The sequence below is a fragment of the Mameliella sp. AT18 genome, from assembly GCF_028807275.1.
GTDB lineage: Bacteria > Pseudomonadota > Alphaproteobacteria > Rhodobacterales > Rhodobacteraceae > Antarctobacter > Antarctobacter albus.
Genome location: NZ_JARAMO010000312.1, coordinates 1 through 43437 on the forward strand (window position 1 = coordinate 1; position 43437 = coordinate 43437).

The 43437-nt window shown below is 66.3% G+C and carries 48 protein-coding genes; 19 read left to right on the forward strand and 29 right to left on the reverse strand.

The window, feature by feature from the left end; genetic code table 11:
• Positions 1 to 11: 11 nt before the first annotated feature.
• The 3 genes from PVW46_RS26155 (at position 12) to PVW46_RS26165 (ending at position 3205) form a co-directional block, all read left to right on the forward strand.
• Positions 12 to 575, forward strand: a complete 564-nt coding sequence (locus PVW46_RS26155) for a holin family protein (RefSeq protein ID WP_274578244.1) — start codon at positions 12 to 14, stop codon at positions 573 to 575.
• Positions 576 to 743: 168 nt separating this feature from the next.
• Complete coding sequence (locus tag PVW46_RS26160; RefSeq protein WP_043139852.1) at positions 744 to 2711, forward strand: heme lyase CcmF/NrfE family subunit; 1968 nt, start codon at positions 744 to 746, stop codon at positions 2709 to 2711.
• Positions 2708 to 3205, forward strand: a complete 498-nt coding sequence (locus PVW46_RS26165; protein ID WP_443137066.1) for a cytochrome c-type biogenesis protein — start codon at positions 2708 to 2710, stop codon at positions 3203 to 3205. The genes PVW46_RS26160 and PVW46_RS26165 overlap by 4 nt, the downstream gene beginning before the upstream one ends.
• Before the next feature lie 15 nt (positions 3206 to 3220).
• Here PVW46_RS26165 and PVW46_RS26170 read toward each other — a convergent pair whose 3' ends face one another.
• Positions 3221 to 3598 carry a VOC family protein gene (locus PVW46_RS26170; RefSeq protein ID WP_043139849.1) on the reverse strand — a complete coding sequence of 126 codons (378 nt, stop codon included), beginning with the start codon at positions 3596 to 3598 and terminating at the stop codon, positions 3221 to 3223.
• Positions 3599 to 3818: 220 nt separating this feature from the next.
• Here PVW46_RS26170 and PVW46_RS26175 point away from each other — a divergent pair, with 220 nt between their 5' ends.
• Both PVW46_RS26175 and PVW46_RS26180 read left to right on the forward strand, forming a co-directional pair.
• On the forward strand, positions 3819 to 4322 hold the full coding sequence (locus PVW46_RS26175) for a DUF2087 domain-containing protein (RefSeq protein WP_069209861.1): 504 nt from the start codon (positions 3819 to 3821) through the stop codon (positions 4320 to 4322).
• A gap of 70 nt (positions 4323 to 4392) precedes the next feature.
• Positions 4393 to 5169 (forward strand): enoyl-CoA hydratase-related protein, encoded by a 777-nt coding sequence (locus PVW46_RS26180; protein WP_069209860.1) that lies wholly within the window; start codon positions 4393 to 4395, stop codon positions 5167 to 5169.
• Between the two features lie 131 nt (positions 5170 to 5300).
• Here PVW46_RS26180 and gltA read toward each other — a convergent pair whose 3' ends face one another.
• Both gltA and gltX read right to left on the reverse strand, forming a co-directional pair.
• Entirely contained in the window at positions 5301 to 6596 is a 1296-nt protein-coding gene (gltA, locus tag PVW46_RS26185; protein WP_043139843.1) for a citrate synthase, read from the reverse strand.
• A gap of 79 nt (positions 6597 to 6675) precedes the next feature.
• Positions 6676 to 8091, reverse strand: coding sequence for a glutamate--tRNA ligase (gltX, locus tag PVW46_RS26190; RefSeq protein WP_069209859.1), 1416 nt, complete (start codon positions 8089 to 8091; stop codon positions 6676 to 6678).
• A 76-nt stretch (positions 8092 to 8167) separates the two neighbouring features.
• Here gltX and PVW46_RS26195 point away from each other — a divergent pair, with 76 nt between their 5' ends.
• A complete protein-coding gene (locus PVW46_RS26195) occupies positions 8168 to 10243 on the forward strand; it encodes a ComEC/Rec2 family competence protein (protein WP_069209858.1) in 2076 nt (691 codons plus the stop codon).
• Here PVW46_RS26195 and lexA read toward each other — a convergent pair.
• From lexA to PVW46_RS26230, 7 genes are all read right to left on the reverse strand, one after another.
• The gene (gene lexA / locus PVW46_RS26200) at positions 10237 to 10932 is read right to left on the reverse strand and encodes a transcriptional repressor LexA (protein WP_043140079.1); all 696 of its coding nucleotides are present in this window, start codon (positions 10930 to 10932) and stop codon (positions 10237 to 10239) included. The two genes, PVW46_RS26195 and lexA, sit on opposite strands and share 7 nt — an antisense overlap.
• Before the next feature lie 156 nt (positions 10933 to 11088).
• On the reverse strand, positions 11089 to 12255 hold the full coding sequence (locus PVW46_RS26205; protein ID WP_069209857.1) for a molybdopterin molybdotransferase MoeA: 1167 nt from the start codon (positions 12253 to 12255) through the stop codon (positions 11089 to 11091).
• Positions 12252 to 12728, reverse strand: a complete 477-nt coding sequence (gene moaC, locus PVW46_RS26210) for a cyclic pyranopterin monophosphate synthase MoaC (protein WP_043139834.1) — start codon at positions 12726 to 12728, stop codon at positions 12252 to 12254. Before moaC ends, PVW46_RS26205 begins: the two co-directional genes overlap by 4 nt.
• On the reverse strand, positions 12725 to 13528 hold the full coding sequence (gene trpC, locus PVW46_RS26215; protein ID WP_069209856.1) for an indole-3-glycerol phosphate synthase TrpC: 804 nt from the start codon (positions 13526 to 13528) through the stop codon (positions 12725 to 12727). Before trpC ends, moaC begins: the two co-directional genes overlap by 4 nt.
• Complete coding sequence (locus tag PVW46_RS26220; protein WP_069209872.1) at positions 13528 to 14181, reverse strand: uracil-DNA glycosylase; 654 nt, start codon at positions 14179 to 14181, stop codon at positions 13528 to 13530. The genes trpC and PVW46_RS26220 overlap by 1 nt, the downstream gene beginning before the upstream one ends.
• Before the next feature lie 11 nt (positions 14182 to 14192).
• Positions 14193 to 15212 carry an anthranilate phosphoribosyltransferase gene (trpD, locus tag PVW46_RS26225; RefSeq protein ID WP_069209855.1) on the reverse strand — a complete coding sequence of 340 codons (1020 nt, stop codon included), beginning with the start codon at positions 15210 to 15212 and terminating at the stop codon, positions 14193 to 14195.
• Positions 15209 to 15790, reverse strand: a complete 582-nt coding sequence (locus tag PVW46_RS26230) for an anthranilate synthase component II (protein WP_043139825.1) — start codon at positions 15788 to 15790, stop codon at positions 15209 to 15211. Before PVW46_RS26230 ends, trpD begins: the two co-directional genes overlap by 4 nt.
• Before the next feature lie 187 nt (positions 15791 to 15977).
• Between PVW46_RS26230 and PVW46_RS26235 the strand changes: the two genes are divergently transcribed.
• Complete coding sequence (locus PVW46_RS26235; protein ID WP_069209854.1) at positions 15978 to 17645, forward strand: divergent polysaccharide deacetylase family protein; 1668 nt, start codon at positions 15978 to 15980, stop codon at positions 17643 to 17645.
• A gap of 3 nt (positions 17646 to 17648) precedes the next feature.
• Here the strand turns inward: PVW46_RS26235 and PVW46_RS26240 are convergent, their stop codons facing one another.
• The 5 genes from PVW46_RS26240 to PVW46_RS26260 form a co-directional block, all read right to left on the reverse strand.
• Positions 17649 to 18314: a DUF1638 domain-containing protein gene (locus PVW46_RS26240; RefSeq protein ID WP_043139822.1), complete on the reverse strand. Its 666-nt coding sequence runs from the start codon at positions 18312 to 18314 to the stop codon at positions 17649 to 17651.
• Positions 18295 to 18468 carry a hypothetical protein gene (locus PVW46_RS26245; protein ID WP_162846260.1) on the reverse strand — a complete coding sequence of 58 codons (174 nt, stop codon included), beginning with the start codon at positions 18466 to 18468 and terminating at the stop codon, positions 18295 to 18297. Before PVW46_RS26245 ends, PVW46_RS26240 begins: the two co-directional genes overlap by 20 nt.
• A 93-nt stretch (positions 18469 to 18561) precedes the next feature.
• On the reverse strand, positions 18562 to 18879 hold the full coding sequence (locus PVW46_RS26250; protein WP_043139820.1) for a YbjQ family protein: 318 nt from the start codon (positions 18877 to 18879) through the stop codon (positions 18562 to 18564).
• Positions 18879 to 19094, reverse strand: a complete 216-nt coding sequence (locus PVW46_RS26255) for a hypothetical protein (protein ID WP_069209853.1) — start codon at positions 19092 to 19094, stop codon at positions 18879 to 18881. The genes PVW46_RS26250 and PVW46_RS26255 overlap by 1 nt, the downstream gene beginning before the upstream one ends.
• A gap of 89 nt (positions 19095 to 19183) precedes the next feature.
• Positions 19184 to 19888 (reverse strand): corrinoid protein, encoded by a 705-nt coding sequence (locus tag PVW46_RS26260; protein WP_043139814.1) that lies wholly within the window; start codon positions 19886 to 19888, stop codon positions 19184 to 19186.
• 173 nt (positions 19889 to 20061) lie between these two features.
• Here PVW46_RS26260 and PVW46_RS26265 point away from each other — a divergent pair, with 173 nt between their 5' ends.
• Positions 20062 to 21147, forward strand: a complete 1086-nt coding sequence (locus PVW46_RS26265) for a PA0069 family radical SAM protein (protein ID WP_069209852.1) — start codon at positions 20062 to 20064, stop codon at positions 21145 to 21147.
• Here the strand turns inward: PVW46_RS26265 and PVW46_RS26270 are convergent.
• Positions 21144 to 21416, reverse strand: coding sequence for a DUF4242 domain-containing protein (locus PVW46_RS26270; RefSeq protein ID WP_043139809.1), 273 nt, complete (start codon positions 21414 to 21416; stop codon positions 21144 to 21146). The genes PVW46_RS26265 and PVW46_RS26270 overlap by 4 nt on opposite strands.
• Positions 21417 to 21531: 115 nt before the next feature.
• Between PVW46_RS26270 and PVW46_RS26275 the strand changes: the two genes are divergently transcribed.
• Entirely contained in the window at positions 21532 to 22467 is a 936-nt protein-coding gene (locus PVW46_RS26275) for a LysR substrate-binding domain-containing protein (protein ID WP_069209851.1), read from the forward strand.
• A gap of 7 nt (positions 22468 to 22474) precedes the next feature.
• Here the strand turns inward: PVW46_RS26275 and PVW46_RS26280 are convergent, their stop codons facing one another.
• The 5 genes from PVW46_RS26280 to PVW46_RS26300 all read right to left on the reverse strand — a co-directional run bounded on the left by PVW46_RS26280 (position 22475) and on the right by PVW46_RS26300 (position 27381).
• Positions 22475 to 22696 (reverse strand): hypothetical protein, encoded by a 222-nt coding sequence (locus PVW46_RS26280; protein WP_133065634.1) that lies wholly within the window; start codon positions 22694 to 22696, stop codon positions 22475 to 22477.
• Between the two features lie 121 nt (positions 22697 to 22817).
• Entirely contained in the window at positions 22818 to 23831 is a 1014-nt protein-coding gene (gene bmt / locus PVW46_RS26285) for a betaine--homocysteine S-methyltransferase (protein ID WP_069209850.1), read from the reverse strand.
• Between the two features lie 125 nt (positions 23832 to 23956).
• Positions 23957 to 24598 (reverse strand): YdcF family protein, encoded by a 642-nt coding sequence (locus PVW46_RS26290; RefSeq protein WP_069209849.1) that lies wholly within the window; start codon positions 24596 to 24598, stop codon positions 23957 to 23959.
• On the reverse strand, positions 24595 to 26163 hold the full coding sequence (gene guaA / locus PVW46_RS26295) for a glutamine-hydrolyzing GMP synthase (RefSeq protein WP_043140068.1): 1569 nt from the start codon (positions 26161 to 26163) through the stop codon (positions 24595 to 24597). The genes PVW46_RS26290 and guaA overlap by 4 nt, the downstream gene beginning before the upstream one ends.
• A 42-nt stretch (positions 26164 to 26205) precedes the next feature.
• Positions 26206 to 27381 (reverse strand): alpha/beta hydrolase, encoded by a 1176-nt coding sequence (locus PVW46_RS26300; protein WP_069209848.1) that lies wholly within the window; start codon positions 27379 to 27381, stop codon positions 26206 to 26208.
• Between the two features lie 160 nt (positions 27382 to 27541).
• On the opposite strand from PVW46_RS26300, the gene PVW46_RS26305 reads away from it, so the two are divergent.
• Complete coding sequence (locus PVW46_RS26305; RefSeq protein WP_069209847.1) at positions 27542 to 27721, forward strand: hypothetical protein; 180 nt, start codon at positions 27542 to 27544, stop codon at positions 27719 to 27721.
• 78 nt (positions 27722 to 27799) lie between these two features.
• Here PVW46_RS26305 and PVW46_RS26310 read toward each other — a convergent pair whose 3' ends face one another.
• Entirely contained in the window at positions 27800 to 28498 is a 699-nt protein-coding gene (locus PVW46_RS26310) for a DUF2270 domain-containing protein (protein ID WP_052244384.1), read from the reverse strand.
• A 135-nt stretch (positions 28499 to 28633) separates the two neighbouring features.
• Here PVW46_RS26310 and PVW46_RS26315 point away from each other — a divergent pair, with 135 nt between their 5' ends.
• Together PVW46_RS26315 and PVW46_RS26320 are read left to right on the forward strand one after the other, a co-directional pair.
• A complete protein-coding gene (locus PVW46_RS26315) occupies positions 28634 to 28975 on the forward strand; it encodes a Lin0512 family protein (protein WP_069209846.1) in 342 nt (113 codons plus the stop codon).
• Positions 28972 to 29283, forward strand: a complete 312-nt coding sequence (locus tag PVW46_RS26320; protein ID WP_083242334.1) for a Lin0512 family protein — start codon at positions 28972 to 28974, stop codon at positions 29281 to 29283. The genes PVW46_RS26315 and PVW46_RS26320 overlap by 4 nt, the downstream gene beginning before the upstream one ends.
• Before the next feature lie 16 nt (positions 29284 to 29299).
• Here the strand turns inward: PVW46_RS26320 and PVW46_RS26325 are convergent, their stop codons facing one another.
• Positions 29300 to 30550: an OmpP1/FadL family transporter gene (locus PVW46_RS26325; protein WP_069209871.1), complete on the reverse strand. Its 1251-nt coding sequence runs from the start codon at positions 30548 to 30550 to the stop codon at positions 29300 to 29302.
• Positions 30551 to 30917: 367 nt separating this feature from the next.
• On the opposite strand from PVW46_RS26325, the gene PVW46_RS26330 reads away from it, so the two are divergent.
• A complete protein-coding gene (locus PVW46_RS26330) occupies positions 30918 to 32462 on the forward strand; it encodes a trimethylamine methyltransferase family protein (protein WP_069209844.1) in 1545 nt (514 codons plus the stop codon).
• Between the two features lie 28 nt (positions 32463 to 32490).
• Here the strand turns inward: PVW46_RS26330 and PVW46_RS26335 are convergent, their stop codons facing one another.
• Positions 32491 to 32778 carry a DUF6477 family protein gene (locus tag PVW46_RS26335; RefSeq protein WP_043139790.1) on the reverse strand — a complete coding sequence of 96 codons (288 nt, stop codon included), beginning with the start codon at positions 32776 to 32778 and terminating at the stop codon, positions 32491 to 32493.
• 237 nt (positions 32779 to 33015) lie between these two features.
• Between PVW46_RS26335 and PVW46_RS26340 the strand changes: the two genes are divergently transcribed.
• Both PVW46_RS26340 and lipA read left to right on the forward strand, forming a co-directional pair.
• Complete coding sequence (locus tag PVW46_RS26340) at positions 33016 to 34131, forward strand: DUF6456 domain-containing protein (protein ID WP_052244382.1); 1116 nt, start codon at positions 33016 to 33018, stop codon at positions 34129 to 34131.
• Positions 34132 to 34355: 224 nt separating this feature from the next.
• Positions 34356 to 35303 (forward strand): lipoyl synthase, encoded by a 948-nt coding sequence (gene lipA, locus PVW46_RS26345; RefSeq protein ID WP_043139788.1) that lies wholly within the window; start codon positions 34356 to 34358, stop codon positions 35301 to 35303.
• Between the two features lie 309 nt (positions 35304 to 35612).
• On the opposite strand, the gene PVW46_RS26350 is transcribed toward lipA, so the two are convergent.
• On the reverse strand, positions 35613 to 36491 hold the full coding sequence (locus PVW46_RS26350) for a cytochrome c (protein WP_043139786.1): 879 nt from the start codon (positions 36489 to 36491) through the stop codon (positions 35613 to 35615).
• 6 nt (positions 36492 to 36497) lie between these two features.
• Complete coding sequence (locus PVW46_RS26355; protein ID WP_043139783.1) at positions 36498 to 36950, reverse strand: c-type cytochrome; 453 nt, start codon at positions 36948 to 36950, stop codon at positions 36498 to 36500.
• A gap of 198 nt (positions 36951 to 37148) precedes the next feature.
• On the opposite strand from PVW46_RS26355, the gene PVW46_RS26360 reads away from it, so the two are divergent.
• The gene (locus PVW46_RS26360) at positions 37149 to 38096 is read left to right on the forward strand and encodes a tetratricopeptide repeat protein (RefSeq protein ID WP_069209843.1); all 948 of its coding nucleotides are present in this window, start codon (positions 37149 to 37151) and stop codon (positions 38094 to 38096) included.
• Between the two features lie 3 nt (positions 38097 to 38099).
• On the opposite strand, the gene PVW46_RS26365 is transcribed toward PVW46_RS26360, so the two are convergent.
• Entirely contained in the window at positions 38100 to 39629 is a 1530-nt protein-coding gene (locus PVW46_RS26365; RefSeq protein ID WP_069209842.1) for a Hint domain-containing protein, read from the reverse strand.
• Positions 39630 to 39726: 97 nt separating this feature from the next.
• Entirely contained in the window at positions 39727 to 40266 is a 540-nt protein-coding gene (hpt, locus tag PVW46_RS26370; RefSeq protein ID WP_043139779.1) for a hypoxanthine phosphoribosyltransferase, read from the reverse strand.
• A 70-nt stretch (positions 40267 to 40336) separates the two neighbouring features.
• On the opposite strand from hpt, the gene PVW46_RS26375 reads away from it, so the two are divergent.
• The 3 genes from PVW46_RS26375 to PVW46_RS26385 all read left to right on the forward strand — a co-directional run bounded on the left by PVW46_RS26375 (position 40337) and on the right by PVW46_RS26385 (position 42801).
• The gene (locus PVW46_RS26375; RefSeq protein WP_069209841.1) at positions 40337 to 40780 is read left to right on the forward strand and encodes a type II toxin-antitoxin system RatA family toxin; all 444 of its coding nucleotides are present in this window, start codon (positions 40337 to 40339) and stop codon (positions 40778 to 40780) included.
• A 151-nt stretch (positions 40781 to 40931) separates the two neighbouring features.
• Entirely contained in the window at positions 40932 to 41468 is a 537-nt protein-coding gene (locus PVW46_RS26380; RefSeq protein ID WP_069209840.1) for a hypothetical protein, read from the forward strand.
• 58 nt (positions 41469 to 41526) lie between these two features.
• Positions 41527 to 42801, forward strand: coding sequence for an MmgE/PrpD family protein (locus tag PVW46_RS26385; protein ID WP_069209839.1), 1275 nt, complete (start codon positions 41527 to 41529; stop codon positions 42799 to 42801).
• Between the two features lie 84 nt (positions 42802 to 42885).
• Here PVW46_RS26385 and PVW46_RS26390 read toward each other — a convergent pair.
• The coding region (locus PVW46_RS26390; protein WP_443137067.1) for an ammonium transporter at positions 42886 to 43437 on the reverse strand (552 nt) is incomplete at its 5' end.

The following is a 43437-nucleotide window of genomic DNA, read 5'->3' on the forward strand; positions in this document are numbered from 1 at the left end:
CGGGTGGCGGCATGGGGCTGATCGGTCAGCTTCTTGGTGTGCTGTTCGGCTCTGGCCGCAACGTGGTGACGGAGACGGCGGAGGTGTTCCGCGTCAATGCCGAGGCCCAGGCGCAGCGCGGCGCCGAGGCACAGGCCGCGGCGCTGGCGCAGATGGCGGGCGAGTTCCGCATTCGCCGTCGCGGCTGGTTCGACAGGCTGATGGACGCACTGAACCGCGTTCCGCGTCCGGCGATGGCCCTGGGGACGCTGGGCATGTTCGTGGCGGCGATGGTCGATCCGGTCTGGTTCGCGGCGCGCATGGCGGGCATCGCGCTGGTGCCGGAGCCCCTGTGGTGGCTGCTGGCGGCCATCGTCAGTTTCTACTTCGGCGCGCGCCACCAAGCCAAGGGGCAGGATTTCCAGCGTGACCTGGCGGTGACGATGGCGGCGGTCCCGCAAGTGGTGCAGACGGTCAAGGATGTCGAGGCGCTGCGAAATGTGACTCCGGATGCCGATGCCCCGGTCGAAACCGCGACATTCGAGGCGCCATCGGACAACCCGGCGCTTGCCGACTGGAGGCGGACCGCCGGCTAGCCGATCTCCAAGTTTCATTTCGATGGCCGCTCGATGGCCGCGCTCCTGCACGGGGGCGCGGCTTTTTTTGATTGGGCAGGGCAGCACGCATATCATTGCGACAATGTGATCGGGGTATCCGGGCGAAAACGATTGGCCCGGAAGGGCGGCGCAACTATAACCCGAGACATGATTACAGAACTCGGACACTTCGCCCTGATCCTGGCCTTCCTGGTCTCGCTGGTTCAGATGGTCATGCCCCTGGTGGGCGCGCACAAGCGGTGGCCCGGGTGGATGGCCGTTGCAGAACCGGCGGCGACGCTGCAATTTCTGCTGGTCGCAAGCAGTTTCGCGGCGCTGACCTATGCCTTTGTCGTCTCCGACTTCTCGTTGAAGCTGGTCTATGAGAACAGCCACTCGGCCAAGCCGATGATCTACAAGATCTCGGGGGTCTGGGGGAACCACGAGGGGTCCATGTTGCTCTGGGTTCTGATCCTGGCGCTTTTCGGGGCCTGTGCGGCCTGGTTCGGCACCAATATCCCACCGACATTGCGCGCCCGCGTGCTGGCAGTGCAAAGCTCGGTCTCGGCGGCGTTCTATGCCTTCATCATCTTCACCTCGAACCCCTTCACGCGTCTCAGCATTCCGCCGATCGACGGCACGGACCTGAACCCTTTGCTGCAGGACCCGGGGCTGGCGTTTCACCCGCCGTTTCTCTACCTGGGGTACGTCGGGCTGAGCATCTGTTTCAGCTTTGCGGTCGCCGCCTTGATCGAGGGACGGGTGGACGCGGCCTGGGGACGCTGGGTGCGCCCCTGGACTCTGGCGGCCTGGATCTTCCTGACCATCGGCATCGCGCTGGGGTCATGGTGGGCCTACTACGAACTGGGCTGGGGTGGCTTCTGGTTCTGGGACCCGGTCGAGAATGCCAGCTTCATGCCCTGGCTCTTTGCCGCAGCGCTGCTGCATTCGGCCATCGTCGTGGAAAAGCGCGAGTCGCTGAAAAGCTGGACCATCCTGCTGGCAATCCTGGCTTTCGGTTTCTCGCTGATTGGCACCTTCATCGTGCGGTCCGGCCTGCTGACCTCGGTCCACGCCTTCGCCAATGACCCGGTGCGTGGCAAGTTTATCCTCTATATCCTGCTGTTCTTTACCGGCGGTGCGCTGACGTTGTTCGCGGCGCGGTCGAACGTGATGGAATCCAAGGGCGTCTTCGGCGTTGTCAGCCGTGAAAGCGCCCTGGTGGTGAACAACATTCTTTTGGCGGTTTCCAGCTTTGTCGTCTTCGTCGGCACCATGTGGCCCTTCGTGGCCGAAATGCTGTTCGACCGGAAGCTGTCGGTAGGTGCGCCCTTCTTCAACATGGCCTTCACACCCTTCATGGTGGTGCTTGGGCTGATCCTGCCAGTGGGCGCGATGATCAGCTGGAAACGGGGCAAGCTGGATCGCGTGCTGCGGTCTCTGACACCTGCCTTCGGTCTTGCCATCGCGTTGATGGGGCTGGTCTGGGCGATGCAGACCGGACGCAGCCTGATGGGACCGATTGGCGTTTTCCTGGGCACCTGGATCGTTGCCGGGGCCGTCACCGACCTGATCGGACGCACCGGCCAGTCGCGGGATTTCTCGCGCCTGCTGCGGTTGCCGCGCGCGGAATGGGGCAAGGCTGTCGCCCATGCGGGCCTCGGGATCACCATGTTGGGCATCGCCGGGCTTCTGGCCTGGCAAGAGGAAGACATCCGCGTCGCCCATATCGACGAACCCTGGACCGTTGGGGATTTTGAATTCACCCTGCTGAGCGTCAACAGGGTTCAGGGGCCGAACTACAACTCCACGATGGGGGAGGTCCGGGTGACGACCGATGGGCGTGAGATCGCCGTGCTGAACCCGGAGAAACGTGTTTATCCGGTGGCCCAGATGCCCACGACCGAGGCAGCCATCGACTACCGCGTGATGCGGGACGTCTACGTCGTGATCGGCGATCCGCAGGACAACGGCGGATGGGTCATGCGGATCTATATCAAGCCGCTGGCCAACTGGATCTGGGCCGGGGCGATCATCATGGCCTTGGGCGGCTGTCTCAGCCTGTCCGACCGACGTTACCGGATTGCCGCCGGGGCGCGGAAATCGGCACCGGCACAGGGGGTGCCCGCGGAATGATGGGGAACACCGGGCGGCGGGGACAATCCCCGTCCTACATGCTTGGCCTGTTGTTCGCCCTCGTGGCCAACGTGGCGCTGGCGGTTCAGCCGGACGAGATGCTGGACGATCCGGCGCTGGAGGCCCGGGCGCGGGATATTTCAGCCGGGCTACGCTGCCTCGTCTGCCAGAATGAAAGCATCGACGAAAGCAACGCCTCGCTGGCGCGTGACCTGCGCATCCTCGTGCGTGAGCGGATCATGGCGGGCGACTCCAACGAGGAAGTGGTGGCGTTCATCGTCGATCGCTACGGCGAGTTTGTCCTGCTGAAACCCACGACAGGCGGCTGGAACTGGCTGCTCTGGGCCTCGGGGCCGGGGCTGTTCCTGCTGGCGCTGGTCGTGGGTATGGCCTATGTGCGCCGCCGCTCTCTGGCGGCCGGGGCAGGGGATGAGGGGCTGTCTCCGGAAGAGCAGAAGCGCCTGGACGAATTGCTGAAGGGCGAGGAGGGCTGAGGCCCCCGGGCGTCGTCAGGCTGGCGCGCCCATCTGTTTTGCCACGAACCACTGTGTCCCACAGGGGGTGCGAAACCCGCCGCGACGGTCGCCGTCGCCTTTGTCCAGCATCGGTTGGATTTCTTCCGCCCCCAGTTCCAGCGCCTTTGCATGCGCCGCATCCGGATCGGGCAAATAGAGATGCACAACCGTTCCGGCGGCGCCTTCTGCCCCGCCCATCATCAGCACGGAATCCCCGATGCGGCACTCTGCGTGCAGGATCCTGTCACCATCGTGAAAGACCCGCAGCCGGGTGGCGCCAAAGACGGTCTCGCAGAACTGCAGGACCGCCTCGGGATCGGAAACGACGAGATAGGGCGAAAGATCTGTATAGCCGTCCGGTTTGTAGCTCATGGACGCAAGCATGACAGGCGGGGGGTGCCAGGGTCAACGGCGATGGACCGGGCCCCGGCTTTCTGCTAATCGGCTTTCACGGGTCCGCAGTTCACCCAGGCGCCGCCTTTCGCTAAACCTGCGACAGCATGATCCCGTGGATTGCCTTCGCGATACCCTTGGACAAGGGCGGCCCTCCTTTCCCCGATATGGGGACGCGGTATCGGTGACGGAGGACATCATGTCTCGTGATCCCATTGCCCTGACCATTCCCGACCTCTCGGTCTTTGCCAAGTCCCTGCGCGCAGGGTTGGACAACCCGCCCTCGCACCTCGAGATGCTGGGGCTGATTGCCCGCGCTGCGGGCTATCGCAACTACCAGCACATGCGCGCGCGGCTGGGCGACAGCCCGGCAGAGCCTCTGGACGACCGCGCGGTTGCCCGCGCCGCCCGGTTCTTTGACGATGCGGCCCGGTTCACGGACTGGCCGAGGCGCACATCCGTACAGGGCCTCTGCCTCTGGGTGGTCTGGGCGCAGCTGCCGCCGGAGACCAATTGGACGGAACGTGAGATCAGTGCCCGGATCGACGCGCTGTGCAGCTTTCGCGATGCGGCCCAGATTCGCCGGGCGATGATCGAACACGGGCTGTTGCGGCGCGATCGGGCGGGCTGCGCCTATGTCCGGCTGGAACGGCGTCCCAGCGCCGAGGCGCGTGCCCTGATCGCCCGCGTGTTGCGCCCGTGACGCGGCGTTTGGCTTTGCCATTCCCCCGGCTGCGATGTTTGATGCCGCCAAGGTTACAGGGAGCACACCCATGCAATATGACATGATCACCTACGCAGTGGCCGAGGACATCGCCACCGTGACGCTGAACCGGCCAGACGTGATGAACGCATTGAACACCCAGATGCGGGCCGAGATTACCGATGCGGTCGAGCGAGGCGGGCGCGAGGCGCGGGTTGTCGTGCTGACGGGCACCGGCCGGTCGTTCTGTTCGGGGCAGGACCTGGGCGATGGCGGCAATGCCGCCAACCTGGACCTGGAGCGGACCCTGCGTGACGAATACGTACCGATGCTGCGGGCGATCTATGACTGCCCGGTGCCGACCATCAGCGCGGTGAACGGCGCGGCCGCGGGGGCAGGCGCCAACCTTGCGCTCTCGGCCGACGTTGTGATCGCGGCGGAATCGGCGTTCTTCCTGCAGGCTTTCACCCGGATCGGGCTGATCCCGGATGCGGGGGGCACGTGGTTGCTGCCGCGGCAGATGGGGCTGGCCAAGGCAATGGGCGCGGCGCTGTTCGCCGAAAAGATCACGGCGGCGCAGGCGGATGCCTGGGGCATGATCTGGGAAGCAGTGGCCGACGACGTCTTTGGCGCCCATGTCGCGGCGCGCGCGCGGCACCTGGCGCAGGGGCCGACGGCGGCCTATGCGCGGGTGAAACAGGCCCTGCGCGCCTCGTACGACAACGATCTGGAGGCACAACTGGGGGTAGAGTCGAAATTGCAGGGGGAATGCGGCAAGACGAGGGACTTCAAGGAGGGGGTCGTGGCCTTTCACGAAAAGCGCCCGGCGGTTTACGAGGGGCGGTGAGGCCTGCAGGGGGCTCTGCCCCCGCCTTCGGCTCCCCCGGAGGTATTTTTCGGCCCAAAGAAACAGCGAGGGGCCAATGGAAAAGGCCCGGGCGGTGTGCCCGGGCCTTTTCATTTTGATCTGTCCCGCGTTCAGCGGTTTTCGATGTCGACGTAGTCGCGCATGGTCTCGCCTAGGTAGAGCTGGCGCGGGCGGCCGATCTTGTTCTGCGGATCGTTCAGCATTTCCTTCCACTGGCTGACCCAGCCGACGGTGCGCGACAGCGCAAAGATCGGCGTGAACATGGAGGTCGGGAAGCCCATCGCCTCGAGGATGATGCCCGAGTAGAAATCGACGTTCGGGAACAGTTTCTTCTCGGAGAAGTAGGGATCGGCGAGCGCCTGTTTCTCCAGTTCCTTGGCGGTGGCGAGGATCGGGTTGTTCTCGACGCCCAGCAGGTCCAGCACCTCGTCGGCGGACTGCTTCATGACCTTCGCGCGCGGGTCGAAGTTCTTGTAGACCCGGTGGCCAAAGCCCATCAGGCGGAAGCTGTCGTTCTTGTCCTTGGCGCGGGCGATGTACTCGGGGATGTTCTCGGGCGAGCCGATTTCCTTGAGCATTTCCAGGCAGGCCTGGTTGGCGCCACCGTGGGCCGGGCCCCAGAGGCAGGCGATGCCGGCGGCGATGCAGGCAAAGGGGTTGGCACCCGAGGACGAGGCCAGGCGTACGGTCGAGGTCGAGGCGTTCTGCTCGTGGTCGGCGTGCAGGGTAAAGATCCTGTCCATCGCGCGGCTCAGGATCGGGTCGACGACATATTCCTCGGCCGGGACCGAGAAGCACATGTGCAGGAAGTTCGCCGCGTAATCCAGGTCATTGCGCGGATAGACGAAGGGCTGGCCGACCGAATACTTGTAGGCCATCGCGGCGATCGTCGGCATCTTGGCGATCAGGCGGTGCGATGCGATCTCGCGCTGGCGCGGATCGTTGATGTCGGTCGAATCGTGGTAGAAGGCCGCCATCGCGCCGACCACGCCCACCATCACGGCCATCGGATGCGCGTCCCGCCGGAACCCCCGGAAGAAGTTGTACATCTGCTCGTGGATCATCGTGTGACGGGTGATCGTGTTCTCGAAGTTCTCGAGTTCATCGGCCTTGGGCAGGTAGCCGTAGAGCAGCAGGAAGCAGACTTCGAGGTAATGCGATTTCGAAGCCAGCTGGTCGATCGGGTAGCCGCGATGCAGCAATTCGCCCTTGTCGCCGTCGATGAAGGTGATGGTCGAATCGCAGGAGGCGGTCGAGGTGAAACCGGGGTCGTAGGTGAAGACACCGGCCTGGCCGTAGAGCTTGCGAATGTCGATCACGTCCGGACCGGCGGTCGGCGAATGCATCGGCAGTTCAAAATCCTTGCCGTCGATCGAAAGCGTCGCGGTCTTGCTGGTCTCAGCCATGCTTGTCATCCCTCTTATATCGTGAAGCGGGGCCGTGAGACGGCCCTGCCGGTTGAAGTCACATGGCCGGTCCGGGGCTTCAGCCCTCTTGTTCGGCCGCGGCCCGGGCCAGGCGCGAAAGGCTTTCGTCGCGGCCCAGGACGAGCATCATGTCGAAGACCGAAGGCGTCACGGCGCGTCCGGCAAGAGCGGCCCGCAGCGGGCCGGCCAGCTTGCCGAACTTGGTCCCCTGATCCTCGGCGAAACGGTTCAGAACCGCCTCCAGTTCGTCTCGGGACCAGCTAGCATCTTGCAGGTGCGGCGTCAACGAGGCCAGTATACCACGGGATACCGTGTCAAGGTTCTTCGATGCCTTCTCATCCGGCTGAATTGGCGTATCCGTCAAAACAAAATGCGCCTTTTCAAGTAGTTCCGGCAGTGTCTTGGCCCGGTCCTTGAGGCAATACATCGCACGAAGCAATCCGTCACGCTGCGTCGCGGTCAGGGCGGATTCGCCTATGGCTGCAAGAAACGCCTCGATTTCTTGCAGCAGTGCAGCATCGTCGCTGATCGCGATGTGCTGGCCGCAGAGGTTCTCCAGTTTCTTGAGATCGAACCGGGCCGGCGACTTGCCGATCCCGTCCAAGCCGAACCACTCCTGGGCCTGCGCATCGGTAAAGAATTCGTCGTCGCCGTGGCTCCATCCCAGCCGCGCCAGGTAGTTGCGCATGCCCGCCGCCGGGTAGCCCATCTTCTGGTATTCGTCGGCGCCAAGCGCGCCATGACGTTTCGACAGCTTCTTGCCGTCCGGCCCGTGGATCAGGGGGATATGCGCGTAGACCGGCAGCGGCCAGCCCATCGCGGCATAGATGCCCATCTGCCGCGCGGCGTTGTTGAGGTGGTCGTCGCCCCGGATCACATGGGTCACGCCCATGTCGAAATCGTCGACCACGACGGCCAGCATGTAGACCGGCGTCCCGTCCGAGCGCAGCAGCACCATATCATCCAGCTGGTCGTTGCGGATGGTGACGCGTCCCTGAACCTGGTCCTCGATAACCGTCTCGCCGTCCTGCGGTGTTTTCAGGCGGACAACATGGGGGGCGTCCGGATGCGTGGCGGGATCGGCATCGCGCCAGGGGCTCTGGAACAGGGTCGAGCGTCCCTCGGCCCGGGCCGCTTCGCGGAAGGCCTCGATTTCTTCCTGCGTAGAGAAACACTTGTAGGCCGCGCCCTTGGCGAGCAGCTGATGGGCAACCTCGGCATGGCGGGGGGCGCGTTCGAACTGGCTTACGACCTCGCCGTCATGGTCCAGTCCCAGCCAGTCCAGCCCGCGCAGGATTGCCTCTGTCGCTTCGGGGGTCAAGCGCGCGCGATCCGTGTCCTCGATCCGCAACAGGAACCTGCCGCCACGGCCCCGGGCATAGAGCCAGTTGAACAGCGCGGTGCGGGCGCCGCCGATGTGCAGGAAACCGGTGGGCGAGGGGGCAAAGCGGGTGACGACCTGGGCGTCGGACATCTTGGTTAACCTTTTCATAACGGCATCGGGGCTAGGCTTTGCCGTTCCTTAACGAGCCGCCCAACGGGGGGCAAGCATGGGTCAGGTCCTGACGTGGCTGGCCGCCCTCCTCCTGGGGCAACGCGGCCATCTCTTTCCCTGGGCGCCGGTCTGCCTGGCAACCGGCATCGGGATCTATTTCGCGCTCCGCGCCGAGCCTTCGGCGGCGGTGCTCTGGGCCTGTGGCGGGCTTGGCTGTCTTGCCTTGGTCCAGCATCGCGCCGGACCGCTTTGGGGGCCGCTCGTGGGCGCGGTTGCGCTGGCGGCAGCCGGGTTCGCTCTGGCGGGTGTCCGGGCGCAGCAGGTGGCCGGGCCGGTCCTGGATTTCCGGTACTACGGCGCGATCGAGGGACGCGTGATCCAGATCGACCGCTCTGCCTCGGACGCGCTGCGGCTGACGCTGGACCGGGTGGTGCTGGAACGCATGGACCCGGACGAGACCCCACACCGGGTGCGGGTCTCCCTGCACGGGACACAGGGCTATCTCGATCCGCGCCCGGGCCAGGTGGTGATCCTGACCGGGCACCTGTCGCCCCCCGGCGGCGCGGTCGAACCCGGCGGGTTCGATTTCCGCCGCCACGCCTGGTTCCTGCGGTTGGGGGCCGTGGGCTATACGCGCTCGCCGGTCTTGCTGCTGGAAGAGGCGGACGAGGGCCTGCCCGTGGCGCGGATGCGGCTGTGGTTGTCGGCGCGGGTCCAGGCGGCCCTGCCGGGTGAACGGGGCGCCTTTGCCGCCGCGATCATGACCGGGGACCGTTCCGGCATGGGGCAGGAGACGTTGCAGGCGCTGCGGGACAGCAACCTGGCGCATCTTCTGGCCATCTCGGGCCTGCACATGGGACTGTTGGCGGGCTTCGTGTTCGCCGCCCTGCGGCTGGCGCTGATTCTGCCGCGTCACGCGCGCCATCACTGGCCCGGCAAGAAGCTGGCGGCCCTTGGGGCGTTGCTGGCCGCCGCGGGTTACCTTGCGCTTTCCGGTGGTAACGTGGCGACGGAACGGGCCTTCATCATGGTGGCGGCGGCGCTCTTCGCACTGATGCTGGACCGCCGGGCATTGAGCTTGCGGAGCGTGGCCATTGCGGCGCTGGTGGTCCTTGTGATGCGGCCCGAGGCGCTGCTGGGGCCGGGGTTCCAGATGTCCTTTGCCGCCACCACCGCGCTGGTCGCGGTCTTTGAACAGTTCAGCCTGCTCCAGCGCGACCGCAATTGGCCACGCTGGATCGCGCCGATCCTGTCGGTCGTCGTGTCCTCGGCCGTGGCAGGGGCGGCAACGGCCCCGGTGGGCATGGCGCATTTCAACCAGGTGGCACATTACGGGCTGTTGGCGAACCTGGTGGCCGTGCCGGTTATGGGGATCTGGGTGGTTCCGCTGGCTGTGCTGGCGGCGCTGCTGATGCCCCTGGGGCTGGATTGGATCGCCTTGGAACTGATGGCGCTGGGACTGGGCTGGATCCTGGGCGTTGCGCATACGGTGGCGGGTTGGGAAGGCTCTGTCGGACATGTCGTGGCACCCGGTTCCTGGGTGCTGCCGCTGATCGCCCTTGGCGGGCTGCTCTTGTGTCTTTGGCGCGGCCGTGGGCGGCTGGCCGGGTTGGCGCCACTGGGCCTGGCGGTGGTGCTTTGGGTGGGAACCGACAGGCCCGGGGTGCTGATCTCGGACAGTGGCACGCTGGTGGGGATCATGCTGCCGGAGGGGCGGGCGCTGTCGCGCGAACGCGGTTCCGGATTCGTGGCGGGGGTCTGGCTTGAAAACGACGGGCTGGGTCATGTGCAGCCCGACGCGGCGGCGCTCTGGCCCGCGCCGGTCGAGGGTCGCGTGGCGCGGGCCACCATCGGGGATCTCGAGATCCTGCACCTGCAGGGCAAGCGCGCCGCGCGCAGCGTCACCAGCTGCCATTCGGGTCAGATCGTGGTGTCCAGCGTGGCGCTGAGCCTGCCGGGCGGCTGCGAGGTCTTCGACCCGCCGCGCCTCGAAGAGAGCGGATCCGTCGCGGTCTGGCTGAGGGGCGGTGTGCAGGTGGTGACGGACCGTGACCTTTCAGGCCACAGGCTCTGGCACGGTGGCGCGCCGGAACCGTTACGGCTGGCGCGCTCTGCGGTTGCGGATCAGTAGGTGCGGATCAGGCCGACAAGACGGCCCTGCACGGTGACAGCCCCCTGCGGCAGCACGCGCGGTTCGTAGATCGGGTTCGCGGCCTCGAGGACGATCATGTCGCCCTTGCGGCGGAACCGTTTCAGCGTAGCCTCGTAGCCTTCGATCTGGGCCACGACGATGTCGCCGTCCGAGGCATCCGAGGTCTCGCGGATCACCACCACGTCACCGTCGTTGATACCTGCTTCGATCATCGAGTCGCCCTTGACCTCAAGCGCGTAGTGGCGGCCCTGGCCGTGCAGCATCTGCCCGGGGACAGAGACCCCCGGCGCGGGATCGTTGATCGCCTCGATCGGGCGACCGGCGGCGATGCTGCCGACCAGCGGCAGCTCGGCCAGGGTCGCCGGTCCAAGGTCGAAGGCACCCGAGGGCCGGTTGTCGGGGCGGTCGCCCTCGATCACCTTGGGCGAGAACCCGGCAGGCTGGCCGCCCAGGCTTTCGGGCAGTTTGACGATCTCGATTGCGCGCGCCCTGTGGGCGAGGCGGCGGATGAATCCGCGCTCTTCCAGCGCGGTGATCAGGCGGTGAATGCCGGACTTCGATCGCAGGTTGAGCGCGTCTTTCATCTCGTCGAAACTGGGGGGGACACCATCACGTGTCATCCGCTTGTTGATGAAGTCGAGAAGGTCGAGTTGTTTCTTGGTCAGCATGCTCAGCCCCACAATTGTTAACTTTTGTTCTATGGCTGTTCATGTTTTGTGTCAACGATCATGTGGATAAGGCCTACGCCCTGTTGCGCATTGGCGTCAACTGGGTGCCGGGAGTAACCTGTCGTTGATGGTCTGTGAGGCGCCGCGCGGAGGGCGTTACAGGGGCAGGTAGTCCACCGTATCGCCGATCTGGTGTGCCGCATCGCCCACGGGACGCACCAGCAGCGCGTTTGCCTTGCCCAGGACGCTGAGCAGGCTGGAATCCTGACGGTCCAGGGCCCTGATCCCGTCGCCGTCGAGTTGCGCGCGCATGTAGTGTTCGCGCGGGCCATTCTGCGTGAGCGGGGCACTCAACCTGGCTTTTAGCCGGGGCGCGGGTGCGGTGCCCAGCCCCAGCATTGCCCGGATCACGGGGGCGAGGAAGACGTGACCGCAGACCATCGCAGACACCGGATTGCCCGGCAGGCCCACCATCATGGCACCCTGCAACCGACCCGACATCAACGGCTTGCCGGGGCGCATGGCGACCTTGTGAAAGGCCCGTTCCATCCCCAGTTCGCCGGCCACGCGCGCCACGAGGTCATGGTCTCCGACCGAGGCGCCGCCGATGGTGACAACCAGATCTGCGTCCCCGACCAGTGAAAATCCGTGGATCAGCGACTCGGACGTGTCGCGGGCGATGGGCAGGATGCGGGGTTCCGCGCCGAGGTCTCGCAAAAGCGCGTGCAGGCCAAACGTGTTCGAGGCGATGATCTGGTCCGGGCCGGGCGTGTCACCCGGCATCACCAGCTCATCCCCGGTCGAGATCAGTGCGACGCGCGGTTTTCGGGTGACGGGCACTTCGGCAATGTTCATCGCCGCCAGCAGGGCCACGTCCTGCGGTGTCAGGAGCCGGGGCGCCTCGACCGTCTGGCCGATGCGGAAATCGGTGCCAGCGGGCCGAATATAGGGATTTTCGTCCAGATCGTCATGGAGCGTGATGCTCTCGCCGTCGCGGGTCACGTCTTCCTGGATGACGATGCGCGTGGCGCCCTCGGGGACCGGGGCACCGGTAAAGATGCGCACGGCCTGACCGGGGCCGACTCTGCCTTCGAAACGGGTCCCGGCGGCACTTTCGCCGATCACGGTGAAACTCTGGCCCGGCGCGGCCCCGGGGACGGCATAGCCGTCCATCGCCGAGGCGGGAAAGGGCGGCTGATCGCGGCGCGCCGTGACGGGCCGGGCCAGCACACGGCCCGCGGCCTGGACCAGCGGGACGGTTTCCACCGGCAGGGGTGCGGCAAGGGCAAAAAGCTGATCGAGCGCCTCGGAAACGGAGATCATTTCGCCTCGTAACGCCCCGATTTGCCGCCATCTTTCAACAGAACGCGGATACCGCCGATCTGCATGTTCTTGTCCACTGCCTTGACCATGTCATAGACAGTCAGCGCGGCGGTCGATACAGCGGTCAACGCCTCCATCTCGACCCCGGTCTGGCCGGAGGTCTTGACCGTTGCGATGATGCGCAGGCCGGGCAGGTCCGGGTCCTGGGTCAGGTCGACTGTGACCTTGGTCACGGGCAACGGGTGGCAAAGCGGGATCAGTTCGGGCGTCTTCTTGGCGCCCATGATGCCCGCCAGCCGCGCCACGCCGATCACGTCGCCCTTTTTCGCGCGGCCCTCGGTGATCATGGCAAAGGTCTCGGGCGCCATTGTCACATGGCCCTCGGCGGTGGCGATACGGTCCGTCACCGGCTTGTCCGAGACATCGACCATATGGGCGTTGCCCTGGTCGTCGAAATGGCTCAGCCCGCTCATGCCGGCACCGGGTTCTTCAGCAGCGCCTGTGTGGCGGCAGCCACGTCCGCCTGCCGCATCAGGCTTTCGCCGATCAGGAAGGCGCGCGCGCCGTGCCCGGCCATGTCGGCGAGGTCAGCGGGGGTGTTCAGGCCGGATTCGGAAATCAGGAAACGGTCTTCCGGCAGGCGTTTCGACAGGGTCCGCGTGGTGTCCAGAGTGGTCTCGAAGGTCTTGAGATTGCGGTTGTTGACCCCGATCAGGGGTGAGTTCAGCGTCAGCGCCCGGTCGAGCTCTTCGCCGTCGTGTACCTCGATCAGGGCATCCATGCCCCAGCTCTGTGCGGCATCTTCCAGCTCGGCGGCCTGCGCGTCGCTGACGCTGGCCATGATGATCAGGATGCAATCGGCGCCAAGCGCGCGGGCCTCGGCCACCTGGTAGGTGTCGTACATGAAGTCCTTGCGCAGCGCGGGCAGCGAACAGGCCGCGCGGGCGGCGGTTAGAAAGGGCTTGGCGCCCTGGAAACTGGGCGTGTCGGTGAGCACCGATAGACAGGTGGCGCCCCCCGCCTCGTAGGCTTTCGCCAGTGCCTCGGGGTCGAAATCCTCGCGGATCAAGCCTTTGGAGGGAGAGGCTTTCTTGATCTCGGCGATCAGGCCGTAACCGCTCTCGGCGGCATCCATCAGGGCACCGGCAAACCGGCGCACCGGCGGCGCGGCGCGGGCCTCGTCCTCGACCGTGCCGAGCGGTTTGGCGGCCTTGTCGGCGGCGATCTCTTCCAGCTTGTAGGCCTTGATCTTGTCGAGAATGGTGGTGGTCATCACGGTCCCTTGGGCGTCGTCCAGTTGATCGGCGTCTGGCCCTTGTCCATAAGCCAGTCGTTGATGCGGGAAAAGGGGCGCGAGCCGAAAAAGCCCCGGCGCGCGGAGAGGGGCGAAGGATGGGCGCTGGTCAGGACAAGGTGGCCGTCGCCGGTGATGTGCCTTGCGAACCCTTGCGCGTGACCGCCCCAGAGGAGGAAGGCCCGGGGACGGTCCGACAACCCGGCCAGCACCTGTTCGGTCAGCCGCGCCCAGCCCAGTTTCGCATGGGCCCCGGCTTTGCCCGCCTCGACCGTCAGCGCCGTGTTGAGCAGGAGCACGCCCTGGTCGGCCCAGAAGTGCAGGTCGCCGGTATCGGGGCAGGCGCCGAGGTCATCCGTCATCTCCTTGAAGATATTGTTCAGCGACCGGGGCAGGGGGCGCACGTCGGGTTCGACGGAAAAGGCCAGACCATGAGCATGGCCCGGCGTCGGGTACGGATCCTGGCCCAGGATCACCACCCGGGTGCGGTCCGGTGGGCAGGCGTCCAAGGCGGCAAAGACTTGGTGGGCGGGCGGCAGCACCTGCGCGTCATTTCGTGCAAGCTGCCCCGTAATCCGGGGCAGATCCTGCACGAAAAAGGGCAGGTGGCGCCAGTTGTCGGGCGGCGTCAGGGCGGCGTGGGTCACGCGGCCTGCGTCGCCTTTGCCAGCGCCTGCACCTTGCCGAGCGCCGCACCGCTGTCGATGCTTTCCCGCGCCAGCGCCGCGCCCTCGCGCAGGTCGGCGGATTTGCCCGCGATGGTCAGCGCGGCGGCGGCGTTCAGCAGAACCGCGTCGCGATAGGCCGATTGCGCACCGTCCAGAAGGGCGCGGAAGGCGCGGCCATTCTCCTCGGGCGTGCCGCCGACGATCTCCTCGAAGGGGTGCACGGGCAGGCCTGCATCCTCGGGGTGCAGTTCGGCCTCTCGGATGCTGCCGTCCTCTTCCAGCGCGGCGATCCAGCTGACCCCGGTGATGGTCAGCTCATCCGTGCCGTCCGACCCATGCACCAGCCAGGCGCGCTCGCTGCCCAGTTGGCCCAGGGTTTCGGCCATCGGGCGGATCAGCTCGCGCGTGAAGGCGCCGGTCAGCTGGCGCTTGACGCCCGCCGGGTTGGTCAGTGGCCCTAGGATGTTGAAAATCGTGCGCGTGCCCAGCTCTGTCCGGACCGGGCCGACATGGGCCATCGCCGGGTGATGCATGGGCGCCATCATGAAACAGATCCCGACCTCGGCCAGCGCCTTTTCGACCTTGTCGGCGGGGATCATGACCTCGATCCCCATCTGCCCCAGCGCATCCGCCGCGCCGGACTTGGACGAGAGGTTGCGGTTGCCGTGTTTCGCGACCGGCACACCCGCACCGGCCACGACAAAGGCGGTCGCGGTCGAGATGTTCAGCGTGCCCTTGCCGTCACCGCCGGTGCCGACGATGTCCATCGCGCCCGTGGGCGCGGCAACCTTGTTGCACTTGGCGCGCATGACGGCGGCGGCGGCGGCGTATTCGTCCACCGTTTCGCCGCGCGTGCGCAGTGCCATCAGCAACCCGCCGATCTGGGCGGGGGTGGCTTGTCCGTCAAACAGGATCTGAAAGGCGGTCTCGGCCTCGGCGCGGGTCAGGGGGCGGTCGGCAGAGGTGCCGATGAGGGGGCGAAGATCGTCGCTCATGCCGGCACCTTCATCGCGTCGAGGAAGTTGCGGAGCATGGCATGGCCATGTTCCGAGGCGATGGATTCGGGGTGGAACTGCACGCCGTGAATGGGCAGCTCGCGGTGCATCAGGCCCATGATGGTGCCATCGGCCAGTTCCGCCGTCACCTTGAGGCTGTCGGGCAGGTCGGCTCGACGCACCACCAGGCTGTGATAACGGGTGGCTTTCAGCGGCGAGGGCAGGCCCGCAAACACGCTTTCGCCCTGGTGATGGATTTCGCCCATCTTGCCATGCACGATCTCGTCATGGCGTACGACCGTGCCGCCAAAGGCCTGACCGATGGTCTGATGCCCAAGGCAAACGCCCAGCAGAGGCATGCGAACCTCGGCAGCGGCCTCGGTCAGGGCAAGGCAGATGCCCGCCTGGTCGGGGTCGCAGGGGCCGGGGGACAGCACGATGCCCTCGGGTTTCAGCGCCATCGCCTCTTGCACGTTCAGGGCGTCGTTACGCCAGACCTGTACCTCTGCGCCCAGCTCGCCCAGGAAATGGACGAGGTTGTATGTGAAACTGTCGTAGTTATCGATCAGGAGCAGCATGGCGCGGGTCGCCTTTGGACTAACGTTTACAGGTCTATAGAGCGGGGACGTGATCGGGGGCTGGCGGCCCGGGGCCACGTCGCGGTATACATGCGCAGGCCCTCCCGGTGGCGTCAAGCCCGCCAGGGGGACCGGACTGCAGGACAAAGGCGCCGGGACAGGCGCGCAAGAGGTCGGAGAGAGCAGCATGGTACGGGGTTTTCTGTCTGGGGCGATCTGGGGCGTGGTCTTTTCCGGGGCCGGGCTGGCGGCGGTATCGCTGAACACGCCATTGCCCGAAGGCCCGGCCATCGTGCCGCCACCGGGCGGGGCGGTGGACAGCAGCCTGCTGGACAAGACACCCGATGCGGAACCGGATGCAGGACCCGACGGCAAGCCGGTGGCCCAGCCCGATCCGGACATTGAGACAGTGGATGACCCGGCCCCCGATGCCTCGGCGCCGCGCGTGGTCGAGACACCCGAGGCGGGCGATGTCGCCGACCCGAAACCGGACCTGTCAGAGCCGGGACGCCGCCCGGTGCCCGAAAGCGGCGTCGACCGGCCTGCCGCGCCGGCTGGGGCACCAGCCGCGCCCTCGGGGCCCGTGGCAGTAGGGGCGGATACCGCGCCACCCGCGGCCCCCCGGGTCGGCGGGGCGCCGGATGCACCAGAGGGCGCTGCCCCGGCTCCGGATGGAGCAGCGCCGGTTTCCATCGGGCGTGACGCGCCGGTCAAACCGGGGGCAAAGACCTCGGCCCCCGGCGCACCCCGTCCCGAAGCCCAACCGATCATCGTCACCGGCCCGGCCCAGCCGCCGGCCCCGGTCGTACCCGACGGCGACAGCGCACTGGTGACCGAACGGGTGGACGGGCCCGATGCGGCCGACGCCGCACCGGTGGACCCGGCGCCGGTCGATCCTGCACCCGAGGCGCCCGAACCCGCCGCTGCCCCCGATCCGGACGCGCCCGCGTCAGAACCCGATGGGCCGCGCGCGGCGACCCTTGCTCCGGATCCGGCGCTGGAACCCGTGCTGGAAACGACGGAACCCGCGCCAGAGCCCACGGGACCGGCCATCGGCAAACCCGCGCGCTCGCTTGTGGATCGCGCAGCGCCTGCCGCCCCTGATCCAACCCCCGAACCGGAAGACACCGAACCCGCCGCGCCGCCCTCTGCGCTGGCAGCCCTGCCTGCGGACAGCCCGCTGGTGCGGTTCGCCGCCCCGGTCGAGGTGGCCAGCGATGTGCCGCGCATGGCCATCGTGCTGATCGACTACGGCAGTGGCCCGCTTGGCCCCTCCGGGCTGGAGGCTTTTCCCTTTCCGGTGAGCTTTGCCATTTCTCCCAACCATCCGGACGCCGCCGCCGCGGCCCGGGGGTATCGGGACCTGGGATTCGAGGTGCTGGTGCTGGGGGACATGCCCGACGGTGCCCAGGCCGCCGATGTCGAGGTCGCGATGGAGGGGCTGATGCGGGCGGTGCCGGATGTCGTGGCCGTGCTTGAGGACCCGGATGGCGACCTGCAGGAGACCCGCGATGTGTCGAGTCAGGTTGCGACCTTTCTTGCGGATAGCGGGCATGGGTTGATCACCCAGCCCAAGGGGCTGAACACGGCGCAGAAACTGGCGCTGAAGGATGGTGTGCCCTCTGTCACGCTGTTCCGCGATTTCGACGGTGAGGGACAGGACGCGACGATGATCCGCCGCACCCTGGACCAGGCAGCCTTTCGCGCCCGGCAAGAAGGCGGCGTGGTCATGATGGGGCGGCTGCGCGCCGACACGATCTCTGCGCTGGTGCTCTGGGGGTTGCAGGATCGCAGCGGCACGATCGCGCTGGTTCCCACCTCACTCGTACTGGCCGAGTCGCTGGCGGCGGAGTAAGGGTCAGGCGGTGGCCGGTGCGTCGGCCCAGCCTTCCAGCACGCGCGCCAGGTCGCCGTAACCCGTATAGCGCCGCTCAAAGGCAAGGCCCATCCGTTCGGCGCAGGCTTCGGCCCGGGCGGTCAGCTCGGCATCCTCGGTTTGAGCGAGGTAGACCAGTTTCTCGTAGTTGCCGAAATACATCTCGCGCAACTGTGGATGGCGGTCCAGTCCCAGCGGTTTCCAGACGAAGGCATCGAACTGGCGGCAAAGGAAATCCGTGAGGTAGAAGGCGGTGACCTCGTCGCGGGCCTCGAAGGCCGCAAGCCCGTCGAAGAAGGCATAGCAGTGCGGGCCGGGGACCATCTCGATCCCCATCTTGTCGCAGGCGGCCTGCAACAGCCCGCCGGTGCCGCAATCGGCGTAAACAACACAGATACGCGCGTAATTGGGGCGGTGCTTGTCGACCGCAGCGCGCACGGCATCTGTGATCTTTTCCGGGTGGTTGTGCAAAATTGCGGGCAGGCAGGCGAGGTCGATATGCTCCCAGCCATTCAGCCGGATCAGTGCCAGGATCTCTCGGGCGAGCGCACCGCAGGCCAGCAGAAGGATGCGACCCTCGCCTTCGGGGCGCAACCCGTCCTCTGTCAGGGCACGGTCGGAAAGCGCGTCAGGTGCGGCTGTCGTCATAGGGGACATGGGCAAGCGCCCAGCGGGCCAGTAGTGCAAGCGCCAGCAGGACCGGCACCACCGTCAGAACCCCGAAAGAAGACACCGCCCAGACCGTCAGACCAGCCGCCACGATCACGGCGCATACAAGCAGGGCAAAGGATGTCACGGGCATTGGGCTCTCCTTCCTTACTGTTTAATATGGGCCAAAGGTTACGAAAGAAAAACCCCATTCGCGCTTTTGAGGCATCAATACGCGCGGTGGTGCTTACTGCGACAGCTTGACGGCCGTGCCATAAGCGACGATCTCGGAGGCGCCTTTCGCGATGGCAGAGGTCTGCATCCGCATGGATACGATCGCATCGGCGCCAAGCGCCTCGGCCTCGGCGGCCATGCGGTCCAGCGCCTGTTCCCGGGCGCCCGCCATCAGCGAGGAATAGCCCGTCAACTCTCCGCCGACGAGCATCTTGAGCGCGGCGACGATGTCCGTGCCCAGGTGTTTTGCCCGCACGGTGGCGCCGCGCACAAGACCAAGCGAGGCGGTGATTTCGCGCCCGGCGACCTGTTCGGTGGTGACGATCAGCATCAGTGTTTCATCCCGTCGTAATGGTCGTCTTCGGCATTGCCGACCCGTTCGGCGATGACCCGGTAGAGGATATAGCCCACCAGCGCCGCAGGCAGCAGCGCCAGCCATGCGAAGGGCACGCTGAACGAGGCCAGAAGCATCATCCCAAGCCAGAAGGTCACGGCGCTGCCGGCCAGGACGCAGACGATGATCAGTACGAGTCTGTCGAGTTTCATGGCACTCCCCTCTGCATCCATTCTGACCGCAGGGGGCGCAAAAGAAAAGAGGCGGGACCCGGGCCCCGCCTCATCGACCGGCAGCTATGTCAGCCGGCCGCCATCTGGTTGTGCTTGCGCGAGATGAATTCCTTGGCGGTTTCCACCGCCACGGCCGCGTCGCGGCAATAGGCGTCGGCGCCGATCGCCTTGCCGAATTCCTCGTTCAGCGGGGCGCCGCCGACCAGCACGACATAGTCGTCGCGGATGCCCTGTTCGACCATCGCGTCGATCACCACCTTCATGTAGGGCATGGTGGTGGTCAGCAGGGCGGACATGCCGAGGATGTCGGCCTCTTCCTTCTGGATCGCCTCGATATAGTTTTCGACCGGGTTGTTGATGCCCAGATCGACCACCTCGAAGCCGGCGCCTTCCATCATCATGGACACCAGGTTCTTGCCGATGTCGTGGATGTCGCCCTTGACGGTGCCGATAACCATCTTGCCCTGCTTGGGCGCGCCGGTTTCGGCCAGCAGCGGTTTCAGGATGGCCATGCCGCCCTTCATCGCGTTCGCGGCCAGCAGAACCTCGGGGACGAACAGGATGCCGTCGCGGAAGTCGTGGCCGACGATGGTCATGCCGCCCACCAGTGCCTTGGTCAGGATGTCGTAGGGGGCCCAGCCGCGCTCGAGCAGGATGTTCACGCCTTCTTCGATCTCTTCCTTGAGACCGTCGTAGAGGTCGTCGAACATCTGCTGGACGAGTTCCTCGTCATCGAGTTCGGAGAGGATGATGTCTTCTTCTTCATCGGACATGGCGCGGTTCCCTTGGCTTGGCATGGCATCGCATGCCGTCGTTTGAACGACTATTCGTCGTTTTCTGCAGATTTCAATTGGCGGATTGCGACATTGGGTAAAGCTGGACCGACCTGCGACACCCAAGTGCCGCGAATCTTGCCAGTGTTCCCGTTGTGTTCTAACTTGTCGGCATGAAACCCCCATCCCGCCCTGTCGATCCCGAACGCGCCCGCGGCCGCGCCGCGACGAGTCGCGACTGCGGCCGCTACGAACGGCTGCGACGAGAGGATGCGCATGATGGATGGGACCTGCCGGAAGAGGGCGGGGTGTTCCGGACCGAGGTCAGCGAGGAAGTGCCGCGCAAGGTGATCACCTACGTCCGTTCGCCGGACCTGCCCTTCGACAGGTCGCTGAACCCGTACCGAGGCTGCGAACACGGTTGCATCTACTGTTTCGCGCGGCCAACCCATGCCTGGCTGGGCCTGTCGCCCGGCCTGGATTTCGAGACACGGCTTGTGGCGCGGCCCGCCGCGCCCGAGGTGCTGGCCCGCGAACTGCGAAGCAGGCGCTACCAGGTTGCGCCGCTGGCCATCGGCACCAACACCGATCCCTACCAGCCGGTCGAGCGTGACCGGGGCATCATGCGTGCCTGCCTTGAGGTGCTGCGCGATTTCCGGCACCCGGTGGCCATCGTGACCAAGGGTGCGCTGATCGAACGCGACATCGACATCCTGTCGGAAATGTCGGCGCAGGGACTGGCGCGGGTGGGCATATCCGTGACCACGCTGGACCCGGTCCTGTCGCGCCGGATGGAACCGCGCGCGCCCGGGCCGCAGCGCCGCTTGCAGGTGATTCGACGGCTGACAGAGGCGGGTATCCCGGTGCGCATCATGGCCTCGCCCATGATCCCGGCCCTGACCGACCCGGAACTCGAGTCGATCCTCGAGGCCGGGGCAGAGGCGGGCGCGGATGCGGCCAGCTGGATCATGCTGCGTCTGCCGCTGGAGGTGGCCGACCTCTGGCAGGATTGGTTGCATCAACACTATCCCGACCGGGCCGGGCGCATCATGGGCCACCTGCGCGACATGCACGGCGGTGAGGTCTATTCCTCGAAATGGTTTTCCCGCATGCGCGGCGAGGGCCCCTATGCCGACCTGGTGGCCGCCCGTTTCCGGCGCGCCGCGCGGGCGCTGGGGCTGGACCGCGACCAGCCCGCGCTGCGCTGCGATCTCTTTGCCCCGCCTGCACGAATGGGCGACCAACTGAGCCTGTTTTAGCCGGCGGTTGTCGGGTCGATGCGGGTCTTGATCTCGGTAATCGTGTCGGCAGGAAAGCCGCTCAACTGTGCGTGTTCGCGGATCGCATCCTCGTCCTCTGCCAGGTAGACGCAGAAGGTCTTGTCGCCGGCGACATAGGAATGGTTCCACTGCACCCGAGGCGACAGTTTCGCCAGGGCGGCATTCGATGCGCTGGCCGCGCCGCACAGTTCGTCCTGCGTCATGGACCCGGCGCCGGGAATGTTGCGTTCGATCACATAGGTCTTCATCTGGGCCTCCCTGGTGGACAAGACTTTGTTGTCTCATCCCCAGTAGAGCGCAGTTCTGTCCTGCGATCATTTGAGTTATTCTATCCGACGGGTAACAGAATGTTGTCGAGGGAGCATGCCGCTTTCGCATCTCAATGCGTGGCGGGCGGTGGATGCCGTTCTGAGCGAAGGCTCGGTGGCGCGCGCAGCCGGAGAGCTGGGCGTGACGCAGGCCGCCGTCAGCGCGCAGATACGCCGGCTGGAAGAACGGCTGGGCCGGACGCTGTTCCGGCGCACCTCCGGAGGCTTGGAACCGGTCGAGGATCTGGCTGGCATGGCCCATGCGCTGCGCAGCGGGTTCGTGAGCATCGCCTCGGTCCAGGACGCGCTCTGTTCGGGGCAGGTCGAGCGGCGCGTGGCGCTGACCGTCACCCAGACCTTCGCGGAAAGCTGGCTGCCCCACCACCTGCCGGATCTTTTTGCCCAGGTCGGTGCCGTGGACCTGCGCATCGACACCAGCTGGGAGGTGGTGGACCTGGCCAGTTCCGATGTGCATTTTGCCATCCGCTTCATGGCGCCGCCCGGCCCCGGCTACGGTGCGGTCGACCTGTTGCCCAGTGGGGTGGTGCCGGTCTGCACGCCGGATTTCGCCCGCCGCTACGAACTGTCCCCCGGCCAGACGGATCTTGGCGCCGTGCCGATCGCCCATATCGACGTGCCCACCTCGGACGCGGCCTGGCTGGATTGGCAGGGCTGGAGCCGTGCCACTGGCATCGACATATCCAGCGCCAGCGGCGGGCCGCAGTTCGCGTTGCAGGGCAGCGGAGCAAGGATTGCCCGGGCCGGGATCGGCCTGGTGCTTGGCGGGTTGTCCGACGTCGTGCATTCCGTGGAAAGCGGCGCCCTGATCATGCCTTTCGGAGCGGAATCCGTTGTCCCGGCGCAGTACTGGCACCGGCTGTTGTGGTACGAAAAGCGCCCGCTGGGTCCGTTTCAGCGCAAGTTCCGGGACTGGATCAGCGCCCGTGCCGCCGATGACCGTGACAGGATGCGCGTGCTGTTCGGTGTCTGACCGGGTCCTAGCCGTTGTCGACGACCAGCCGGACCATGCCATAGCGGCCCAGGGTCTGGGCTGTGTCGCGTTCAGGTTCGGCGTCGAATGCTGCATCGTGCAGGCCCAGCTCATCCATCGCGACACGCCGTGCAACGCGCAGTGCTGCCCTTGTCGCTTGTCCGCCATTGACCTGTAGATACCTTTCAAGATCGCTCAGAACATCCGCGACCCATCTGTGATCCGCCATGATTTACCCCTTACCTGCCAACCGAATCCCATCCGGGTCGGCGGGACGAAGGTAGGGCATGGGAATTAACCAGACCTTGATCCGGATCGAAGTGGCGGACGCGAAATCCGCCACTGTCCGGTCAGCCGCGCCGACGCCGTCCCCGGCGCTCGCGGGTGGGGCCGTCGTCGCCCGTGCCGTCGCTGTCGGACGAGAACCCACCCAGCATGCCGGTGATCTGTTCCAGCGTCGGGCGCGGGCCCTTTTCGCGGGTTTCCAGGGCCGTGCGCATGGCCTTGAGGTGTTCGGGCATCGTGCCGCAGCAGCCGCCGATGATCCGGGCACCGGAATCGCGCGCCATGACCGCGTATTCGGCCATCAGCTCGGGCGTGCCGTCATAGTGGATATGACCGTCGACGTATTTCGGGATGCCGGCGTTGCCCTTGGCGATGATCGGACGTTCCGTGCCCTGTGCGGCGAAGCCCAGCACCGTGCGCAAGAGGTCAGACGCGCCGACGCCGCAGTTGGCCCCGAAGCCCAGCGGCGGGTTGGGCAGGCCCTCGACCATCTTGACCATGTCGGCCGAGGTCATGCCCATCATCGTGCGCCCCGCGGTGTCGAAACTCATGGTGCCACACCAGGGCATGCCCACGTTGGTAAAGGCCTCTGCGGCGGCCTTGTATTCCTCGGGGGCCGAGATCGTCTCGACCCAGAGTACATCCGCGCCGCCGTCCTTGAGGCCCGCGGCGGTTTCCTCGAACATCTCGACCGCGCGTTCGTGGGTCAGGTTTCCGGCCTCGCCCATGATCTCGCCCGTCGGACCGACAGAGCCCGCGACGATCACCTCGCGGCCCGAGGCATCGGCAATCTCGCGGCCCAGTTCGGCCGCAAGTTTCGACAGTTCATAGGCGCGATGCCCGGCCTCGTGCAGCTTCAGCCGCGAGGCATTGGCGCCGAAGCTGTTGGTCAGGAAAAGATCCGATCCCGCCTCGACCGCGCCGCGGTAAAGCGCGCGGATCTTGTCCGGTTCATCCTCGTTCCAGAATTCGGGGGCATCCCCGGACTGCAGACCCATGTTGAAGAGGTTGGTACCCGTCGCCCCGTCCGCCAGCAGCCAGTCGCGCTGTGCCAGGGCCCGGGAAAGTGCGTCGCTCATCGTTCTTGCCTTTTCCGGACGTCGTTGATTTGCGTGTTTCACATCTGCCCACTGGAGGCAAATTCATAATCATCATCATTGTCATGAGGGTTGTTTGCCACACCAAGGGGCAGATGTCGGCCCGATCAGATCAGCAGGACCTCGGGCAGTTGGTTTTCCAGACCCATCGCGCGGCCCAGCGACCACGCCCCGGCGCGCAGGATGTTGACGCCCCAGGCCGCGACCTCCCGCGCCAGAAAGAGGGCCCGGTGGGGCAGGCGCCGGCCGGGTTCTGGGCTGGCGCAAATCGCCGCGGGCCGCCCGGCCCAGAAGAAAGAAGCCTTGGCCCGCCAGGCGTGAAATGCCTCTGTCACCACGATCAGGTCGGCGTCGGGTGGTAGGGACGGGCGCGAGAACAGGGCATTCTGCAAGGTCGACAGCGAACGGGATTCCAGGCTGAGGGCCGTGTCCGGCAGGCCTTTTTCCCGGGCAAGGCGGGCCAGCAGGGTGGCATTGCTGCTGCGGCCATCGGGTCCGCCGCCGGTCAGGTGCAGGTGCTGAGCAAGCCCGCGCCGGTAGAGGCGCACCGCTGAATGGACGCGGCCTGTTTCCGCGTCCTGCACTGCCTTGCGCTGTTCGTCGCCGCCGCCGAGGACAACCGCGATGTCATACGAACGGTCGACGCTGCTGCAGGCCGGGGTCAGCAGCAGCGAGCCCAGTGTCAACGCCACGCAGGCAAGGGTATAGATGACCGCCGCGCGGACCAGCCAACGCAGCAGTCGTGTCATTCCCACTCGATCGTGCCCGGGGGTTTCGAGGTGATGTCATAGGTGCAGCGGTTGATGCCCTTGACCTCGTTGATGATCCGGGTGGCGGTTTCGCCCAGGAACTCATGGCTGAACGGGTAGTAATCCGCCGTCATCCCGTCGACCGATGTGACCGCGCGCAGGGCGCAGGCATAGTCATAGGTGCGCCCGTCGCCCATCACGCCCACGGTGCGGACCGGCAGGATCGCCACGAAGGCCTGCCAGATCTCGTCGTAAAGGCCGTGCTTGCGGATCTGGTCGATATAGATCGCATCCGCCTTGCGCAGGATCTCCAGCTTTTCGCGGGTGATCTCTCCGGGGCAGCGGATCGCCAGGCCGGGGCCGGGGAAGGGGTGGCGGCCGATGAAGGAGGCGGGCAGGCCCAGCTCATGCCCCAGCGCGCGCACCTCGTCCTTGAACAGTTCGCGCAGCGGTTCGACCAGTTTCAGCCCCATCTTTTCCGGCAGGCCACCGACGTTGTGGTGCGATTTGATCGTCACGGAGGGTCCGCCGCTGAACGACACGCTTTCGATCACGTCCGGATACAGCGTGCCCTGCGCCAGGTACTCGGCGCCGTCGATCTGGTCGGCGTATTTCTGGAACACGTCGATAAAGAGCTTGCCGATGGTCTTGCGCTTGACCTCGGGGTCGCTGACGCCCTCCAGCTCACCAAGGAACAGGTCCTGTTCCTGCGCGTGGATCACCTGCAGGTTCATGTGGTCGCGGAACATGCCCACGACTTCCTCTGCCTCGTGCAGGCGCAGCAACCCGTGGTCGACAAAAACGCAGGTCAGCTGCTCGCCAATCGCCTCGTGCAGCAGCGCCGCCGCGACCGAACTGTCGACACCGCCCGACAGCGCGCAGATCACCTTGGCGTCGCCCACCTGTTCGCGGATCTTGGCGATGGCCTCTTCGCGGTAGGCGCCCATCGTCCAGTCGCCCTTGAACCCGGCGGCGCGTACGAAATTCTCGTACAGGGTCTTGCCGTTGGGCGTGTGGTGCACCTCGGGGTGGAACTGCACCGCGTAGAAATTGCGCGCGACATCCGCCGTAATCGCAAAGGGCGCCCCCGGCGAGGTGCCGTAGACCGCGAAACCGGGCGCGATTTCCGAGACGTGGTCTCCGTGGCTCATCCAGACCTGCTCGCGGCCCGACCCATCCATGAACCAGCCGTTCAACATGTCGATCCGGGTTTCGCCGGGAACGACATAGGCGCGACCGAACTCGGCGGTGCCTTCGCCGGCCACGACCTTGCCGCCAAGGTCCTGCATCATGACCTGCTGGCCATAACAGATGCCCAGGATCGGCACGCCCAGGTCATAGACGCCTTTCGGCGGGCGCGGGCTGCCCTCTCGGGTCACCGAATCGGGCCCGCCCGAGAAAATCACCGCCTTTGGCGCGAAGTCGGCCAGGAAGGCCTCGGTGACGTTCTGGTAAGGGTGGATTTCGCAATAGACATTCAGCTCGCGCAGGCGGCGCGCAATCAGCTGCGTCACCTGGCTGCCAAAGTCGATGATGAGGAGGCGGTCGTGCTGGGTCTCGGTCATGCCTTCCATTAGGCAGGGCCGCGGAAAAGTGCAATCGCGCTGTCAGCCTTCGGCCAGAAAGGCCTCTGTCCGGGAAAGGACCTGTTCCCACGCCGGGTCTTGCGGCAAGAGCATGTGACTGCGGCTGTCCAGCCGGACGAATTGCGCCCCTTTCAGATGCGCGGCCAGTTTTAAGCCCTGGCTGAGCGGGTGGATGGCATCCTGTTCGGCATGAAAGATCAGCGCGGGGACGTCGACGCGGGACAGGTCCTCGGTCACGTCGAAACGGTCGATGACCTGGCGCAGGGTGACGGCGGTCTCGGGGCTGGCGCTGGACAGTTGCATCCGCACCAGTTCGTCACGCTGTTCACGCGTGGCGTCCGGTGCGAAGAGCGTGGAAAAGGCCTGCATGAAAGGGCTGTCGGCCTTGCCCCAGCCTGCCCGGATCATGGCGAGGATGGTCTCTTCGTCCACGTCTTCGGTCCCGGTGGCGCGGTGCACGCGGCCTTGAACGTAGCCGCCGACGATCACCATGCGCCGCACCCTGTCGGGCCAGCGCGCGGTGAAGCGGATGGCAACCGGCGCGGCCTGCGAGGCGGCGAAGAGGTCGAAATGGTCGAACCCGGCGGCATCGGCCACCGCCGCCATGTCCTCGGCAAAGACGTCGATGCCGGTCAGCGGCGCATCCCGCGCCGACAGTCCGGTGCCGCGCAGGTCATACCGCAAAAGCTGGTGACGCTGTGACAGACGTTCGATCAGCGGTCCCCAGACGGTGCCGCCCCGGTCCAGTTCGAGGTGCGACAGCCAATGCCCGATTCGCATCAGGGGCGGGCCGTCGCCGGTCAGGCTCCAGGCGATGGCGCTGCCGTCCTGCGACAGGGTATAGGCGACCTCGGTCGGGGTGGTCGTGGGGGGATGCGCGGCCAAGGGGGCGTCCCGCAATTCGGCCACAAAGGACAAGCCGCGCCGTGGGATCGTGCGCAGAACGCCCTGTTCCTTGCCGGAATCGCCCACGGCTGCCCGCGCTGCGCTGATCCGTGCCGCGATGGTCGCATCCGAGACGGCAAGGCCTTTCCAGACCACTTCGACCAGCTCGTCCTTGGGCACCACTCTTCCGCCGGACTGTGCCATATGCGCCAGCAGGTCAAAGACCTGCGGCTCCAGGTGCACTTCCTGCGTGCCCCGGACCAATGTCCGCCGGTCAAGGTCGAGCGCGCAGTTGTTGAATCTCAGGATCATGCGACCAGTTTCCGGCAATCCCGGCGCCATTGGCAAAGGTTTTCGCAAGGGCAGGGGGAAAGACAAGGATTTCACAAGACAAGGACAAGACCTTCTTCAAGCGCGGCAGGCCGTTTTCCGGTCAGATGAGGTCATGCCATCCCAGACCCGGAGACAGACCATGACCCAGCAGGACACCAGGATCCGCACCCGCCCCGACGGTTCCATCGACACGGCCTATTACATGGCGCGCGGTCGCCACATGCGCTCGCAGGCGGCCCATGCCATGTTTTCGCCTGAACCCGCCAAACCCCACCGTCGCCGTGGCTTTGCCCGGTTGTTTGGTGGTGTCCCGGCCTGACGCGCCCGGCCAGCCGTCAGGCCCGGCCCCGCGTGCCGAAAAGGGGATGTCCCTTCTCCGGTGCGTGGGGCACCTTGTTCAGCCCATCGAATGAGATTTGACGCGCCCGCGCTGCCGGCCCCGCTTCACGTCCGACTGCCACGACCAGAGCGCCATGCCCGCCGCTGCGGCGACATAAAGGACGCCGGCCACGATCAGGACCTCACCCGCCACTGGCCCGACATCGGCGCGAGACACCGCCTCGTCCCAGGTTTTCACCGGGGTCGGATGCACCGCCAGTTTCCCGGCAAAGGCCAGCGACTGGATCAGCAGAATCCACAGGTAGTTCGAGCGGATTCGGCGCCCCACGGCGGTCATCAACGTGACGTGATAGGTGGGCCGCAGGTAGTCGGCGGCCAGCGTCTTCTGCCAGTTTTCTTCCAGGTGCAGGTCGCCATCGTCCAGCATGGGGGCGTAGAAATGCTGTTCCATCCAGCGGCAGCGCGCGCGCCAGACGTTGAAGTAGCGGTAGCGCCGCGCCTCCAGCATCAGGAACAGCAGGATCAGGACACCCACCAGCACCAGCGGCAGGGGTGAGGCCCCCGGTGCCGAGAAAGAGATCGACAGCGCGACGCCCAGCGTTACCACCGCCCAGTTGGTTGTCGTGTCCAGCCGGGTGCGCCAGATCGTGCTGCGATAGACCTCGCCCCGGTAAAGATGGGCAACCGCGGTGATCTCGGATGAACTCAGCGTCTTGCGCTCCAACTCGGGCGCCTCTGCTGCGGCCTCTCCTCCCATGATGCCGGATTCCTTTCCTTTTTCGTTCACTCTGCCGCGTCTCTGCGCAGAGGTCAAAGTCGCATCGCCGTTTCGCCGCTTGACCCCGGCGCGGTGGTCTGGCTCCTCTGGGGCAACCGACGGGATGGAGGGCACATGCAGGTATTGACGGAATTCGGCCTGGGCACCTCGCTCAGGCGGGGCGATTACACGGAGGCCTCGGCCCGGGCGCTGCGCGATCTGTTGTGGAAGGCCTCGATCAACGCCGCGGAATGGCTGGGTCGCGAGAAGTCAGAGATGCGGTTGGCGGTGCGCGTGGCGGTACAACAGCCCGATCTCGTGGACCGGGCTGAACTGGAAAAGGTCTTTCCCTACGGCGAGGCGCAGATCGAGGTGGTCTTTGGCGGACTGGACGTGCCGCGCCCCGAAGGGCAGGGCAATCCCACCGTCATGGCGCTGGCCGCGCTGACCGTCTCCTTTGCGGAGGTGGCACCATGAGACAGCGATTGATCGTGCAGATGGGCATGGGCGTGGGCGAAACCGCCGGACTGGCCGCAGAGCGCGCCATCGCCTCGGCGCAGGCGCGTGCGGTCCTGCATGTGGATGTGGATTGCGCGGTGCATGTCACCCTGGGTGTGCCCGAGGCAGCGGAGCTGGACACCAGCGGGGTGAACCGGGCTTTCGGCGCCGCTGAGGTCGAGGTGCGCGTGGTGCCCGGCGGCATGTCCGTGCCGCAACCGGGGGGCGCCGCGCTGGTCATGGTCAGCGCGGCGATCGAGGTCTTTCCGCTGGGGCCGGTGGCCTGACAGCAGGTGACCCGGTCTACCAGCGGTAGGTCAGGCCCAGGGCGATCTCGTTCTGGGACATGCGGGCGCGGACCTCTTGCGGCACGCCGGTCAGCGCCGGGTTGGTGCCCTTGATGCTGTTGTCAAAGGCATGTGTCCAGGACCCGGTGACGCCCCAGCGGTCGTTGATCCGGTACGAGGCGCCCAGCGAGGCATGCCATTGCGGCGCGGCCGGGGTCAGGCTGTTCATGACCGCGTTCTTGCCTTCGGCGAAGGCGCTGGCATGGCTGATCCCGCCGCGAAAGGTCCATGTCTCATTGTGCCGATAGATGGCAGCGACGCGCCAGATGTCCATGTCCGTCCAGCCGAATCCGATCCCGTTGTCAGCCCCCAGCGGCCCTTGCGGCGGTGCATTCGGGTTCGAGATGGCCGGAATTTCGCCGTAGAAAATGCGCTGATATTCGCCCGTAAAGGTCCATTTCGGCGCGGTTTGCGGCGTGTAGGCCAGGCCGATGGTGGCCGAGGCGGGGATGTCGAAACCGCCTTGTTCGGCGAAAAGTCCAGCATACTTGTCGAACATCTGCATCTCGATTCGCGTCCGGTAGGAGGCGCCGAAAGCCAGCCCGTTGCCCGGTTCCCAGAGGATGCCCAGGTTCGCGCCCCATCCGTGGGACCAGTCGTCGCCTCGGTTGGTGACATTGCCCGGCGCGGTCGACATGAAGGAAAACGCCTCCAGCCCCGTGGCACTGAACCGCTGCACCGCCAGGATCGGCGAGACGCCCACCGTCACCTGGTCGGACAGTTTGTAGGACAGGTTGAGGCTGATGAAGGCCTGTTCGAGGTTTACCCCCAGCGGTTCGGATCCGGCGCCGAACCCGGCAAAGAAGTTTGTCCCGTACTCGGTGTTCATCCCCCCGTTCCCAAACAGAAATGCGCCGAAGGTCAGTCGGTCGTTCAGCACCCAGTTTGCGCCGCCGCAGGGGATCAGGAAATAGTCGTTTCGGCTTTTGTGGGTGCCGGGGGTCAGTGGGCCGCCCGGCGCGATCTCGACCGAGCGGTCGGGTAGAAAGCTTGTCAGGCATAGACCGGCCATGTTGCCGACCTTGTGGCCCATCGCCGGGTTCTGGGCCAGGCCAAGGACGCCCGAGGGCACCGCGACACCAGCCCCGGCCATCCCCTTGGAGGCGCCTCCGAATCCGTTTGCGAAATAGCCGTTCGTGGCCTCTGCCGGGCCTGTGCCCAACCCGCAGAGAACCAGTGCGCCGGCCGTGAGGCCGCGCAGTTTCATGAGCACCATCCCGGGTGTCCCTCCCTTGTCAGCGACCGCTGTCCGGCCTGCTTTGGATTTGGTTTGTCCGCCCCGTCGTTGCAGGCCGGATTTTGTATTCCGTAATTTTGATATTAAGCATTCGGAATGTAACTTGTCACCAAATATTATTCTCCGGGTCATCAAAACGGGATCGTCCCTCCAGCGGTCCGATTCCCGGCGGGCAGGGGCAAGGGGCCGCCCGCATGGCAAAGACCGGTGGAGGAATGTCGCTTTTTCCCCGCACCTGCCGGAAAAGACCGATGGACCCCCTGCGCGAAGCGTTAGAACGGGGAATGATCCGGCGGGCCGATGACGGCTCCGCCCCCGCAGACGAGGGCTGAAACAGATGGCAGAAGCAGCAGCGCGCAAACGGTCCAGAGGTGGCGGCGGTGCCGCACGCCGCGCGGAACGGACCTCGGTCCAGGTGGAGACCGCTCGTTACATCGAGCGAAACATCCCCAACATGGAGCTGCTGGACGAAGCCGCTCTGGAGATGATCGAAGAGCACGCCGAAACGGTGCTCGAAGAAGTCGGCGTCAACTTCGTACAGAACCCCGCGGCGCTGGAGCGTTGGCGGGCCGCTGGCGCCAATATCGACGGCGAGCGCGTGCGCATTCCGCGCGGCCTTGCCCGCGAGCTGGTCAAGACCGCACCGTCGCGTTTTACCCAGCACGCCCGCAACCCGGCCAAATCCGTCGAGATCGGCGGCAACAGCCTGGTCCTGGCCCCGGTTTACGGCCCGCCCTTCGTGCGCGACGCCGACGGCGGCCGTCGCTACGCCACGATCGAGGATTTCCGCAAGTTCGTGAAGCTGGGCCAGATGTGCAAATGGCTGCACCATTCCGGCGGCACCGTCTGCGAACCCACCGACGTGCCTGTGAACAAGCGTCACCTGGACATGCTGCTGGCGCATATGACCCTGTCGGACAAGCCCTTCATGGGGTCCGTGACCGAACCCAGCCGCGCGCAGGACAGCGTGGACATGGCAGGCATCCTGTTCGGCAAGGAATTCGTGCAGGAAAACACGGTGATGACCTCGCTCATCAACATCAACTCGCCGCTGACCTTCGACGACGTGATGATGGGCGCTCTGGAAATCTACGCGGCCAACAACCAGGCTTGCATCATCTCTCCGTTCATCGTGGGTGGTGCGATGGCGCCGGTTTCGGTCGCGGGCACGCTGGTGCAGGTGCTGGCAGAAACGCTGGCGGGCGTGGCCTATTCGCAGCTGGTACGTCCGGGCGCGCCGGTCATCATGGGCGCCTTCGTGACTTCCATCGACATGAACTCGGGCGCGCCGACCTTCGGCACGCCGGAAGCGTCGCAGGTCACTTATGGCGCCGGGCAGCTGGCGCGGCGCCTGGGGCTGCCGTTCCGGTCGGCCGGGTCGTTCTGCGGCTCGAAACTGCCCGATGCACAGGCCGCCTACGAGACGGCGAATTCGCTGAACATGGGCCTCTTGTCCGGCGTGAACTTCATGCTGCATTCCTGCGGCTGGCTCGAAGGCGGGCTAGTCGCCTCGTTCGAGAAGTTCGTGATGGATGCCGACCAGCTGGGCACGCTGCACAAGATGGCGCAGGGTGTGACGGTGAACGAGGACACGCTGGCGATGGATGCGATCCGCGAGGTCGGTCCGGGCGGTCACTACCTGGGCTGCGCTCATACGCAGGCCAACTTCAAGACCGCCTTCTGGCGCTCCGAGGTCTTCGACTACAAACCCTACGAAACCTGGTCCGAAGAAGGCGCCCGCGACACCGTCGCCCTTGCGACCGCCCGTGTGCAGAAGCTTCTGGATACCTACCAGCAGCCGATGCTCGATCCCTCGATCAACGAGGCGCTCAACGCCTACGTGGCAGAGCGCAAGGCCTCGATGCCCGACGCATTCTCCTGAGGGTCGGGCTGAAAGATTGCGGGCGGCCTCAGTAGGCCGCCTCGCGCAGGATACGGGCCTCGCCCATCATCGCGGTCAGCACCTCGACATGGCGGCTGACCGAATAGGCGGCGTCATCGGCATGGCGCCGCTCGTTCAGTTCCGCCTCGATCTCGACCAGCCGCATCAGCGCGGCGCCGGGGCGGGGCAGGGCGCCATATCCCAGCAGACGGTTGAGGTGGGGATTGCGCCGATAGTCCTGCGCCCCGATGCGCGCCGCGCGGATCAGCAGCCGCGGGCGGCGCAGGTCGTTCAGCAAACCAAGAATGTCTTTCATCGTCTCGCTCCATGCAGTTCGCGTCATGCGAATACCGGCTGACTATGCACAGCTTTGGCGAGTGTTGCGTGCGGGGCGTACGGTCCGAACGCAGAGTTCAGAACTAGTTTAACTTTCTTATAAACAATCACTTTTGCGGTGTTCTGTTAACTGTCCAGTAAGGAACACACGTTTAGGTTGCTCAAGTTGCCACTGGGGATAAGTCTGTGGAAATTACCCCTTTTTCAGTATGCGCCCATGCGTGACGCGCGGCTCGACATCCCGGCGGATCATCTGCCGAACTGGGTGCCCGATGCGGCGCGCGTCTACCTTGCGCATACCGAACAGGGGTGCTCGATCCGGGAACTCGCGCGGCAAGCTGGGTGCCACGCGTCGACCGTCCTGCGACAGGTGCGCAGGATCGAGACCCGCAGGGACGATCCTTTGGTTGATGCGGCTTTGTGCAACCTGGGGGCTGCCGGGGAAACGGATCCGGCACAAGAGACCAGAAAGGACACGGACCCGATGAACGCTGCCATGACACCCACGCCGCCGGACGAGGCCACGCTCGCCCGCGAGGCACGGCGCGTGCTGCGCCGATTGTGCGAAAGCGGCGCAGTGCTGGCCGTTGCGGTCGAGATGGACAAGGCCGTGGTCGTGCGCGACACCGGCGATGGCGGCAGCACGCGCACCGCCGTGGTGGATGTTGCCGTTGCCCAGGCGATGGCGCTCAAGGACTGGATCGGCTGCGATGCGCCGGGGCGGATCTCTCGCTATCGCATCACCTCGGCGGGGCGCGCGGCGCTCAACCGCCTTGTCGCCGAACAGGAAAGCCGTGTTCGCGGCTTTGCCGAGGCCCAGGCCGGGTTCGAGACCGGGCGCGACGCCGAGGCCGCGCTGGACGAGGTCGAGCGCGATCCGCGGGCCCGCAAGGGGCGCTACATGCTAGCCGAAAGCCCGCTGACCGCCCTGGGGCGGCGCCGGAGCAAGGATGGCGAACCCTTCCTGTCCGACGAACTCATCGCCGCGGGCGAACGTCTGCGCGAGGATTTCGAGCTGGCCCAGATGGGGCCGCGCACGGCGCAGAACTGGGACCAGTTCCTGACCGCCGGTGTTGTCACGGCCCCCGGCGGGCAGGAGGACAGCGGCTCCGCAGCCGCGCAGGCCCGCCTGCAGGCGGCGCTGCGCGACCTGGGCCCCGGCCTTGGGGACGTGGCGCTGCGCTGCTGCTGCTATCTCGAAGGGCTGGAGACCACGGAAAAACGGCTGGGCTGGTCGGCCCGGTCGGGCAAGATCGTGCTGCGCATCGCGCTGCAGCGTCTGCGCCGCCACTACGAGGAGCGCAGCAAGGGGGGCGGTGACCTGATCCGCTGACGCAAGCTCTGCCCCCAGGGCAACCCCGACAGACACCTCTTGCATGGCCCCGGGGCGGCATCACGCCGCTCCGGGGCCTAAGCTTTTGAAACACCGGGGAAAGGTGCAGGGGGAAATCGTTAACATCGGGGATAGGCCGCAGGGACTGCGGCCGGGTACTCTGGAAACGCCCCCTGCATTACGGTAGTAAGGGTAAGGTCCTTGCCACATGAGGGGAAATTTCCGTGCGCGATCTCAAAATGCCCGCCGAACGCCACCCGGAGAAGGCACATCGCCCGGACAATGCGCAGCCGAAGAAACCGGAGTGGATCCGGGTCAAGGCGCCCGGCGGCAAAGGCTATGCCGAGACGCGCCGGATCATGCGCGAGCACAACCTGGTCACCGTCTGCGAAGAGGCAGGCTGTCCCAACGCGGGCGAATGCTGGAACCAGGGCCACGCCACCATGATGATCATGGGAGAGATCTGCACCCGCGGCTGCACCTTCTGCAACGTCGCCACCGGGCGGCCCGATGACCTCGACGTGTTCGAGCCGGGCCGCGTGGCGGATGCGGTGCAGAAACTGGGCCTGAACCACGTCGTTATCACCTCGGTCGACCGCGACGACCTGGACGATGGCGGGGCCGAGCATTTTGCCCAGACGATCCGCGCCGTGCGCCACCGGGCCCCCGGCACAACGATCGAGATCCTGACGCCGGATTTCCTGAAATGCGGCCCAGAGGCGCTCGAGATCGTGGTGGCCGCGCGCCCCGACGTTTTCAACCACAACCTGGAAACCGTGCCCGGCCTTTATCCGACCGTGCGTCCCGGCGCGCGCTATTTCCACAGCTTGCGCCTGTTGCAGCGGGTCAAGGAGATCGACCCGTCAATCTTTACCAAGTCGGGCATCATGGTGGGCCTGGGCGAGGACCGGCAGGCGGTCACGCAGATCATGGATGACATGCGCGCGGCGGACGTGGATTTCCTGACCATCGGCCAATACCTGCAGCCCACGCCCAAACACCACCGCGTCGACCGTTTCGTGACCCCCGAGGAATTCGCCAACTACGAGAAAGCCGCCTATGGCAAGGGCTTCCTCATGGTGTCCGCGACACCGCTGACGCGCTCCTCTTATCATGCCGGGGACGATTTCGCGCGGCTGCGCGCGGCCCGCGAGGCGCGCCTCGCCAACTGAGGCACAGGGCGCGACCGGGGCGTGATCCAAAGGCCTGCTGCCGCAGGCTGAATCCGACCTTGGATGCCTGACGCTTTCGTTTCTTTGCACGCCATTTGGCAGGTGTCGCTCGGCTCGGGACTCACCAAAGCGAAAGCCGGCTTTCTCCCCGGTTCCCTCCCTCGCCTGTTTCGCCCCCTGACAGGCCGGCGCACCCGCCCCAAGCACAATAGCTGCATCCCCGCGGCGCGGTGGCTGATGCGTTTGGGGAAGGCGGGGAAGGCGGCTGAACCCGGCGCGCGGGTTCAGCCCGGGATCAATTGACCGGGGTCATTCGTCCAGGGGCGGCAGGGCCTTGATGTAGGCGGCCACCGCCTCGCGGTCTTCTGCCGGAAGAGCGGCGAAGTTTTCGACCACCTCGGCCATGTGGCCCCCCACCGCGTCGAAACTCGGGGTGAAGCCCGATTCGAGGTAATAGGCCACGTCGGCTGCGGACCAGTCCAGCTTGTCCGGTGTCAGCGCGGGGATCGTACCGCTCCCCGAGGGGTTCGGCGCGCCGCCCATCCACCGGGCCTTGTCCAGCGCCCCCAGCGGGTTGCGCGGGGTGTGGCATTCGGCACAGTGGGCCAGCGTTTCCACGAGATAGCGGCCACGCTCGTTGTCCGCGGCCTCGATCACGTAGTCATCCGACATGAAGAGGAACTTCCAGCCGCCGACGGAGCGGCGGATGTTGAAGGGAAAACCCACGTCATGCGGCTTGCTGGCCACGTCGCTGGGGTCCAGTGTCTGCATGTAGGCCCAGAGATCGCTCAGGTCCTGGTCCTGCATCTTGGTGTAGGCGGTATAGGGGAAGGCAGGGTAATAGTGCTGACCTTCCGGGGACACGCCGCGCGTCACCGCGTTGGCGAAATCCTCGAAGCTCCAGCCGCCGATGCCCGCCTCGGGATGGGGCGAGATGTTTGGGGCATAGAAGGTCCCGAAATCCGACACGAATTCCATTCCGCCAGTCAGCAGCAGCTTGTCCTCGGACCCCTTGGCATGGTGGCACGAGGCACAGCCCGCCGCGGTGAACACCGTCTCGCCGCGCGCGGCATCGCCGGTCAGCCCGTCGAAACGGGCCGCGTCCACGCGGTTGGGGGCTGTCACCCACAGGCCGATCCCGGCGCCGACAATCGCCGCCAGGACCAGAAGTTTCAGAAAGCTGCGCACCGCGGCTTACTCGGGCGCGCGATAGGTGTCGTGGCAGGCCTTGCAGGCATTGCCGAGCGCGCCCATGTTCGGGCCCAGTGCATCGCGGCCAGTGCCGGCGGCGGCTGCCATCGCGGTGGCGGCTTCGCCGAAGTCGGCCCACTTGGACGCGAAGTCGTCCATGTTGCCCCAGATGTCGGCCTTGGCGCGGGTGCCGGCGATCGATCCGTCGTCGGTGCCGTCCGGCCACATGGCGCCCTGCGACAGCGACGACACGGCCACCAGCGAATCGGCTGCGGCCTGTGCCGCCTCGGCGTCATACTCGACCGTGCCGCGCGCCATTCCCCCCAGGACGCCCAGGTTCAGCGCCATGATGTTGAACTGGCCCTGGCGTGCCTTGACCGGCTGCGGAAGGTCCTGTGCGAGGGCGGGGGTGCCTAGAACGGCCAGAAGCGCCAGTGCGGCAAATGGAGTTTTCATGGGTATCTCCCTGTGTTGAATACCTGCAGCATAATATCGCAGGCCAATGTGACAATCACATTCTTGCCTGCCGGATACCATGTGCTCTCGCGCAGGTGTGATCTGCAAGCTCGCGCAGCATCCTTGGCGTTTGACCGGCGGACAACCGCCTGACTATCCTTGCTGCAGATAACGTCTTTTTTCACGGAGTCCTTTGCCATGTCCCGTTTCCTTGCCGCGCTGATCGCGCTCTGGCCGCTGGCCGCATCCGCCCAGGGCGCCCTTGACCGGGAAATTTCTCCAGCCCTGGCCGAAGCGCGCGACGCCTGGCTGAACGGGCGCTACGAGGGGATCTGGGATACCGTGCGCGCCGCGGCAGAGGCGGGCGACCCGGTGGCGCAGAACATCCTGGGCGCCAGCCTGACCGAAAAGGACGGCAGCAGGGGGCTGGCCTATGATCCGGCGGCCGGGCTGGACTGGTACCGGCGTGCCGCCGAACAGGGATTTGCCCGGGCACATTTCAACATGGCGTTGTTCTGGCAGAACGATCACGACGGATTCGGCATCGACTATGACAAGACCCGCGCCCTGGCCGAAGAGGCAATCGCGCTGGACTATCCGCAGGGCTGGAACCTGCTGGGTGACATGTATTTCCACGGTCGCGGCGTCGAGGCGGACAAGGTCATGGCGCTGGAGATGTACCGCAAGGGGGCGGATGCCGGCACCTTCAACGGGCTGCGCGAGGTCGGCTATGCCTATTACCACGGCAATGGCGTGGCGCGGGATGTGGACCTCAGCCGCCTCTACCTGGAACGCGCGGTGGCGGCGGGCGACACGAAATCGATTCCCGACCTCGCCTGGCTGTACGAGGGCAACGACGGCATCGCGCAGGACCTGCTGAAATCCTACCTTCTCTATCGCATGGGCGTAGAAAAGGGCGTGGCCAAGGCGGCCTTCGAACTGGGCCTGTTCGTCGCCTGGGAGGACTACGAGGGATTCTGGCACGATCCGGTCAAGGGCTACGGCTATTGCCTGCTGGGCCTCGACTGGGGGCACAGCCTGGAAGAGGGGGATGCCGCCGCCGACTGCGAGGAGATCGCCGAGGGGTTCGACGAGACCCGGCGCGCCACGGCGCGGGCCTTTGCCGAGAGCCTCAAGGCGCGTTGAGCCTCAGGCGTCCTGTGCCCGGCATCCCTGCGCCCGCAGCCTGCGGGCCGAAATCCGGGGCAGGGGCATCTCGCGGATGATCCGCTCGGCGCCGTATAGCGCAAGGTATTCGTCAAAATTGTCGAAGGCGCGGCGGCCGCGAAAGTCGATGAAGGTCTCGACCGGGGCACCCTCGGCCAGGATCACCGAATGGGCCTCGGTTTCGACGTGATACCATGTCATCCGGGCGGGGAGGTCGCGCGCCGGGATCCAGCGGATGCCCGCGCCATCCACCAGTGCCGCGGCGTTGACCACCGTGCCGTCCAGCACCAGGCCGTGATCGCCGGTCACCACGAGGTCGCGCAGGGGCAGGCCCCGCCCCAGCGCCCCGGCACCGATGCGCACCGCCTGCAACGCGCGCGGCGGGCCGCTCTGCCGTCCGATCCACAGCACGGGCACGGGGATGCCGTCGGCGGTGTCGACCATGTCGCCGGTCCGCAGCTCTGCGACCGGCAGCGTTCCTCCGGGTACGGCGATCCGCGTTCCACCGGCAAAGCATTGCACTTCGTAGGCGCCCGCATCGGCAAAGGCGCTGCCGTCATTGCCCACGCCCGGCACATCGTAAAGCGGCTTGCCCCGCGCGTCCGCCAGGGCCGAGACGCCCACGTCCAGCGCCGGGTTGGTGGCGCTGTCGACCAGCGCCACGGTCGCGACCGGCCCGCCGTTGTAGGCCAGCGTGTTGGTGCCGAAGATCAGCGCCCGGTCGCCGTCGATCACGTTGCCGCCGTTGTCGGTGAAATCGCCGGTCACGTTGGGGCCGATATCCGCCGTGTTCCCGCTGACGATGGTATTGGTCAGCGCCATCGACCCGAATTGCTGGAAAATGCCGCCGCCCGTGGCGCCGGTACCCGCCGCGACATTGTCGGTCACCGTGCAGTCGATCAGCGTCAACTGGGTGCTGGCATTGCCGCTGGCGCTGATCGCGCCGCCTTCGCCGGGATAGCCCGCAATAACCGTGTTGTTGGTGAAGGTCGTGTTCGTCGCCGTCATGACCCCCTGGCTGAAGACCGCGCCACCCTTGCCGAAGGCATGGTTGTAGGCAAACGTGCTGTCGGTGATCGTCAACGTGCCGTTGTTCCAGATCGCGCCGCCCGGGCCGTTCGGGGCCGCGTTGCCGGTGAAGGTACAGGCCTCCACGATCAGCGTCGCGTCGCCCGCGATATAGACCGCCCCGCCGCCGCCGACCGATCCACCGGTCAGTACCAGCGCGTTCAACGTCAGGCTGGACACGCCCCGGACCGCAAAGATCTGGTCGACTCCATTGGCATCCAGCGTGATGTCGGCACGCCGGTCGGCCCCCAGGACATCGCCGTCGATGGTCAGGTCCTTCTCGATGCCGATCCGGCCCTGCGTCAGCTCCACGCGCCCGCCGGCAAGAGCGGCGTCGAAAACCACCGTGTCGCCCGAGGCCGCCTGTTCGACCGCCTCGCGCAGCGTGGTCAGCCCGTCGTCTGCCGTGACGTCCCCAAGCGATGTGACCGTGATGACCGCCATGATGCCAATCCCCCCGGGCGCAGCCTGACACCAAACCCGCGGCGGACAAAAATGCCCTTTCGATGCATCTTAGGCAGCCGGTCAGGCACCCCAGTGCTCAGTCGGTAAAACGGACCTTGCCGATATAGGGCAGGTTGCGGTTGCGCTGCGCAAAATCGATGCCGTAGCCCACGACGAATTCGTCCGGGATCTCGAAGCCGGTCCAGTCGGCCTTGATCTCCACCTCGCGCCGCGTGGGCTTGTCCAGCAACGCGATGACCTTCAGCTTGCGCGGCTCGCGCCCGCTCAGCATGTGCAGGACATGGCTCATGGTAAAGCCGGTGTCGATGATGTCCTCGACCACCAGCACGTCGCGTCCCTCGATCCCCGACCGCAGGTCCTTGAGGATACGCACCTCGCGGCTGCTTTCCATGCCGTCTCCGTAGGACGAGGCCTCGAGGAAATCGACCTCCACCGGCAGGTGCAATTCGCGCACGAGATCGGCGATGAAGACGAAGCTGCCGCGCAACAGGCCCACCACCACCAACTTGTCGGTGTCGGCGAACTCGCGGTCGATCTCCTGTGCCAGGGCCTCGATCCGCGCGGCGATGGATTTGGCCGAGATCATCTCGTCTACGACATAAGGACGCTTTGTCATGGCTTTCCCTTGAAATTCCCGCCCGACAATACGAAATCCCGCCGCATTGTTCAGTCCCGAAAAGAGCGACATGCCGACCCACTCAGAAACCCGCAAGCTGCCCTATAGCGCCCAGCAGATGTATGACCTGGTGGGGGACGTGGCCTCCTACCCGAAATTCCTGCCCTGGACGGCCGCGGCGCGCATCCGTTCGCGCCAGGAGATGGGCGACCACGAGGTGATGCTTGCCGACCTTGTGATCTCGTTCAAGGTCTTCCGGGAAAAGTTCGGCAGCCGCGTCACGCTCTGGCCCGCCGACATGCGCATCGACACGGAATACCTCGACGGCCCCTTTCACCACATGGTGTCGAAATGGGGGTTCAAGGATGTCGAGGGCGGCTGCGAGATCTCCTTCTTCGTCGACTTCGAGTTCCGCAACCGCATCCTGCAGGGGGCGGCGGGCATGTTCTTCTACGATGCCATGCAGCGCATCGTGCGGGCCTTCGAACGCCGCGCCGCAGAGCTGTATGGGTGACATGGGTGGGGGCTTGGCACGGGCCCCGGCGCCACCTGCGCGCCGTTAACCAGCTTTCGCGAATCCCCCCTTGCCGGGGGCCTTCGCCCCCAATTCGCCCGATTTCCGGCGTATCTCCGAACAGGCCGTTACCTCTGTTTCGGAGCCGCTCATGCCCGCCGTCTTCAACATTGCCGCGCTGAAACTGCCGTTGGTACAGCTGATCGGCCTGCCGCAGGCGGCCAGGAACGCGGCGCAAAAGGTGCCGCCCGGACAGGCGCCGCAATCCGCCGCCCAGGGCGCGCCCTCAGGGGCCGCGCCCAATGGCGCCGGGGCGCCGATGGCCACGGGCGCGGTCCTGCCACCCTCTGCACAGCTGCCCGTTCCCGCCCCGCCGCCCGTCGTCTCGACCAGCCAGACCGGCAGGCTTGCGGCGGCGGCGATCAACGGGCTGGACCGGCGCCCCGAGGACCGCCAGGGCAGGGGCGGGCAGGGCGACCGGCGCCGCCGTGACCCGCCGTCCGAACAGGCGCCCGGCCAGGCACCCGATCAGACTCCCGAACAGACTCCCGAACAGGCGGCCCTGAACGGCCCGGCACCCCCGCAGGGCCTGCCCGGCGGGCCGGCGCCAGCGTGTTCCGCCCTGCAACGGGCCGCCCCGGCCTATGCCGCCGCCCGCAGCGTCACCGGACCCGACGGGGCAGAGTGACTTTACCTCGCCGGGCATCTGGCTAGTCTGCGCCGCGGACCACAGCCGGAGGCGCCCCATGACATCCCCTTTCACCCCGATCATCGAGGCCGCCCGCGCCGCCGACACCGAGACCGCGCGCGCCATCATGGCGCTTTCCGCGCTCGACTGGGCCGCCTGCGGCATCGCGGGGCAGGGAGAGCCGGTGTCGCAACTGACCCGCGCCCTGGCCGAGGACGAGGGCGGCACGCCGCAGGCCACGCTTTTCGGCGGTGGACGGGCGCCGATGCGGACCGCGGCGCTGGTCAATGGCGCCGCCTCGCACGCGCTGGATTATGATGACACGCATTTCGCCCATATCGGGCACCCCTCCGTGGCCGTTCTGCCGGCGGCGCTTGCGGTGGGCGAGAGGCTCGACAAACCCTTGCAACAGATCCTCGCCGCCGCGCGCCTGGGGGCAGAGGCCTCTGTCCGGTTCGGCCTGCGCTTTGGCCGGTCGCACTACCAGGCGGGCTATCACCAGACCGCGACCGCCGGGGCCTTCGGTGCCTGCCTCGCTGCCGCCGAACTGATGGACCTGACCGGGGATCAATGCCTGCATGCGCTTGGTCTGACCGCCACCCGCGCCTCCGGCCTCAAGTCGCAGTTCGGCACGATGGGCAAACCCTTCAACGCCGGCATCGCCGCCGCCAACGGGGTAGAGGCGGCCTTTCTTGCCGCGCGCGGTTTCATTTCCAACCCGGACGCGCTCGACTGTACCAACGGTTTTGTCCAGACCCACCTCTGCGACGGCAGCACGGACCAGCCGTCGGGCGCGCTGCTGGAAAGCCTCAGCCACAAGTTCCACGCCTGCTGTCACGGGCTGCACGCCACGCTCGAGGCGCTGGCCACGATGCCCGATCTGGACCCGGCGCAGATCACCGGGATCACGGTTTTCACCCATCCGCGCTGGCTCACCGTCTGCAATTTGCCCGCGCCGACCACGGGGCTTGGCGCCAAGTTCAGCTATCGCACCGCCGTCGCGCTGGCGCTCCTGGGTCATGACACCGCCGCGCTGGAGACCTATAGCGACGCACTCTGCGCCGATCCGGCGGTGATCGCCCTGCGTGACCGGGTCGAGGTGGTGGGCAAGGACGAGTTGAAAGAGACCGAGGCGCTGGTCACGCTGGACGGACCCAAAGAGGGGCGGATGGCCAGTTTCGATCTCGAAAGCCCGATGACGCTGGACACACGCCGCGCCCGGCTGCACGCCAAGGCCGCGGCCCTTGTCGGAGAAACCCGCGCCCAGGCGCTCTGGCAGGCCGTGGATCGTGGCGACCGCGCCGGTTTCTGCGGGTTGCTGGCCCAGGCGTGACCCCGTCCCGGGCCTGCCCCTGGACCTTTCCCCAAAGGAAAACGGGCCCCGCCGGGGCCCGTTCGTCGTCACAGGTCAGCCGCCTCAGCTGGCGTGGTCGTAGGCCCGTTCGCCATGCACCGAGATGTCCAGCCCGTTGACCTCGCTTTCCTCGTCGACCCGCAGCGGCACAACCGCCTTGACCAGGTAGATCAGCACCACCGTCACGACCGTGGTAAAGACCCCGACAACGACCAGCGACCCCAGCTGCGCCGCCCAGGACCCCAGGCCAAAGACCGCGATCATCACCGTGCCGAAAATCCCGCCGACACCGTGCACGGCGAAGACGTCCAGCGTGTCGTCGATCCGCAGCTTGTTGCGGATCAGGTTGACCGCCTCCTGGCAGAGGATACCCGCCACCGCGCCGATGATCAGCGCCTGCACCGGGCCGACAAAGCCCGACGCCGGGGTGATCGAGGCCAGCCCCGCGATCGTCCCCGTCACCATGCCCACCATCGAGGCCTTGCCGAACTTCACCTTTTCCCAGAGCGCCCAGGTCAGCGAGGCCGCTGCCGCACTCAGATGGGTGACCGTCAGCGCCATCGCCGCGCCGCCGTCCGCCGCCAGTTGCGAGCCGCCGTTGAAGCCGAACCAGCC

Coding starts and splice junctions, on each gene's coding strand:
- PVW46_RS26155 (WP_274578244.1), top strand. CDS start 12: ATGGGGCTGATCGGTCAGCTTCTTGGTGTGCTGTTCGGCTCTGGCCGC.
- PVW46_RS26160 (WP_043139852.1), top strand. CDS start 744: ATGATTACAGAACTCGGACACTTCGCCCTGATCCTGGCCTTCCTGGTC.
- PVW46_RS26165 (WP_443137066.1), top strand. CDS start 2,708: ATGATGGGGAACACCGGGCGGCGGGGACAATCCCCGTCCTACATGCTT.
- PVW46_RS26170 (WP_043139849.1), bottom strand. CDS start 3,598: ATGAGCTACAAACCGGACGGCTATACAGATCTTTCGCCCTATCTCGTC.
- PVW46_RS26175 (WP_069209861.1), top strand. CDS start 3,819: ATGTCTCGTGATCCCATTGCCCTGACCATTCCCGACCTCTCGGTCTTT.
- PVW46_RS26180 (WP_069209860.1), top strand. CDS start 4,393: ATGCAATATGACATGATCACCTACGCAGTGGCCGAGGACATCGCCACC.
- gltA (WP_043139843.1), bottom strand. CDS start 6,596: ATGGCTGAGACCAGCAAGACCGCGACGCTTTCGATCGACGGCAAGGAT.
- gltX (WP_069209859.1), bottom strand. CDS start 8,091: ATGTCCGACGCCCAGGTCGTCACCCGCTTTGCCCCCTCGCCCACCGGT.
- PVW46_RS26195 (WP_069209858.1), top strand. CDS start 8,168: ATGGGTCAGGTCCTGACGTGGCTGGCCGCCCTCCTCCTGGGGCAACGC.
- lexA (WP_043140079.1), bottom strand. CDS start 10,932: ATGCTGACCAAGAAACAACTCGACCTTCTCGACTTCATCAACAAGCGG.
- PVW46_RS26205 (WP_069209857.1), bottom strand. CDS start 12,255: ATGATCTCCGTTTCCGAGGCGCTCGATCAGCTTTTTGCCCTTGCCGCA.
- moaC (WP_043139834.1), bottom strand. CDS start 12,728: ATGAGCGGGCTGAGCCATTTCGACGACCAGGGCAACGCCCATATGGTC.
- trpC (WP_069209856.1), bottom strand. CDS start 13,528: ATGACCACCACCATTCTCGACAAGATCAAGGCCTACAAGCTGGAAGAG.
- trpD (WP_069209855.1), bottom strand. CDS start 15,212: ATGAGCGACGATCTTCGCCCCCTCATCGGCACCTCTGCCGACCGCCCC.
- PVW46_RS26230 (WP_043139825.1), bottom strand. CDS start 15,790: ATGCTGCTCCTGATCGATAACTACGACAGTTTCACATACAACCTCGTC.
- PVW46_RS26235 (WP_069209854.1), top strand. CDS start 15,978: ATGGTACGGGGTTTTCTGTCTGGGGCGATCTGGGGCGTGGTCTTTTCC.
- PVW46_RS26240 (WP_043139822.1), bottom strand. CDS start 18,314: ATGACGACAGCCGCACCTGACGCGCTTTCCGACCGTGCCCTGACAGAG.
- PVW46_RS26245 (WP_162846260.1), bottom strand. CDS start 18,468: ATGCCCGTGACATCCTTTGCCCTGCTTGTATGCGCCGTGATCGTGGCG.
- PVW46_RS26250 (WP_043139820.1), bottom strand. CDS start 18,879: ATGCTGATCGTCACCACCGAACAGGTCGCCGGGCGCGAAATCACCGCC.
- PVW46_RS26255 (WP_069209853.1), bottom strand. CDS start 19,094: ATGAAACTCGACAGACTCGTACTGATCATCGTCTGCGTCCTGGCCGGC.
- PVW46_RS26260 (WP_043139814.1), bottom strand. CDS start 19,888: ATGTCCGATGAAGAAGAAGACATCATCCTCTCCGAACTCGATGACGAG.
- PVW46_RS26265 (WP_069209852.1), top strand. CDS start 20,062: ATGAAACCCCCATCCCGCCCTGTCGATCCCGAACGCGCCCGCGGCCGC.
- PVW46_RS26270 (WP_043139809.1), bottom strand. CDS start 21,416: ATGAAGACCTATGTGATCGAACGCAACATTCCCGGCGCCGGGTCCATG.
- PVW46_RS26275 (WP_069209851.1), top strand. CDS start 21,532: ATGCCGCTTTCGCATCTCAATGCGTGGCGGGCGGTGGATGCCGTTCTG.
- PVW46_RS26280 (WP_133065634.1), bottom strand. CDS start 22,696: ATGGCGGATCACAGATGGGTCGCGGATGTTCTGAGCGATCTTGAAAGG.
- bmt (WP_069209850.1), bottom strand. CDS start 23,831: ATGAGCGACGCACTTTCCCGGGCCCTGGCACAGCGCGACTGGCTGCTG.
- PVW46_RS26290 (WP_069209849.1), bottom strand. CDS start 24,598: ATGACACGACTGCTGCGTTGGCTGGTCCGCGCGGCGGTCATCTATACC.
- guaA (WP_043140068.1), bottom strand. CDS start 26,163: ATGACCGAGACCCAGCACGACCGCCTCCTCATCATCGACTTTGGCAGC.
- PVW46_RS26300 (WP_069209848.1), bottom strand. CDS start 27,381: ATGATCCTGAGATTCAACAACTGCGCGCTCGACCTTGACCGGCGGACA.
- PVW46_RS26305 (WP_069209847.1), top strand. CDS start 27,542: ATGACCCAGCAGGACACCAGGATCCGCACCCGCCCCGACGGTTCCATC.
- PVW46_RS26310 (WP_052244384.1), bottom strand. CDS start 28,498: ATGGGAGGAGAGGCCGCAGCAGAGGCGCCCGAGTTGGAGCGCAAGACG.
- PVW46_RS26315 (WP_069209846.1), top strand. CDS start 28,634: ATGCAGGTATTGACGGAATTCGGCCTGGGCACCTCGCTCAGGCGGGGC.
- PVW46_RS26320 (WP_083242334.1), top strand. CDS start 28,972: ATGAGACAGCGATTGATCGTGCAGATGGGCATGGGCGTGGGCGAAACC.
- PVW46_RS26325 (WP_069209871.1), bottom strand. CDS start 30,550: ATGAAACTGCGCGGCCTCACGGCCGGCGCACTGGTTCTCTGCGGGTTG.
- PVW46_RS26330 (WP_069209844.1), top strand. CDS start 30,918: ATGGCAGAAGCAGCAGCGCGCAAACGGTCCAGAGGTGGCGGCGGTGCC.
- PVW46_RS26335 (WP_043139790.1), bottom strand. CDS start 32,778: ATGAAAGACATTCTTGGTTTGCTGAACGACCTGCGCCGCCCGCGGCTG.
- PVW46_RS26340 (WP_052244382.1), top strand. CDS start 33,016: ATGCGTGACGCGCGGCTCGACATCCCGGCGGATCATCTGCCGAACTGG.
- PVW46_RS26355 (WP_043139783.1), bottom strand. CDS start 36,950: ATGAAAACTCCATTTGCCGCACTGGCGCTTCTGGCCGTTCTAGGCACC.
- PVW46_RS26360 (WP_069209843.1), top strand. CDS start 37,149: ATGTCCCGTTTCCTTGCCGCGCTGATCGCGCTCTGGCCGCTGGCCGCA.
- PVW46_RS26365 (WP_069209842.1), bottom strand. CDS start 39,629: ATGGCGGTCATCACGGTCACATCGCTTGGGGACGTCACGGCAGACGAC.
- hpt (WP_043139779.1), bottom strand. CDS start 40,266: ATGACAAAGCGTCCTTATGTCGTAGACGAGATGATCTCGGCCAAATCC.
- PVW46_RS26375 (WP_069209841.1), top strand. CDS start 40,337: ATGCCGACCCACTCAGAAACCCGCAAGCTGCCCTATAGCGCCCAGCAG.
- PVW46_RS26380 (WP_069209840.1), top strand. CDS start 40,932: ATGCCCGCCGTCTTCAACATTGCCGCGCTGAAACTGCCGTTGGTACAG.
- PVW46_RS26385 (WP_069209839.1), top strand. CDS start 41,527: ATGACATCCCCTTTCACCCCGATCATCGAGGCCGCCCGCGCCGCCGAC.